60 protein-coding genes, 1 tRNA gene and 1 pseudogene (2 of these 62 cut by a window edge) are annotated in these 54949 nt (G+C 63.6%); 36 read left to right on the top strand and 26 right to left on the bottom strand.

Going from position 1 to position 54949, the window contains the following annotated elements:
* The 3 genes in view from WDJ60_RS13510 to WDJ60_RS13500 are tightly spaced (at most 6 nt apart) and all read left to right on the top strand, a layout consistent with a single transcriptional unit that may run on beyond the window.
* Positions 1-987, top strand: the 3' portion of a protein-coding gene (locus WDJ60_RS13510; protein WP_340101087.1) for an ABC transporter substrate-binding protein. The gene continues 63 nt to the left of window position 1, outside the view; only the last 987 of its 1050 coding nucleotides appear in the window; its start codon lies off the left edge, out of view; its stop codon occupies positions 985-987.
* The gene (locus WDJ60_RS13505; protein WP_340101086.1) at positions 980-1777 is read left to right on the top strand and encodes an ABC transporter permease; all 798 of its coding nucleotides are present in this window, start codon (positions 980-982) and stop codon (positions 1775-1777) included. The genes WDJ60_RS13510 and WDJ60_RS13505 overlap by 8 nt, the downstream gene beginning before the upstream one ends.
* A 6-nt stretch (positions 1778-1783) precedes the next feature.
* Positions 1784-2587, top strand: a complete 804-nt coding sequence (locus tag WDJ60_RS13500) for an ABC transporter ATP-binding protein (RefSeq protein WP_340101085.1) — start codon at positions 1784-1786, stop codon at positions 2585-2587.
* Positions 2588-2602: 15 nt separating this feature from the next.
* On the opposite strand, the gene WDJ60_RS13495 is transcribed toward WDJ60_RS13500, so the two are convergent.
* The 4 genes from WDJ60_RS13495 to WDJ60_RS13480 form a co-directional block, all read right to left on the bottom strand.
* Positions 2603-3835 (bottom strand): MBL fold metallo-hydrolase, encoded by a 1233-nt coding sequence (locus tag WDJ60_RS13495; protein ID WP_340101083.1) that lies wholly within the window; start codon positions 3833-3835, stop codon positions 2603-2605.
* 93 nt (positions 3836-3928) lie between these two features.
* Positions 3929-5470 (bottom strand): bacterio-opsin activator domain-containing protein, encoded by a 1542-nt coding sequence (locus WDJ60_RS13490; protein ID WP_340101082.1) that lies wholly within the window; start codon positions 5468-5470, stop codon positions 3929-3931.
* Positions 5471-5509: 39 nt separating this feature from the next.
* Positions 5510-6532: a sensor histidine kinase gene (locus WDJ60_RS13485; RefSeq protein WP_340101081.1), complete on the bottom strand. Its 1023-nt coding sequence runs from the start codon at positions 6530-6532 to the stop codon at positions 5510-5512.
* Between the two features lie 136 nt (positions 6533-6668).
* On the bottom strand, positions 6669-8288 hold the full coding sequence (locus tag WDJ60_RS13480; protein WP_340101079.1) for an ATP-binding protein: 1620 nt from the start codon (positions 8286-8288) through the stop codon (positions 6669-6671).
* A 181-nt stretch (positions 8289-8469) separates the two neighbouring features.
* Between WDJ60_RS13480 and WDJ60_RS13475 the strand changes: the two genes are divergently transcribed.
* Positions 8470-8895, top strand: coding sequence for an ArsR/SmtB family transcription factor (locus WDJ60_RS13475; protein WP_340101078.1), 426 nt, complete (start codon positions 8470-8472; stop codon positions 8893-8895).
* Positions 8896-8920: 25 nt separating this feature from the next.
* Here WDJ60_RS13475 and WDJ60_RS13470 read toward each other — a convergent pair whose 3' ends face one another.
* Positions 8921-9502, bottom strand: a complete 582-nt coding sequence (locus WDJ60_RS13470) for a response regulator (RefSeq protein ID WP_340101076.1) — start codon at positions 9500-9502, stop codon at positions 8921-8923.
* Positions 9503-9609: 107 nt separating this feature from the next.
* On the opposite strand from WDJ60_RS13470, the gene WDJ60_RS13465 reads away from it, so the two are divergent.
* Together WDJ60_RS13465 and WDJ60_RS13460 are read left to right on the top strand one after the other, a co-directional pair.
* Positions 9610-10443 carry a VOC family protein gene (locus tag WDJ60_RS13465; RefSeq protein WP_340101074.1) on the top strand — a complete coding sequence of 278 codons (834 nt, stop codon included), beginning with the start codon at positions 9610-9612 and terminating at the stop codon, positions 10441-10443.
* A gap of 85 nt (positions 10444-10528) precedes the next feature.
* Complete coding sequence (locus WDJ60_RS13460) at positions 10529-10975, top strand: hypothetical protein (RefSeq protein ID WP_340101072.1); 447 nt, start codon at positions 10529-10531, stop codon at positions 10973-10975.
* On the opposite strand, the gene WDJ60_RS13455 is transcribed toward WDJ60_RS13460, so the two are convergent.
* Together WDJ60_RS13455 and WDJ60_RS13450 are read right to left on the bottom strand one after the other, a co-directional pair.
* Positions 10972-11607 carry an alpha/beta hydrolase gene (locus WDJ60_RS13455; RefSeq protein WP_340101070.1) on the bottom strand — a complete coding sequence of 212 codons (636 nt, stop codon included), beginning with the start codon at positions 11605-11607 and terminating at the stop codon, positions 10972-10974. The genes WDJ60_RS13460 and WDJ60_RS13455 overlap by 4 nt on opposite strands.
* A 49-nt stretch (positions 11608-11656) precedes the next feature.
* Positions 11657-12073 carry a DoxX family protein gene (locus WDJ60_RS13450; RefSeq protein ID WP_340101068.1) on the bottom strand — a complete coding sequence of 139 codons (417 nt, stop codon included), beginning with the start codon at positions 12071-12073 and terminating at the stop codon, positions 11657-11659.
* Positions 12074-12322: 249 nt separating this feature from the next.
* On the opposite strand from WDJ60_RS13450, the gene WDJ60_RS13445 reads away from it, so the two are divergent.
* Positions 12323-12682, top strand: coding sequence for a winged helix-turn-helix transcriptional regulator (locus WDJ60_RS13445; protein ID WP_340101066.1), 360 nt, complete (start codon positions 12323-12325; stop codon positions 12680-12682).
* On the opposite strand, the gene WDJ60_RS13440 is transcribed toward WDJ60_RS13445, so the two are convergent.
* Together WDJ60_RS13440 and WDJ60_RS13435 are read right to left on the bottom strand one after the other, a co-directional pair.
* Complete coding sequence (locus WDJ60_RS13440) at positions 12683-13525, bottom strand: beta-keto acid cleavage family enzyme (RefSeq protein WP_340101064.1); 843 nt, start codon at positions 13523-13525, stop codon at positions 12683-12685.
* Positions 13522-13737 (bottom strand): hypothetical protein, encoded by a 216-nt coding sequence (locus tag WDJ60_RS13435; protein ID WP_340101062.1) that lies wholly within the window; start codon positions 13735-13737, stop codon positions 13522-13524. The genes WDJ60_RS13440 and WDJ60_RS13435 overlap by 4 nt, the downstream gene beginning before the upstream one ends.
* A 111-nt stretch (positions 13738-13848) precedes the next feature.
* Here WDJ60_RS13435 and WDJ60_RS13430 point away from each other — a divergent pair, with 111 nt between their 5' ends.
* The 11 genes from WDJ60_RS13430 (at position 13849) to WDJ60_RS13380 (ending at position 20953) form a co-directional block, all read left to right on the top strand.
* Entirely contained in the window at positions 13849-14802 is a 954-nt protein-coding gene (locus WDJ60_RS13430) for a ring-cleaving dioxygenase (RefSeq protein WP_340101060.1), read from the top strand.
* Positions 14803-14805: 3 nt separating this feature from the next.
* Positions 14806-16071, top strand: coding sequence for an iron-containing alcohol dehydrogenase family protein (locus WDJ60_RS13425; RefSeq protein ID WP_340101059.1), 1266 nt, complete (start codon positions 14806-14808; stop codon positions 16069-16071).
* 76 nt (positions 16072-16147) lie between these two features.
* Complete coding sequence (locus WDJ60_RS13420) at positions 16148-16300, top strand: hypothetical protein (RefSeq protein ID WP_340101058.1); 153 nt, start codon at positions 16148-16150, stop codon at positions 16298-16300.
* Positions 16297-17274: a magnesium/cobalt transporter CorA gene (gene corA, locus WDJ60_RS13415; RefSeq protein ID WP_340101057.1), complete on the top strand. Its 978-nt coding sequence runs from the start codon at positions 16297-16299 to the stop codon at positions 17272-17274. Before WDJ60_RS13420 ends, corA begins: the two co-directional genes overlap by 4 nt.
* On the top strand, positions 17265-17822 hold the full coding sequence (locus WDJ60_RS13410) for a hypothetical protein (RefSeq protein WP_417750459.1): 558 nt from the start codon (positions 17265-17267) through the stop codon (positions 17820-17822). Before corA ends, WDJ60_RS13410 begins: the two co-directional genes overlap by 10 nt.
* Positions 17823-17882: 60 nt before the next feature.
* Positions 17883-18713, top strand: a complete 831-nt coding sequence (locus WDJ60_RS13405; RefSeq protein WP_340101055.1) for a ZIP family metal transporter — start codon at positions 17883-17885, stop codon at positions 18711-18713.
* Between the two features lie 63 nt (positions 18714-18776).
* Positions 18777-18944: a DUF5786 family protein gene (locus WDJ60_RS13400; protein ID WP_340101054.1), complete on the top strand. Its 168-nt coding sequence runs from the start codon at positions 18777-18779 to the stop codon at positions 18942-18944.
* Positions 18945-19529: 585 nt separating this feature from the next.
* Positions 19530-19658 carry a hypothetical protein gene (locus tag WDJ60_RS13395; RefSeq protein WP_340101052.1) on the top strand — a complete coding sequence of 43 codons (129 nt, stop codon included), beginning with the start codon at positions 19530-19532 and terminating at the stop codon, positions 19656-19658.
* 33 nt (positions 19659-19691) lie between these two features.
* The gene (locus WDJ60_RS13390; protein WP_340101051.1) at positions 19692-20366 is read left to right on the top strand and encodes a DUF7119 family protein; all 675 of its coding nucleotides are present in this window, start codon (positions 19692-19694) and stop codon (positions 20364-20366) included.
* Positions 20367-20400: 34 nt separating this feature from the next.
* Positions 20401-20505: transfer RNA gene (locus WDJ60_RS13385), tRNA-Lys, on the top strand.
* 247 nt (positions 20506-20752) lie between these two features.
* Complete coding sequence (locus tag WDJ60_RS13380) at positions 20753-20953, top strand: DUF8123 family protein (protein WP_340101050.1); 201 nt, start codon at positions 20753-20755, stop codon at positions 20951-20953.
* Positions 20954-21055: 102 nt separating this feature from the next.
* On the opposite strand, the gene WDJ60_RS13375 is transcribed toward WDJ60_RS13380, so the two are convergent.
* Positions 21056-21904 (bottom strand): hypothetical protein, encoded by an 849-nt coding sequence (locus WDJ60_RS13375; protein WP_340101048.1) that lies wholly within the window; start codon positions 21902-21904, stop codon positions 21056-21058.
* A gap of 117 nt (positions 21905-22021) precedes the next feature.
* Between WDJ60_RS13375 and WDJ60_RS13370 the strand changes: the two genes are divergently transcribed.
* Both WDJ60_RS13370 and WDJ60_RS13365 read left to right on the top strand, forming a co-directional pair.
* The gene (locus WDJ60_RS13370; RefSeq protein ID WP_340101047.1) at positions 22022-23296 is read left to right on the top strand and encodes a DUF7405 family protein; all 1275 of its coding nucleotides are present in this window, start codon (positions 22022-22024) and stop codon (positions 23294-23296) included.
* 82 nt (positions 23297-23378) lie between these two features.
* The gene (locus WDJ60_RS13365; RefSeq protein ID WP_340101046.1) at positions 23379-24449 is read left to right on the top strand and encodes a DUF7350 domain-containing protein; all 1071 of its coding nucleotides are present in this window, start codon (positions 23379-23381) and stop codon (positions 24447-24449) included.
* A 31-nt stretch (positions 24450-24480) separates the two neighbouring features.
* Here WDJ60_RS13365 and WDJ60_RS13360 read toward each other — a convergent pair whose 3' ends face one another.
* Positions 24481-25626, bottom strand: coding sequence for a nicotinate phosphoribosyltransferase (locus WDJ60_RS13360; RefSeq protein ID WP_340101045.1), 1146 nt, complete (start codon positions 25624-25626; stop codon positions 24481-24483).
* Between the two features lie 415 nt (positions 25627-26041).
* On the opposite strand from WDJ60_RS13360, the gene WDJ60_RS13355 reads away from it, so the two are divergent.
* Entirely contained in the window at positions 26042-27250 is a 1209-nt protein-coding gene (locus tag WDJ60_RS13355; protein ID WP_340101044.1) for an RNA-guided endonuclease InsQ/TnpB family protein, read from the top strand.
* Positions 27251-27328: 78 nt separating this feature from the next.
* On the opposite strand, the gene WDJ60_RS13350 is transcribed toward WDJ60_RS13355, so the two are convergent.
* Entirely contained in the window at positions 27329-28621 is a 1293-nt protein-coding gene (locus tag WDJ60_RS13350; RefSeq protein ID WP_340101042.1) for an Hvo_1808 family surface protein, read from the bottom strand.
* Positions 28618-30111: an Hvo_1808 family surface protein gene (locus tag WDJ60_RS13345; RefSeq protein ID WP_340101040.1), complete on the bottom strand. Its 1494-nt coding sequence runs from the start codon at positions 30109-30111 to the stop codon at positions 28618-28620. Before WDJ60_RS13345 ends, WDJ60_RS13350 begins: the two co-directional genes overlap by 4 nt.
* Before the next feature lie 119 nt (positions 30112-30230).
* Between WDJ60_RS13345 and WDJ60_RS13340 the strand changes: the two genes are divergently transcribed.
* Both WDJ60_RS13340 and WDJ60_RS13335 read left to right on the top strand, forming a co-directional pair.
* Positions 30231-30803: a cysteine hydrolase family protein gene (locus WDJ60_RS13340; protein ID WP_340101038.1), complete on the top strand. Its 573-nt coding sequence runs from the start codon at positions 30231-30233 to the stop codon at positions 30801-30803.
* Positions 30800-31258, top strand: a complete 459-nt coding sequence (locus WDJ60_RS13335; RefSeq protein WP_340101036.1) for a GNAT family N-acetyltransferase — start codon at positions 30800-30802, stop codon at positions 31256-31258. The genes WDJ60_RS13340 and WDJ60_RS13335 overlap by 4 nt, the downstream gene beginning before the upstream one ends.
* Positions 31259-31276: 18 nt before the next feature.
* Here the strand turns inward: WDJ60_RS13335 and WDJ60_RS13330 are convergent, their stop codons facing one another.
* The gene (locus WDJ60_RS13330) at positions 31277-32101 is read right to left on the bottom strand and encodes a DUF8155 domain-containing protein (RefSeq protein WP_340101097.1); all 825 of its coding nucleotides are present in this window, start codon (positions 32099-32101) and stop codon (positions 31277-31279) included.
* Between the two features lie 200 nt (positions 32102-32301).
* Between WDJ60_RS13330 and WDJ60_RS13325 the strand changes: the two genes are divergently transcribed.
* Complete coding sequence (locus WDJ60_RS13325; RefSeq protein WP_340101035.1) at positions 32302-32952, top strand: lipoyl protein ligase domain-containing protein; 651 nt, start codon at positions 32302-32304, stop codon at positions 32950-32952.
* Positions 32953-33021: 69 nt separating this feature from the next.
* Complete coding sequence (locus tag WDJ60_RS13320) at positions 33022-34359, top strand: dihydroorotase (protein WP_340101034.1); 1338 nt, start codon at positions 33022-33024, stop codon at positions 34357-34359.
* On the opposite strand, the gene WDJ60_RS13315 is transcribed toward WDJ60_RS13320, so the two are convergent.
* The gene (locus tag WDJ60_RS13315) at positions 34350-34772 is read right to left on the bottom strand and encodes a hypothetical protein (protein WP_340101033.1); all 423 of its coding nucleotides are present in this window, start codon (positions 34770-34772) and stop codon (positions 34350-34352) included. The genes WDJ60_RS13320 and WDJ60_RS13315 overlap by 10 nt on opposite strands.
* Positions 34773-35408, bottom strand: a complete 636-nt coding sequence (locus WDJ60_RS13310) for a DUF5806 family protein (protein ID WP_340101032.1) — start codon at positions 35406-35408, stop codon at positions 34773-34775.
* An 80-nt stretch (positions 35409-35488) separates the two neighbouring features.
* On the opposite strand from WDJ60_RS13310, the gene WDJ60_RS13305 reads away from it, so the two are divergent.
* Together WDJ60_RS13305 and WDJ60_RS13300 are read left to right on the top strand one after the other, a co-directional pair.
* Positions 35489-35854: a universal stress protein gene (locus tag WDJ60_RS13305; RefSeq protein WP_340101031.1), complete on the top strand. Its 366-nt coding sequence runs from the start codon at positions 35489-35491 to the stop codon at positions 35852-35854.
* On the top strand, positions 35851-36381 hold the full coding sequence (locus tag WDJ60_RS13300) for a GNAT family N-acetyltransferase (RefSeq protein WP_340101030.1): 531 nt from the start codon (positions 35851-35853) through the stop codon (positions 36379-36381). The genes WDJ60_RS13305 and WDJ60_RS13300 overlap by 4 nt, the downstream gene beginning before the upstream one ends.
* Before the next feature lie 7 nt (positions 36382-36388).
* On the opposite strand, the gene WDJ60_RS13295 is transcribed toward WDJ60_RS13300, so the two are convergent.
* On the bottom strand, positions 36389-36832 hold the full coding sequence (locus WDJ60_RS13295; RefSeq protein WP_340101029.1) for a universal stress protein: 444 nt from the start codon (positions 36830-36832) through the stop codon (positions 36389-36391).
* Between the two features lie 90 nt (positions 36833-36922).
* Here WDJ60_RS13295 and WDJ60_RS13290 point away from each other — a divergent pair, with 90 nt between their 5' ends.
* Both WDJ60_RS13290 and WDJ60_RS13285 read left to right on the top strand, forming a co-directional pair.
* A complete protein-coding gene (locus WDJ60_RS13290) occupies positions 36923-37399 on the top strand; it encodes a universal stress protein (RefSeq protein ID WP_340101028.1) in 477 nt (158 codons plus the stop codon).
* 110 nt (positions 37400-37509) lie between these two features.
* Positions 37510-38601 (top strand): DHH family phosphoesterase, encoded by a 1092-nt coding sequence (locus WDJ60_RS13285; RefSeq protein ID WP_340101026.1) that lies wholly within the window; start codon positions 37510-37512, stop codon positions 38599-38601.
* A gap of 145 nt (positions 38602-38746) precedes the next feature.
* Here the strand turns inward: WDJ60_RS13285 and WDJ60_RS13280 are convergent, their stop codons facing one another.
* Positions 38747-39106, bottom strand: coding sequence for a PadR family transcriptional regulator (locus tag WDJ60_RS13280; protein ID WP_340101024.1), 360 nt, complete (start codon positions 39104-39106; stop codon positions 38747-38749).
* A gap of 248 nt (positions 39107-39354) precedes the next feature.
* On the opposite strand from WDJ60_RS13280, the gene WDJ60_RS13275 reads away from it, so the two are divergent.
* Together WDJ60_RS13275 and hisS are read left to right on the top strand one after the other, a co-directional pair.
* The gene (locus WDJ60_RS13275; RefSeq protein WP_340101022.1) at positions 39355-39537 is read left to right on the top strand and encodes a hypothetical protein; all 183 of its coding nucleotides are present in this window, start codon (positions 39355-39357) and stop codon (positions 39535-39537) included.
* Between the two features lie 35 nt (positions 39538-39572).
* The gene (gene hisS, locus WDJ60_RS13270; RefSeq protein ID WP_340101020.1) at positions 39573-40877 is read left to right on the top strand and encodes a histidine--tRNA ligase; all 1305 of its coding nucleotides are present in this window, start codon (positions 39573-39575) and stop codon (positions 40875-40877) included.
* Positions 40878-40924: 47 nt separating this feature from the next.
* On the opposite strand, the gene nadC is transcribed toward hisS, so the two are convergent.
* The 4 genes from nadC to WDJ60_RS13250 all read right to left on the bottom strand — a co-directional run bounded on the left by nadC (position 40925) and on the right by WDJ60_RS13250 (position 45661).
* The gene (gene nadC / locus WDJ60_RS13265) at positions 40925-41731 is read right to left on the bottom strand and encodes a carboxylating nicotinate-nucleotide diphosphorylase (protein WP_340101018.1); all 807 of its coding nucleotides are present in this window, start codon (positions 41729-41731) and stop codon (positions 40925-40927) included.
* Between the two features lie 2 nt (positions 41732-41733).
* Entirely contained in the window at positions 41734-43239 is a 1506-nt protein-coding gene (locus WDJ60_RS13260) for an L-aspartate oxidase (RefSeq protein WP_340101096.1), read from the bottom strand.
* Positions 43236-44357 (bottom strand): quinolinate synthase NadA, encoded by a 1122-nt coding sequence (nadA, locus tag WDJ60_RS13255; RefSeq protein ID WP_340101016.1) that lies wholly within the window; start codon positions 44355-44357, stop codon positions 43236-43238. Before nadA ends, WDJ60_RS13260 begins: the two co-directional genes overlap by 4 nt.
* Positions 44358-44737: 380 nt before the next feature.
* A complete protein-coding gene (locus tag WDJ60_RS13250; RefSeq protein ID WP_340101014.1) occupies positions 44738-45661 on the bottom strand; it encodes a response regulator in 924 nt (307 codons plus the stop codon).
* A 301-nt stretch (positions 45662-45962) separates the two neighbouring features.
* On the opposite strand from WDJ60_RS13250, the gene WDJ60_RS13245 reads away from it, so the two are divergent.
* Positions 45963-46091 carry a DUF7503 family protein gene (locus tag WDJ60_RS13245; RefSeq protein WP_340101012.1) on the top strand — a complete coding sequence of 43 codons (129 nt, stop codon included), beginning with the start codon at positions 45963-45965 and terminating at the stop codon, positions 46089-46091.
* 59 nt (positions 46092-46150) lie between these two features.
* Here the strand turns inward: WDJ60_RS13245 and WDJ60_RS13240 are convergent, their stop codons facing one another.
* Positions 46151-48235, bottom strand: coding sequence for a hypothetical protein (locus WDJ60_RS13240; protein WP_340101010.1), 2085 nt, complete (start codon positions 48233-48235; stop codon positions 46151-46153).
* A 296-nt stretch (positions 48236-48531) separates the two neighbouring features.
* Between WDJ60_RS13240 and WDJ60_RS13235 the strand changes: the two genes are divergently transcribed.
* Positions 48532-49824, top strand: a complete 1293-nt coding sequence (locus WDJ60_RS13235) for a hydroxymethylglutaryl-CoA reductase (protein ID WP_340101008.1) — start codon at positions 48532-48534, stop codon at positions 49822-49824.
* On the opposite strand, the gene WDJ60_RS13230 is transcribed toward WDJ60_RS13235, so the two are convergent.
* A complete protein-coding gene (locus WDJ60_RS13230) occupies positions 49825-50181 on the bottom strand; it encodes a hypothetical protein (protein ID WP_340101006.1) in 357 nt (118 codons plus the stop codon).
* Positions 50178-50702 (bottom strand): DUF5817 domain-containing protein, encoded by a 525-nt coding sequence (locus WDJ60_RS13225; RefSeq protein WP_340101004.1) that lies wholly within the window; start codon positions 50700-50702, stop codon positions 50178-50180. The genes WDJ60_RS13230 and WDJ60_RS13225 overlap by 4 nt, the downstream gene beginning before the upstream one ends.
* A 109-nt stretch (positions 50703-50811) precedes the next feature.
* On the opposite strand from WDJ60_RS13225, the gene WDJ60_RS13220 reads away from it, so the two are divergent.
* A complete protein-coding gene (locus tag WDJ60_RS13220) occupies positions 50812-51150 on the top strand; it encodes a cupin domain-containing protein (RefSeq protein ID WP_340101002.1) in 339 nt (112 codons plus the stop codon).
* Between the two features lie 89 nt (positions 51151-51239).
* Here the strand turns inward: WDJ60_RS13220 and icd are convergent, their stop codons facing one another.
* Complete coding sequence (icd, locus tag WDJ60_RS13215; RefSeq protein WP_340101000.1) at positions 51240-52502, bottom strand: isocitrate dehydrogenase (NADP(+)); 1263 nt, start codon at positions 52500-52502, stop codon at positions 51240-51242.
* Positions 52503-52796: 294 nt separating this feature from the next.
* On the opposite strand from icd, the pseudogene WDJ60_RS13210 reads away from it, so the two are divergent.
* Together WDJ60_RS13210 and WDJ60_RS13205 are read left to right on the top strand one after the other, a co-directional pair.
* Positions 52797-54098: pseudogene (locus WDJ60_RS13210) on the top strand (RNA-guided endonuclease InsQ/TnpB family protein).
* A 105-nt stretch (positions 54099-54203) separates the two neighbouring features.
* On the top strand, positions 54204-54949 hold the 5' portion of the coding sequence (locus tag WDJ60_RS13205; RefSeq protein WP_340100998.1) for an isoaspartyl peptidase/L-asparaginase. It continues 145 nt past the right edge of the window; the window shows 746 of its 891 coding nt (coding positions 1-746); it begins with the start codon at positions 54204-54206; its stop codon lies beyond the right edge, outside the window.

The following is a 54949-nucleotide window of genomic DNA, read 5'->3' as shown; positions in this document are numbered from 1 at the left end:
TCTACGAGTACCGCCGGGTGCCTGGGAATCGGTAGCGGCTCTGACTCTGATTCGCTCACACTGGGGACACTCAACGTCTTCCCGATGATGCAGTATTTTGTCATCGAACAGCAAGGCTGGTACGACGAACTCGACACCAATATCCAGGTCAAGACCTTCGGCGGTGGGCCGCCGCTGGTCCAGGCGTACGCATCGGGGAGTCTCGACCTCGCGTACGTGGGTATTAGCCCTGGACTCGTCGCCATTGCCAACGGTGTCGCCTCGAAGGTCGTCGCGGCGAACGTCCTCGAACCGAACGTTATGGTGGGCAGCAGCGAGTTCCGCTCGTACTGGGACGACTACGGTGCGGACGCCTTCCAGCGCTTCCGCGACGACAACGGACGAAAACCGCGCTTTGCGACGTTGCCGTCCGGTTCGACTCCCGACGTCTTTCTTCGATACTGGATTACGGAAGTACTCGACCTGAGCCTGGACGTCGTGGAAATCGTCGGGCAGAGTCCGAGTGCGTTGCAGTCGACGCTGTCGTCGGGCAACGCCGACGCTGGCAGCGCTATCGAACCGATTCCCACGGCGCTCCAGGAGAACCCGGATGCGGATATGGAGCCGTTCAAATACGCCGGCGAAATCATGCCCGGGCAACCGGGTGCGGTGCTCCAGCCGTCCCAGTCACTCGTCGACGACGACCCGGAACTGGTCCGCAGTCTCGTCGACATTCACGTCCGCGCGACGGAGTTCATCAACGAGAACCGCGAAGCGGCCGCAGAGATGGCGAGCACGGTCGTCGGTTCGGACATCCTCTCCCAGGGCGTCGCGACGACGGCGATCAACTCGCCGGCCTCGACGTTCATTTCGGACCCACATCGTATCGTCGACAAGTCCCTGGTGTACAACGACTTCCACCAGCAACTCGACTCGGTCGACGACGACCTCTCGGAAGACGACGTCTTCGACCACAGCTTCTACGACGAGGTGAGCAGTGGTGAGTAACGTCGAACCGGAGACGCTCGACGTACCCGGAACAGGCGGCTTTCGAATCGGGAAACTCCGAAACCTGGCCCTCCAGCTGGGCTCGCTCGTCGCCTTCGTCGCGCTCTGGTGGGGAGTCGCGCTCGTCACGCCGCGAACGCTGCTCCCACAGCCGCCTGCGGTGCTCGATGTGCTCGTCCGGGATATCGGGTCCGGACAGATGTTCGAGCTAATCCTCCAGAGTCTCGGTCACTACATCCCCGGGCTGCTCATCGGTTCGGCGCTCGGCATGTCGGTCGGCGTGCTCGTCGGCTGGTCGTCGCTGGCCGAGGAGACGGTCGGTACCGTCGCCGGCCTGCTCCGACCGGTGCCGCCGCTGGCGTGGATTCCCTTCGCCATCATCTGGTTCGGACTCAACGACCGGGGAGCGGCCTTCATCATCGCGATCGTCGCGTTCTGGATCAACTACTACAACGCCGAAAGCGGCGTCCGCGACGTCGACCAGAGCCTGCTCGAAGTCGGGCAGTCGCTCGGCACGAAATCCGACCTCGGACTCATCCGCCGTATCGTGTTGCCATCGGCGACGCCGGAGCTGTTCACCGGGTTTCGTACCGCGGCCGGACAGGCGTGGATGGTGATGGTCGCGGCCGAACTCCTCGGTGTTCCCGGCATCGGGAAACACCTCTGGGACGCGGCGAACTTCCTGCAGATGCCCGTCGTCATCGCGTACATGCTCGTCATCGGCGTGCTCTTCCTCCTGTCGGACCGACTCATCAAACTCGTCGAAACGCGCGTCCTGAACTGGCGGTGAGACACCATGGGAACAGAACCAATCGAAACGACAGACGACACACACAGCACCGACACACCGGAAATCGCCGTCGACCACGTCTCGAAGACCTATCAGAGCGAGCGTGGTGCCGTCCGGGCGCTCGACGACGTGGACTTCGACGTGCAGGCCGGCGAGTTCGTCTCTATCGTCGGCCCCTCCGGCTGTGGCAAATCGACTGCCTTCCGAATCATCGCTGGACTGGAATCACCCACTGAGGGCGACGTCCGCGTCGGTGGCACGCCGGTCACCGGCCCCGGCCCCGACCGGGGGATGGTCTTCCAGGACGACGCGCTGTTTCCGTGGCGGACGGTGGCGAAAAACGTCGCTTACGGGCTGGAGGAGGTCGGCCCGCCCGACGGATTCACAATCGACGAGCGCGTCGACTACTGTCTCGACCTCGTTGGCCTCTCGGAGAAAGCCGACGCCTTCCCGAAGGAGCTTTCGGGCGGGCAGCGCCAGCGCGTGGGTATCGCGCGTGCGCTCGCGGTCGACCCGCCGATTCTCCTGATGGACGAACCCTTCGGCAGCGTCGACGCTCGCACGAAGACGACGCTCCACCGCGAACTCCTCGATATCTGGACGGAGACGCAGAAGACGATCTGTTTCGTGACCCACGACATCGAGGAAGCGGTCTACCTCTCGGACCGCATCGTCGTCTTCTCCGGCGGACCGGGCACTGTCTTGGACGAGATAGCCGTCCCGCTCGACCGCCCCCGCGACCGCACCGGTGACGGATTTACCGACATCAAAGCCGACGTGCTCGCGTACTTCGAGGGCGAAGAGGACTAGCGGGCCGCCGTGCGCTCATACCGAGACGGTGTCACCAATCCCTGGCGCGCTCGTCTCGAACCCCTCATCCCGGAGTTCGTCCGCGAACTGCTCACAGCGGTCGCCGTGGTTGACCAGCACCGGGGTGTCGCGGTACGAATCGAGAAACGAGCGGATACCCTCGCGGTCGGCGTGCGCGGAGAAGTCGTACTGCTCGACCTGCGCGCTGACCGGCATCACGCGGCCGTCGATTTCCGCGCTGCCGGTCTCCAGCAGATTCCGGCCAGGGGTCCCCTCGACCTGGTAGCCCGTCATCGTGATTTTGTTGACGGGATTGCCTCGGATTGCCGGGATGTACGTCATGGCGGGGCCACCGGAGAGCATCCCGCTCGTCGTGATGATCGCGGCCTTCTGTTCGGTGATGCGCTTTCGCTGGCCGTCGCGGCCGTCGACGACGCGGGCGTGTCCCGCGGCGCGCTTGAGCGCGTCCGCGTCGCGGACGAACGCCGGGTGGCGGCGGAGCATCTCCGTCACCTCGACGCCCATCCCGTCGACGTAACAGGGGATGTCGTATTCCTCGCAGATCAGCAGCATCTCCTGGGTGCGCCCGATGGCGAAGGCGGGGACGACGACGGTGCCGCCCTCCCACAGCGTCGTCTCGACGCTCTCGACGAACCGCTGTTCGACGGTTGCACGCTCTTCGTGGGTCACGTCAGAATAGGTACTCTCACAGAGCACGACGTCTGCGTCGGGACGAGCAGTGGTTTCCGAGACGAGTCGCTGTCCGCCGGTGTGGAAGTCGCCGGTGTACAGCAGGCGCGTCTCGCCATCGTCCACGAGCACGTGTGCACTCCCGGGGATGTGGCCGGCGTTGTAGAACGTCACGTCGTAGCCGGCGGCCTCGAACGTCTCCCGGTAGCCGTGGGTCTCCGACACCTGCGTGACGCGTTTCACGTCTGTCTCGGTAAAGGGGCAGTTGTACGTACCCCCGTGTAGCTTGAGCGTATCCCGGGCGAGCGTCAGCGCCAGTTCGCGGGTCGGCGGCGTCCAGTGTATCGGGGGGCGTTCGTCCCCCGACAGCAGGGCTGGCAGCGTTCCGACGTGATCGAGGTGGCCGTGCGAGACGACGACGGCATCGGGGTCGGGCGTCTCGACGGGAAACTGGGGCGGGTTCCCGGTCAGCATGCCGAAATCGAGCAACAGGGAGTCGTCGACGAGGACGGCACTCCGGCCGACCTCGCGTGCGCCGCCGAGAAACCGCAGTCGCATTGACGTGACCTATGCGCTGGTGTCGTTTGACCGCGTCGGTTTCCAGCGCGTCGTCAGGGTGCTGTCGACTGTTCCTCCCGCGTTGGACCGGGACTACTCAGCATCATTTTCGGCGTCGAGAAACGACCCGAGCAGCTTCCGCTGGCCGGCACGGAGGTGGTGGAGCAGTGTCGGTCCGGTGATGTCGAGTGCCTCGGCGACCTCCGCCGCGCTGCTTCCGCGGGGGGATTCGAAGTAGTCGGCAAAAAACGCCGTTCGGAGCGCGTTCTCCTGGCGGTCGGTCAGTCGCTCGCTCACCTCGCTCCTGAACTCCCTGGCGGTCGTGACCTCGCGGTCGCGTTCTCGCTTGGCGACGACCGACGCGTCGTGGGCCCGCGTGACCGCTTCGGCGATTCGCCGGACGTCCTCCTCGGGTGGGAGTTCGACGACGACCTCGCCCTCGCTGTCCTCGAACTGGGCGGACTCGATGGTCACGCCGAGCGACGCCAGTCGACCCAGCAGCGTCTCCTCGCCGAGCGACACCTCGATGGTGCCAGCGTCGTCGTGGTCGGTGATGACTCGCGCCCGGCCGACGCTATCGTACCCGGCCCACGACTCTGCAACCGCCTCCGGGTCACCACCTCGAACGGCGAGATAGCACCGCAACTCCTCGGCCTGGGGGACGAAGCCGTCGACAGACAGCGTCGCGTCGTGTTCGGTCGGAACCGCGACGAGCGGTTCGTCTGGGCCCGTCACCTGCAGTGTTAGCTCGACGACGGTGTCCGAGCGGAGCAGATTCCTGTTTCGAGTCGCGTTCACGGCGAAGCCGGCCATCTCTCCCAGCGTCCCGAAACTCTCCCGCTCGCGCGCTGAGAAGGCGTTCTGGTCGGCGGTGTAGACGCCGACGACGCCGTAGACGCTCGACCCGTATGTCAGCGGAATCGCGAGCAGCGACTGGAGCCCGTCGGCGAAGGCCGCACGGCGAACCGACTCGGGAACCGATTTGTCCTCGCCGAGCGGCTGGACGATTTCTGGCTCCCCGGTTTCGATTGCGCGCCGCTCGGGGACGCCGGCTTCCTCCTCGAGACACGCCTCGATCCGGTCGAGCGTTCGCCCGGTCTCGCCGGCACCGGCGCGCACGACGATGTCATCGGTGCCGAGGTCCCGTTCGCCCACCCACGCGAACTCGTAGATGTCGGTCTCCCCCAGCCGGTCGCAGATGGTCGCCGCTATCTCCTCGCGGGTCGACGCCTCGACGAGTTCGGCCAGCACGTCCGCGATGAGACGGTTGATAATCGTCAGCCTGTTCAGGTTCTCGTCGAGTTCGTCGAGCCGTCGCTCGGTCCGGTGTTCGTCCGTCACGTCGCGCAGGTACAGCGAGACGGATTCGGAAAGTGGGACGACCGTCACAGCGAGCCACCGGTCGAGCGCCGGGTAGTACTCCTCGGTGGCGTATTCGGTCTCCGGCGTGGTGTCGAACGCTCTCGGGACGCTCGCCTCGACTGAGTCGGGGAACACCGTCTCGATGGGGTCGCCGACGGCTGCCGATTCGGAGATGTCGAGTAGGTCAGCGGCGACATCGTTGACGGCGCGCACAGTCCCGGTGGGTTCGACGTCGACTATCCCGACCGGTGCGCGCTCGAAGCGTTCCTCCATGAGTGAGCATCGTGATTGTGCACAATAATCCTCTGGTCGTTACGACTCCTCGACCGGGTCGACACCGTGTATTTCGACTCTGGTGCCGCCGTCGGCGGCTGTCGTGACGGTGCTCTCCCAGCCGTGGAGGTCGGCAATCCGTGCGACGATCGCTAGTCCGAGCCCGGTCCCGTGGTCGTCGGCACTGTATCCCGGCTCGAAGACGCGTTTCTGCTCCGATTCCGGAATCCCGACGCCGTCGTCGGCAACGGAGAAACCGACCGTCGATTCTTCGTCGAGTCGGCCAACCCTGACAGTCAGACCGGATGCGCTCTGCGTGTCCGCTGCGCCGTGTTCGATAGCGTTCCTGAAGAGGTTCTCGAAGAGACGGCCGACGCGGTCCGGGTCCGCGACGGTGGCCGGGAGCGGTTCCTCGACGGAGAGCGTCGCCTCGTGGGTTTCGACGGTCTCCCACGCCCGTTCGGCGACGGCTCCAAGGTCGATTGTCTCGTCCGGCTCGACGACATCTTCGCCTCTGGCGAGCGTCAGTACGTCCTCGATGATGCGCTCCATGCGCTCGTGTGCCTGCTCGACGTGGTCGAAGTGCTCGTCGTCGCCGAGTTCGCGCCCGGCCCGGAGACGGGTTTTGGCGACATCGAGCGGGTTGCGCAGGTCGTGGCTGACGACGCTGGCGACGTGGTCGACGCCGAGCGTTCCGTCGGTCTCGCTGTTTCCGTCGGTGTCGGTGAACAGAAGTACCCCATCGTCGCCACCCTCGGGCGGTACCGGCTGGACGAGATACTGCCGGCTGCCCGTGCCGTCCCCAGACTCGCTCACGGTGACCGAAACGTTGTCTCCGTGAGCGAGTGCGCGAGCGATGTCGTCGCCGCTGTCGGTCGTGATATTCAGCGACTCGAAGACAGCCGAGACAGTCGTTCCCGCGCGTACCGCGTCGAACTCCCGCTCGAACGCCGCATCTGTCCCCCGAACGACTGGGCTCCCGTCGGTGATGGCGTACCGACAGACTGGGCCCGGATAGCGCTCGACCGGAACCGACCACTGTTCCGAACGGTCGTCGACCATCGGACGTTACGACCCCCTCGACTGGTGGTCCCGGACCAACGACCCCTGTCTCGTGTCCCAGCTGCCCTGTGAACGCGCCATATCTCACGTATCGGCACGAACCGTCTTAGTGGTCGACTCTAGCTATACAGACGCGTCACGCTGCCCTGTCCGGGACGGTTATCCGAACGGTCGTCCCGTCGGTGGTATCGAAGGCGAGTTCGCCGTTGAGTTTGGTGACGCTCCACTTGAGCTGCCACAGCCCGAGACCGGTGCCGTGCTGGAGCGGCGTCTCGGTCTCGGCGTCGAGTGAGGCGAGCTCCGAGTCGGGGATTCCGGGGCCGTCGTCCGCGACGGCGATTTCGTAGCCGTCGTCGACTGCTTTGATCGTTACTGTCACGGACGTGTCGGCGTGTTCGACCGCGTTCTCGATTGCACTCTCGAGTGCCGAGCGCAGAGCTTCCCAGTCGGTGACCAGCGACGCGCTGTCAGGGCCGTCGACGGTGACGTCGCCGCTGGTTTCAGCCAGTTCCCGGGCGACGCTGGCGAGGTCCGCTTCGCTCGTTCGTCCGGGTCGCGAAACGAGCTGGTCTATCGACCGGGCCTTCGAACTGAGCGTCGCCAGCCCGTCGGCGGAGCTGTGTATCGCGTCGGCGTACTCGCTGTCTGTCTCCGTCGCAACGGCCTCGGCGTTGCTCTTGATGACGTCGACCCTGTTCCGGAGGTTGTGTCTGAGTACGCGATTGAGCACCTCCAGGCGCTGTTTGCGCAACTCCCGCTCGGTCACGTCGCGGAGACTGACGAGCGAGCCCAGCCGACGGTCGTGCTGGTCGGTAAACGCCGACACCTGCGGGTCGAACTTCCGGGTCCCGACGGTGGTCTCCAGTTCGACTGTCTCCGTTGCCTGTAACTCCGCGACGCTCCGTCCGACCAACGACGAGAACGAATTACCGAGCGGGTCAGCCGGCGACACGTCGAGTGTCTCGGTCGCCGTCTCGTTTATCTTGATGACCCTGTCGTCCTGGTCGACGACGAAGACGAGGTCGTCAGTCTCGCGCGGAATGGCTCGTTCCCCGAGCGCACCGGCGGCGGGTGTCGATTCGAACATCTCGTATCTGAACACTGCCAACGTAAGCGCGACTGTCGGGACGACGAAGGAAAGTGCGTACATCCCAAAGACGACCGGCTCTCCCGCCTGGCCAGCCAGTGTACTGATGGAGTTCATCATAATGAGTGGCCCGATCCCCGCGAGCGTCAGGCTCACGCCTTGCACGAGCGAGAGGTGTCCGTACTTGTAGGTCGTTCGCAAGAGCAGGTAGCTCCCGACAGTGACGAGTGCGAACGTATAGAGGAGCGCGAGCGTCCCGAAAATCTGGGTTACGACGTTCCCCTCGATGACACCTATCGACTGGAATCCGAGCAGCAGATAGATGCCGAGGACCGGTACCGAGAGAGCTGCGACTGTCCGCCAGCGAAACTCGGTGTACCGGCCGGTGTACTGGAGCGCGAAGACGAGCCACGGGACCATCGCGATCGCCCACGCGAGCAGTCCGATATCTGCCCACAGCGGGGCGACACTATCGGGTACCTCTGTCCCCTGTCTGATGATGACTGCTCCACCGGCAACTCCCCCAACACCGAACAGCACGGCAACTGCTGCGAACGGACCCGTCCCGGGTTCGTTCCACCGGCGATAACAGTAGACACCGAGCGAACAGAGCGCGACCCCGGCCAGCAGCGTCACGCCGACCAACCCGTCCCCGAGAGTGACCGCCATACGTCTATATCCTGACCACTCCCGAATAAACGCTCCCCACTTCCGTCTCCCCTTGTGGTCCGATCAGTTGCCGGACGCGCTCCCCGGCTATCCACTCTGTCTTTATTACTAGATACTACTGAGTTCCGGGTCAGCATAGCTAGCACCGGGACCCAGTAGGGAGTGGATCATTCGACAGCGTATGGCAACGCACCAGCCCTCCACGACTGGTCCACCCGACTCGCCCGCCGAACCGTACACTCGGAGTCGCTCTCCCACAGGCGCTGTGCCCACCGTGCCAGCCGAGGAGCTACTCGAACTCCTCGGCGACGAGTACACGCGGAGTGTACTTGAGGCAATCACAGACCAGCCGCAAACTGGGCGGGAAATCATCGATGCGACCGACGTGTCCAAGCCAACTGTCTACAGACGACTCGACCGACTCGAAGACGCGGGTCTCGTCGAGACGACGCAACGGCTCGACCCGGACGGCCACCACTGTAAACAGTTCCGCGCCGTCATCGACGGCCTCGACGTCGAATTTGGACGGGATGGCGTCTGCGTCTCCGTCCAGACCGACGCGCAATCTGAGAGCCACAGAGCCAGAGGGTTCGTCGCGAACGATTGAGCGTCTCGTCGCTGGGCCACGTGGTCTATCGACCTTCGCGGCTGACCGTCTCGAACGTCTCGAACAGGTCCGCCGCGTCGTCGAGCAACCGTCGCGCGCGTTGTTCCAGGCGTCGCGCACGCGCCTTTGCCGCCTGATACTCATCGTGTTGTTCGCGCTCGTCGACCGGCAGTTCGGCCTCGATGACGCGACACGTCGCTTCGAGGCTGAAGTACTCCCCGAGCGTCTCGTACCCCAGCGTCGTACACTGCTGGTCGACCGCCGTTCGAACGTCCTCGCGCTCGACGGGTTTGCAGAGGTAGTCATCGAACGGCATGTCTAACACGTCGAAGCCGGGGTCGATGGCAGTCACCATGATGACTCGCCCGTCGAACTCGCGTTCGTCGAGTTCGGCCAGAACCTCGTCGCCGGACAGCCCGGGCATGTGTCTGTCGAGGAGGACCACGTCGATGTCCCGCTCGGCAACGGCCGACAGTGCGGCGTTTCCGTCGTACACCGTCTCGACGGTACAGCGGCCGCGGAGTCGGAGGGCGTACGCGTCGGCGACCTCTTTCTCGTCGTCGACGACGAGTGCCGTCGGTAGTGGTTCGTCTGTCTGCTCTCCCATACAGTCTCCTGAACTATCACACTGGAGTGGCAAAATACGATTGGTGTCGCCCGACGATGTCGGAACCCGACATTCAAGACTAAATCACTCTGCGACCAATCACTGACATGCCTGTCACTTCGCTCCCCCTTGAGACGACCGTCGGTCGCGTCGCCCTCCGCGTTGCCGACCTCGATCGCGTCGCAGCGTTCTATCGCTCAGTTGTCGGTCTCGATACGATCCGCGATGCCGGGGATAGCGTCGTGCTCGGTGCCGGCGAGCGCTCACTGCTCGTCCTCGAACGGACGCCCGAGATGCCAGCGCGAACCCGCGACGAGGCGGGCCTGTTTCACACGGCCTTTCGCGTCCCCGACCGGGCGGCGCTGGCCGACGCGCTCGATCGAATCGAGGCCGACTGGCAACTGACCGGCGCGTCGGACCACCGCGTCAGCGAGGCGCTGTATCTCGACGACCCCGAGGGCAACGGCGTCGAAATCTACTGTGACCGCCCCGAGTCGGAGTGGCCCACCACTGACGGCCGCGTCCAGATGGATACGCTCCCGCTCGATACGGAATCACTCCGCACAGAGGCGTCTGGGGACGACGGCGTTCCGGCAGCGACCGATGTCGGACACGTCCACCTGGAGGTTTCGTCGCTGTCCGCCGCCCGCGAATTCTACGTCGAGACGCTGGGGCTCGGCGTCCGCCAGGAGTTCCGCGGCGCGCTGTTCGTCGCGGCCGGCACCTACCACCATCATGTCGGGTTGAATCGCTGGAAGGAGCGGTCGGCACCCGCGTCCGGACGGGGCCTCGCGTGGTTCGAACTGCGTGTGCCCGGCCGGGAAGCACTCACCGGCGTCCGCGACCGCCTTCGCGAGGGCGGTGTCGATATCTCCGAGACCGACGACGGTATCGCAGTCAGTGACAGTGACGGTATCGGGGTTCGCATCTCGTGGGCGTGAGCGCGGTCCGGCCGCTCGCGGCGTCGGGACGGCCTTGCACAGAGTATATTACTCTTCTCGTTGCAGTGTCAGGTAGGGCTCGAGCATGTTTCCGAAGGGGCGGGGCACGCGCATCGTGGTGTTCGTCAGTGGCTACCTCTTCCTTTCAGTCCCGCCGTACCTGGCGCTCAACTGGGCCGTGGTCGTCGACGTGCTCCGTCGGTCGTTCCCGCCGAGTCCGCTCGCGACGGGTGTCGTCGCGGTGGCAGCAGCCGTCATCCTCGCAGCGCTCGTCCGTGCCTCTGAAGGGGTCGACCGCTACGCGCAGTTTCTCCTTGCTCCGACCGACTGGCTCTCAATACTCATCGGGCTGGCGTTTATTCTCGCGGGGGCGTCCTGGTGGGCCGTCCCGGAGATAATTCTGGAGTGGTTCGGCCGCATCGACCTGAACGTGCTGTACTTTCTGGTCTTTCTCGCGCACGTCCCGATGTTGCTCTTCCTGTCGCTGATGACAGCAATTGGCTTCGCCCAGCAAGAGGCGGAGAACCGCTAGAAAAGCGCGTCGACCATGCCGTCGACGTACCGTATCTCGTCTTCGTTGATGCCGTGGCCCATCCCTTCGTAGATACGCTCTTCCACGTCGGCGTTCAACTGTTCGAACGTCTCGGCGGTGACGCGGACGCGCTCGACGGGAATGTGGGGGTCAACGTCGCTACACCCGACGAAGTACGGGGTCTCTTTCAGGTCGCCCTCGTAGTCGTCGGGGTCGACAGTCTGGCCGATGAGGCCGCCGGAGAAGGCGACGGCACCGCCGTAGCGCCGGGGATTGCGCGCGACGTACTCGCTGGCGAGACAGGCCCCCTGTGAGAAGCCGAGGACAAGCACGTTTTCCGTGGGAATATCGGCGTCCGTGGCCGTCGTCACTGCGTCGTCGACAGCTTGCAGCCCCGAGGAGCGACCCGGTTCGTTCTTCTCGACGGGTTCGAGAAACGAGTGGGGGTACCAGGTGTTGTTGGCGGCCTGCGGAGCCAGTATGGCGAGGCCGGGCTCGTGGAGCCGACCAACCGTGTTGACGATGCTCTGTGCCGTCGCGCCACGGCCGTGGACGGCGACGAGTACGGCATCGGCGTCGTCGAGGTCTGTGCCGCCGGTCACGAGCGGTTGGTCCTGATGGGGTCCGGTCATGCTGGTGTAGTGTGTTCGAGGGGGGCCATTCCAATGAGTGTGTGGGGAGTCACAGTCCGACGGCGACGGTGTAGGCCCAGGCTTCCCCGCTGATTGCGAGGACGAACAGTGCTCCACCCGCCAGCTCGACGTTCTTCAGGAAGTGAATCATCTCGTCCTGGGCCTGTTCTTCGGGAACAGCCCAGAAGTCGTGGAAAATTACGGCCGAGGCAAGCAGGAAGACGGCGACTGTACCTGCCGCGAGCGTGGGGAACACGCCCAGCACGATAGCCAGCCCGCCAGCGACGAGCAACACGCCCGATGCGACGACGCCGAACTTCGGGGCCGGCAACCCCTTGGCCGCCGCGTAGCCGGTCATCGCACCGACGTTCTGGAAGTGATTCAGCCCCTGAAACGCCAGGATGCCGCCAAAGAGGATACGTCCGACCAGCAGCACGATGCCAGCCAGTCCCGCGTCGAGTGCCATCAGTTCCGTACCTCCGTGACCGTCGAACTGTTGGCTATCGATACCGTCTGCGGTTGCGTCACGATGTGGATCATTACAGTTCTCTATCTGTGCCCGCCATACATATACTTAATCTGACACCAATGTAACCGGGTGGCCGTTGTGTCCGCGGGTAACACCGGTGTCACCGTGGCATTCCGACATCTGGTTACAGCATGTTACCTGGTTCGAATACGAATCTTAATCAGTGCCGACGGTGACTAGCGTACAATGGCAGCAGAAAGTACGCAGGAAGAACGCGACGTGTTCGAGGACGACGGGCCGTGTGCCGTCGTCGACTCGATGGAGCAGATCGGTTCGCAGTGGCGGCTCATCGTCCTCCACGAACTGCAGTCGGGCGAACAGCGGTTCAACGAGCTCAAGGAGTCGACGGACGCGAGTTCGCGAACGCTCTCGCGCGTACTCGACGACCTGCAGGAACTGGACTTCGTCGACCGCCGCATGGAGGCCGACGCCCCCGTCGCCACCTACTACTCGCTGACGCCGAAGGGACGGTCGCTCTGTCCGGTCTTCGACGCTATCGAATCGTGGGCCGACGAGTGGGTCGATGTCGGGTCCAGAGACGAGTAATCACAGCGAGAGTTGTTTTCGGGCCTGTTCAGGCGTCGCGACCGGCCGTCCAAGCACGTCGGCGAGGTCGACGACTCGCTCGACCAGTTGTGCGCTGCTCTCGGCGAGTTGCCCGCGCCGGAAATAGATATTATCCTCTAACCCGACGCGGACGTTCCCGCCGAAGAGCAGTCCCATCGCAGCGAAGGGCAACTGGTGGCGACCGAAGCCCAGCGTGTTGAACTGCGCTCCGTCGGGTAGATTGTCGATAGCGTTCAGGAAGTTCTGTGGTCGAGGTCGCGTCAGCCCACCCGGGCCGAAGATGAGCGTCGCGTAGACGGGCTCGGCCAGCTCCCGGCGGTCAAGCAGGCCGTGTACTTCGTTGATGTGGCCGTCGTTGAACACCTCCAGTTCGGGTTTGATACCCCGGTCGACCATCTCGGCGTGGAGCGAGTCGACGAGGCCGCGCGTGTTCTCGCTGGTGAGGTGATCGTAGCGGTTCAGTGGTCCCATGTCGAGCGACGCCATCTCCGGCGGCGGGTCGGTCCGCAGCGGTGCGTGGCGCAACTCGTCGGGTGCGCCGGTCCCGCCCGTCGAGTGCTGGATGATGATATCGTCGGTATACCGGCGGACGGCGTCGTCGATTTGTTGAAAGCGCTCCGTCGAGAACGCCCGCTCGCCGTTGGGGCGGCGCGCGTGGAGGTGGACGACGGCCGCACCTGCTTTCTCGACCTCGGCCGCCGCCTGCCCGATTTCGTCGGGCGTTTCGGGAATCGCCGGGTTTGCCTCTTTCCCCTGGATGCCGCCGGTCACCGCAGCCGTGACGACGACCGGCTGCTCGGCGAGATACTGGTCGTAGCTCACGCGTCTCCCCCTGTGTTGCCGTTCTCACCGCTGTCGCTCGCGTGCTCGCGGTAGATCTCACAGTCCGTCCTGTGGTCGAGGTCGTACCGGTCGTTGCAGATGTCCGCGCGCATCGGCTGGACGAACTCCTCGACAACGGTACAGAACGCCCGCTCGGTGTCGAAGGTGTGGTCGTCGTTCTCCGTGCGATACGTCAGGTGCGGGCAGGTCATATCCCCGATTGGGCGTGTCCCGAGTTAACCATTCGGTGGAGTGACACCGGCGTCACCCGGTGGCGGGGGTGTTGGCAAACAGTCACCTGTCGGCGTGTCCTATACCGCAGTATGTCACCGGAAACAGCAGGTATCCACCACGTGACCGCAATCGTCGGCGACCCGGACGAGAACGCCGCGTTCTACGTCGGCACGCTCGGCCTCCGGATGGTCAAACGCACCGTCAACCACGACGATTCCGGGACCTACCACTTCTACTTCGGCGACGGCGAGGGTACACCGGGGACGAACATCACCTTCTTCCCGTGGACCGACAGCGGCCGCCCCGGCGAGTTCGGCGCGGGACAGACCGAAACGACCGCCTATCTGATTCCGGAAGAATCCGTCACGTACTGGGCAGATCGTCTCGACTCGGAAGGCGTCGACTACGAGCGCACCGAGCGATTCGACGAGACGGTCCTCCGCTTTGCGGACCCTCACGGTATCGAACTCGAATTGGTTGCGGCCGACGCAGCGAGCGACGCCGTCCCGTGGCCTGACAGTCCGGTGCCCGAACAGCACCAGCTACGAGGATTCTCCGGTGTCACGCTAGCTGTCGCCGACTACGGACCGACCGAAGACGTGCTGACGGACGTGCTCGGCTTCGAGTTTGCCGCCGAGGGCGATGGTCGCCGACGCTATCGGAGCGGTCCGGGCGGTCCCGGTTCGGTCGTCGACCTCGTCGAAACCGACCGCGGGCGCGGGCGGATGGGCGTGGGGACGGTCCACCACGTCGCTTTCGAGGTCGCTGACGTCGACGAACTGGAGGAGTGGCGTGAAGCGTACGCCGCGGCCGCGCTCGAACCGACCGACGTCGTCGACCGGAAATACTTCCGGTCGATTTACACCCGCGAACCAGGCGGCGTCCTCTTCGAGATGGCGACGCTCGAACCCGGATTCACCGTCGACGAGGACCTCGACGAACTCGGGTCGAGCCTGGTGCTCCCCGAGCGCCTCGAACCACAGCGCGAGCAAATCGAGGCGCAACTCCCCGAGTTCGACGGTTCGCCGGTCGGCGGTGACTGAGCGATGACCGGAGACGACACCGATATCACTGCGCCGTCCCGCGTGACCGACCCGTTCCGGTTCGAGTACGACGCGCCCACGCTCCGGTGTGGCCGCGACAGCGCCCGCGAACTCGACGACGAACTCGCTGCGAACGGGTTCGAGCGCGCGCTCGTCGTCTGTGGGCAGACTGTCGGTACCACGTCCGCGGTTATCGACCCCGTTCGCGAGGGGTTGGGTGACCGACTCGCCGGCGTCTTCGCCGAGACGACGCCCGAAAAGCGGCTGGCGACTGCTGCCGGCGCCGCGGACCGACTCCGCGAACTGGACGCCGACTGCATCGTCGCACTCGGCGGCGGGAGCAGTCTGGACGTGGCCAAACAGGTCAGCGTTCTCGCCGCTCGCGTGGCGGCAGCCGACGCCAACAATTCGCCGGCCGACGCCTACGCCGCCGCGGGGAGCGAGTTCGCCGAGACTGGCACCCTCTCGGTTCCCGACGAGGAACTGGTCCCAATCGTCGCCGTCCCGACGACGCTGGCTGGCGCGGACGTTTCCCAGGTCGCGGGGATGACCGCCACGCCCGAGAACGGTCTCGTCCCGGAGCCAGCGAGCGGTGGCATCTCCGACCCCGGACTGATGCCGGCAGCCGTCGTCGCCGACCCCGCGCTCGTCGCGACGACGCCCGACGACATCCTCGCGGCCTCGGCGATGAACGGCTTCGACAAGGGCATCGAGACGCTCTACGCCAGCACTGCGACGCCAGTGACCGACGCTACCGCGGTTCGTGGTCTCTCGCTGTTCCAGGACGGCCTGCTCGCGTTCGGAGACGGCTCACGAGCGGAGTGGGTGTACGACGCGCTCGTCCGCGGCTGTCTGCTCGTCCAGTACGGCATCTCCCGGCCCGGCGTGGGCACGCTCTCGCTGATCCACGCCTTCGGTCACGGGCTGACCCGGACCTACCCCGTCCAGCAGGGTGCAGCTCACGGGGTCGTCGCCCCGCACGCGCTCGCCTTTCTCTTCGACCGCGTCGACGGCCGCCGAGACTTACTGGCCGAAGCGTTCGACGTTGCCGACGCCGACGACACGGCTGCGGCAATCGTTGACGCCGTCGCAGACGTGCGGGACGCACTCGGTCTCCCGACGCGTCTCCGCGACGTGGACGGTCCCGGTCCCGAGGAGTTCCCGTCGGTCGCCAAACACGTCCTCGCGGATAGTTTCATGTCGAACGCGCCCGCCGGGCTGGACGCTACCGTGGCGGACATCGAGGGCGTGCTGGAAGCGGCCTGGTAGGGCAGACTAGTCCCGGGCTGATCGAGTAGTCACAGGCCCCGGTAGCGTTTTTACGGCCGCCCGTCACAGACGGGGTATGAACAGGCTGCGAGTTCTCGGTGGAGGGGCATCCCTTCTCGCGCTCGCAGGGTACGCACTCGGTATCGTCGTCGCATATCCGGGCCGGGCGTTTACGATTGCACTGTTGATGGTCGGCGTGACGCTGGTCGCGGTCGGGGGGACGGAATGATCGACGCGCTGGTCTTCGACGCCGACGTGGTCGAGCGCCACGACGATATCTCGGCCGCCCGCGACGCAACGGCGACGACGTGGGTTCGGGCGACCGAGGCGACGCCCGAAGAACTGGACCACGTCGCCGAGGCGTTCGACATCCACTCACTGGCCGTCGAGAACGTCGATGCCGACGTTCGGGCAAAGACCGAGGAGTTTCCAGACTACTCGTTTACGCTGTTGAAAGACGCCGAGCTGCGCCGCGGCGAGCAGTCCTTCGACGAGGAAGTCGACGCGGAGGCGGTCGGTATCTACATCGGACCGGACTGGCTGGTGACGCTCTCGACAGCGACCGTCCCGGCGGTCGACACTGTCTGGAACCGCGTTCTCGCCGAAGACCCACGATTCCTCCAGCGTGGCCCCGACTTCATCGCCTATCGTGTCGTCGACGCGCTCGTCGACGAGTATCTCGATATCCTCGACGACCTCGAGACGCAAATCGAACGCATCGAGGAGGACGTCGTCACCTCGACCGACATCGAGACGCTGGAACACATCAACGCCGTTCGCCGGGACTTGCTCGCCTTCCGGAAGATCGTGTGGCCGGCACGAGAGGCAGTCAACGCCCTCGCTCGCGGAGACTCGGCGTTCGTCGCCGAGGAGACCGAGAAGTACTACCGGGACGTGTACACCCACCTGGTCCAGGTGGTCGACCTCACCGAGACGTACCGTGACCTGACGAACGGGGCGCGAGATATCTACCTCAACTCCGTCTCTCAGTCGACCAACGAAGTCATGAAGACCCTGACCGTCGTCGCGACTATCTTCATCCCGCTCACGTTCGTCGTCGGCGTCTACGGCATGAACTTCGCCGACTCGCCGTACAACATGCCGGAACTGGGCTGGACGTTCGGCTATCTCGCGGTCATGCTCGGGATGGCGCTGATGGTCGCGGTCATCCTGGCGCACTTCCGCCGGAGGGGATGGCTGTGAGCGAACGCGACAGTGACCCCGACTTCCGAGACGCCATCGAGGAACTCGAAGAACTCGAGGAGTTCGTCGACAGCGCCGAGGAACGCGAGCAGGTCAGAGAAGCGATGCGCACGCTCGAACGGGCACGGCCTCGCATGTTCGGCCGGCTACGCGACGGGTTCGACAGCAGAGACGCCGGCGAGGCACTCGTCGGCAGCTTCATTTTCGGAATTCCGATGATAGTCGAAGGAGGCACGCTGGAGATTGGCGTCTATCTCGCCACGCGACCGCTGTTCGTCGGGGTGACGTTGCTGTTCGGACTGGCGCTTGTCCTCGGGATTCTCCGCTCTGTCGAGTTCGAGAAGGTCGAAGAGGACCTGCTCTTTGGCGTAATTTCGATCCGCTTGATCGGGATTCTCGCAATCTCCGGCGGGGCCGCGCTGATACTGATGACCATCTGGGGTCGAGTCGACTGGACGACACCGCGCGTGGCGGCGAGCCAAACGCTCGTCACAGCCGTCGTGATGGCCGTCGGGGCGTCACTCGGTGATATTCTGCCGGAAGCGTAACCGGCCGCGCTGGCTGTACCCGGCCATAGATTCAAACCACCGCCAGCCGACAGGTGCAGTATGGTTGCCGATACCTTCGTCGCCATTGTCGGGACGGACCCGCTGGTTCAGGGTCTGGTCGGAGGTATCTTCATCGCCGTACTGAATCTCTTCGGGGCGTCGCTGGTCCTGGTCTGGCGGAATCCCAGCGAGCGCTCGCTCGACGCCGCGCTCGGGTTTGCGGCCGGCGTGATGCTTGCGGCCAGTTTCACGAGTCTCATCCTTCCCGGTATCGAGGCGACGCCGGGGGGCAGTCCGATTCCCGTCCTCGCTGGCGTGCTCGTCGGGGCGGCGTTTCTCGACCGCGCGGACCTGCTCGTCCCGCATGCCCACTACCTGCTGACCGGCAAACGTCGCTCCGACGCTGCCGACCCGCCGGATACCCTGCCTATCTCGGAGGAACGGCTCGCGTCGCTCGTCCTGTTCGTTCTCGCGATTACGCTGCACAACATGCCGGAGGGACTCTCTGTCGGTGTCGGCTTCGGATCCGGGGACGTACCAAACGCCATCGCACTGATGCTCGCTATCGGAATTCAGAACATCCCCGAGGGACTGGCAGTCTCCGTCGCGGCCGTCAACGCCGGGCTGGACCGCCGGGCCTACGCCGCCTTCGCCGGCATCCGTGCGGGCGTCGTCGAGATTCCACTCGCCGTCTTCGGAGCCGTCGCTGTCACGCTCGCTGCCGGGATTCTACCGTACGCGATGGGGTTTGCGGCGGGCGCGATGCTTTTCGTCATCGGCGACGAAATCATCCCAGAGACGCACACGCACGGATACGAGCGCGTCGCGACGCTGGGGCTGATGGCCGGCATCGTGGTCATGCTCTATCTCGACGTTTCACTCGCTGCCTGAAACCGAGTCGCACGGTGCCAGCAAACCATGCCGTTTTCAAGGGTGGGGGGCCCATCATCACATATGGGATTTGGGAGCTACGATGAATCCGAACAGAAGGACCAGGACGCAGGCGACGTGGACGACAACGACGGCGTCTCCGTCCACGAGAACACCCACGACGGCGACATCTCCTTCGAGTCTGACGCGTCCCAGGATGAACTCCTGGACCAGCTCGACGAGATGAAATAAGCAACAGGGCAATCCGACCATCTCGGCGATTGGTCGCCCGGAGATCGCGGCGATTTTCGATATTTTACAGTATTCCCGCCAGTGACATCCCCTCACAACTGATCGGTCCGCTTCCACCCAGATGTCCTGTCGGATTGCCACCCCGAAAACAAGAATATATTGCCGCATCTATGCTCCCTATCACACTGCCTGGAATCACAACTTCCCTCCTGTGTCGGCCGCTTCTGGGCGGGTCTGAGTCGTTGTGACTGTTTGTTGACGCCGTGAGATGACTGCTCCGTGCGGTGGACTGATGTGTGTGAACGCTCGGCGAACTCGTCTGATGATACTGTTGTGTCCTGCGGTTTGAGGTGTACTCTACATTGTCGAGTCGCACGCGAGCGCCCGCACGACCTGGATCAAAGGGTCAACTCTCGCTCGAACAGCGTCAGAGATAGAAGAACCAGTTGCCGGTAGACGGGAGTCAGGGTAGTGTTTACAGGTGAAATCGTAGTTAAGTAAATGGGGGTAATACGGAGGAGCGATGGCAGACAGGTCCGCGCCGGTCGGCGGCGACTGGCGTGGCACCATCGAGGAGAACAACATATGACGACGACACCAGACCCGACGCAGGACGAAGAGGCGACGACAGACCATCTCGACGACGTTGAAGACGGGTGTGGCTGCGCAGAGGTCTGGGAGCACCTCTCCGAGCAGCGAGAGGCCGACGATTAGGGTTTTTGTCCGTTCCGCCCATACTCCAGACCGATGAGTGACGACGGGCAGGACCAGTCTCCGCCCACAGACCGTGAGTCACCGGTCGGCGCACCCGTTATCCGTGGCGACCCGACGCTCACTGGCGAGCATGCAGAACAGGCCGTGGCCTTCGACCCCGAGGACGCCGAGAGCCTCGCACTCGCTGCCGAGACGGTGGCCGCGTTCGCACAGAACACCGCTGGCGCCGACGACAACGTCATGATGTTGCGCGGCGCGGCGGCGTGTGCTGCACTGGTTCGTGGCGAAGGCTCCTACAAGGCTGCTGCCGAGCGGGCCGGTACCGACGTGACTGTCTCGTTCATTCGGAAGTGGTCACGGGTACACGACCTCCCGCAGTCGATTCGTCGTCACGTCGCGCGCGGCGACATCGCTCCGACCGCGGCCAAACACATCGCGCGCGTCTCCGGTGAGGCCCGGCTCCACCTCGCGTGGGCGGTCCTCGACCACGACCTGACGGTCCGGCAGGTCCGGTCGGTCGCCAGCGCTGTCAACGACGGCGCGGACATCGAACGCGCGCTCGCCCAGCAAGGTATCACACTCGGCGAAATCGTCGTCCAACTCCCGACTGACGTGTACTGTGAACTCCGTCGTCGGGCGTCGCTGGATGACTCACCGCCAGGTGACCTCATCGCCGACGCGCTGTCGGCGTGGTTCGACGAATCGTAACTACTTAGCCGCCGCAATCCCCTCCCTCATACGAGGGCCGGTAGCTCAGTTAGGCAGAGCGTCTGGCTTTTAACGCAGTCATCGACGTGATGGTGCGGAAGAGACCAGATGGTCGGGGGTTCAACTCCCTCCCGGCCCGTGCAACGAACCGCCGAGTGGTGCGTGGCGGAAACGAAGTGACCACCACGGTGGCGAGCGGCGAAGCCGCAAGCAACGAGGCGGTGAGTGAACCGGCAGGAAAGAGTTGAATCAGACGGCGGCGAGCGATAGCGAGCCGACGGCGTGGTTCAACTCCCGGGAGACGCGCGCGTTTCCCGTCGTTCACAGACGATCGTCTGCTGCCGAAACCACGTCATTTACAACCGGTAGCGTCCGACAGTGGGGATATGGAAACGATTCAGTTCGAGGATCCACTGGAGTCACTCGGGATGCTGACCGGCGTTCTGCTGGTCCTTATCGGCCTCGGGACGCTGGTTGGCCAGCCCTGGGCGACGGCCGACAGCACGATTGCGGTCGTGTTGCAACTCGTCGGTGTCGTGGTAACCGTCGCGCTCGGTGCCGGACTCGTCTGGCTGAGCTACGAGTAACGTTCTGCCGAACCCAATTTTCTGCGAGATTTTGTCGGCCACCGCTCGAACGCGTAGCCGCGCTGCTGGCGGACGTAACGTGTCGAAAAACGCGAACCGCGATTAGCCCTTGTTGGGGAGGTACGCTGCGGCGATGAGGATGATACTCGATAGGAGCGAGAGGATGACGATGCCCCAGAGGCCGACGATGCGGTCGCCGAACGCGTCGACGTCGGCGAGTTCACTCTGATAGGAGCTGTAGTACTGTCCGCTGGCGAGCACCTTCACGGAACTGTTGTCCGGGAAGTGAGCGAAATGTTGCTCACCGTTGAGCGTGATGTTCCCGCCCTCTTCGAGGTCGATGGTCTCGTTCTGCGGGTTGTCCCATTGCAGGGTCACCGCCGAGGAACTGACTGCTGCAACGGTCGTGTCGATGGTCTCGTTCTCTTGCTGGTAGGGGAACGTATCGCCGGTCGAGACGGTCACGGTGTCGGCCGGGTCGAGATACTCCGAGAGAAGTTGCGTAGACCCATTGGTAAAGCGGACGTACTCCTGATCGTCGTCACCGGTCACCGTTCCCTCGACGTCTGGATCGTCGGCGAGAATCGCCGAGACGTTGCGCGACTCGACGAGATCGAACGAGGTGATGTTGCTCTCGTTTGCGATGGCGACGGTGTACTCGCCGTCGTTGAAGGCGACGGTCGAGTCGTTCTCTAACTCTTCGGTCGCTATCGCCGATTCGTTGAACCAGGTCAGCTCTCCGGAGCGAGTGATACCGTCCTCACCAGACTCAGCCGATATCCCGGTGACTGTGTACGTTCGGTCGCCGACCGACAACGTATCGTCTTCGGAGTGGGTCGGTCCGTCGAGGCTGACTTCTGGCTCGCTTGCGCCGACTTCGATGAAGGCGTACGCGCCGCCAGCCAGCGCGACGAAGATGACTAAATAGACCGCTGCGGCTCGACGTTGCATAATTGGAACTCCTGGGGCGCGACCTATAATCGTTACCTTTCGGCCGAGCGATCGATCGCTCGACGTTCGACGGCCACACCACAACACCCTAACACGAGAAACTCCTAGAAGATGCCGATGAAACCGAGCCCGGACAGCGGCGTCTCCCGTCGGGCGTTTGTCAAAGCCGCCGTCGCTATCGGTGGCACTGCGGCGCTCTCTGCGTGTCTCCAGCGCGAGAGCGACGGGGAGAACCTCGACCTCCCGACCGGCGGCCCCGACGGGGTACCCGCCCGCCAGCACGCCTGGAACGACGCGCTGTCGACCGACGACCACGGCAACCACGTCCCCCCGCGCCATCACGTCTTCGCGCTGTTCGACTACGACGGCGACCCCGAGACCGACCGCGAGCACGTCGCCGAGGCGCTGACTGCACTGGAACGGGCCTACGCCTGGCAACCGGAGGGATTGCTCTTTACCGTCGGCTACTCGCCAGACTACTTCGACCAGTTCGAGGAGTCGCTCCCCGACAGCGTCGACCTGCCCGAACCGCAGGCGCTCGCACCCTTCGAGGACCCCGACGCCGACACTGCCGAGATGGCGATCCACCTCGCCAGCAACTACGGCTCGGTCGTCCTCGGGGCCGAGGAGGCGTTGCGCGGGGAAACCGACGAACTCAACGGCGTTTCAGTCACCGGGTTGCCCGAGACCGTCTCGCGGGTCGAACGCCGGACGGGATTCATCGGCGACGGGTTGCCCGCCGACCACCAGGACGTCGACGGAATTCCCGACTCCGAACCGATCTCGGAGGACGCGCCGATGTACATGGGCTTCGAATCGGGCTTCGAGAAGAGCCAGGCCAGCGAGGACCGCGTTACTATCGATGACGGCCCGTTTTCGGGTGGAACGACCCAGCAGGCGTCGGTGATTCGGCTGGACCTGACCCAGTGGTACGAGCAAAACGACCAGTACGCCCGTGAGGCCGAGATGTTCTGTCCGTTCCACGCCGAGGAGGAACTCATCGAGGGCACTGGCGCGAATCTCGGAAACAGCAATCAGATAGAGGAACACGGCTGTCCAGCCCACGCCAGCGAGGACGCGGAGGCGGGCGTCGTCGGGCACACGCAGAAGGCCGCTCGCGCTCGCGACGGTGACGGTCCTATCATTCTCCGGCGGGACTTCGACTCGACGGACGACGACCGGGCGACGGTGCATTTCATCTCGCTGCAGGAGCGCCTCTCCGATTTCGTCGCGACCCGGTCGATGATGAACGGCACCGATCTCGCCGACGAGGGAGCCGTCCGACAGCGTTCGAACAACGGCATCCTGCAGTACATGACCGTCGAACGCCGTGGGAACTACCTCGTCCCGCCGCGCGAGCATCGTGCGCTTCCCACGCCCCGGCCGGCGTGAGTTCGATATCCCGGGGTTCGAGTCGACCGTTTCGAGACCCGTACCAGAATGTGCTTAGCCGTCGCGCCACTAGGCGGGCCCAATGAGACGACGCCGATTTCTCGCAGCCGCCGGCGCGACGACCGCGCTGGCGACGGCCGGTTGTTCGGGCATTCTGGAGACGACGACACAGTCGACGGGGCGCACCCCGCCGCTGGTCGAGAACCGGCCCGATGCTGTCTACGTCCCCAGTCACGTCGAGGGCATGGAGATGGTCGGCATGACCGAGAGCGGCCGCTACCGGTTCTCGCTGTCCTACAGTTTCCCCCACCGGTTCTGGCGGACGACGAGCGACCGAACGTCGAAAGTCGACATCGCCGACAGCGACACCGTCCACCTGATGCTGACCGCCTGGGACGGCGAGACGGAGACGGTCATCCCCACGTCGTCGGCGGTGGTCTCGGCCGCGAAAGACGGGTCGTCGGTGCTCTCCGAAAAGCAACTCTGGTCGATGCTCTCCCAGAACATGGGTGTTCACTTCGGTGACAACGTCGAACTGGACGGCGACGGGACCTACGACGTGTCCGTCGACTTCGGACCCGTCGGGACCCGTCTGTCCGGGGGGCTCGCCGACCTCACGACCGATCGGCAGTCGTTTTCTATCGAGCTGTCGTTCGACCAGGCGACGCTCGAGGAGGTGTCCTACGACCTCCTCGACGACCGGAAGGGCGAACGCGACGCCGTCGACCCGATGGAGATGGGCATGCGGCCGTCCGGCCGGGTTCCCGAGCCGTCCGCGCTGCCGGGACAGCTACTTGACGATGGAACGAGCGGCGACGCCGAAATCGTCGCGACTGCGCTCGACTCCGTCCCGGCGGGTGTCGACGGCGACGGAACGTATCTCGCAGTCTCCGCGCGGACGCCGTACAACCGCTACCCGCTTCCGTTCATGTCGCTGTCGGCGACGCTCTCCCGCGACGGCGAGGCGGTCTTCGAGGGCGACCTGACCGATACGATTCACCCCGACATCGGCTACCACTACGGCACAGTCGTCGACGGCGTTCAGGCCGGTGACACCATCGATATCGCCGTCGCTGCACCACCACAGATTGCTCGACACGAGGGCTACGAGACGGCGTTCCTGTCGATGGACGCGGTGTCGATGACTGTCTAAGCTATTTTCCGTCGAGAATTTCCGAGACTCCTTACCGACCGAATCCGACCGTTTCGGCGTCTTCGGCCGCGCGCTCGGCTGCAGCGTCGATGTCGAACTCCCGAACTATCTCGCCGTCTCGAATGAGCGGTTCGAGCAGCGGATCGCCGTCTTTGGGACCGTCACGGTCGGCCAGCCCGACGTGGTGTGCGCCGTCGGGCGTCCGGTAGACCTCCTTTTTGCCGTCGAGTTTGCCGCGTTTTGCTGCCAGTTCCCCTTCCACCTCGACGATGTCGAGTGCGAAGTCCTCGGGGTCGGCGTTGGAGACGTAGCTGCCGATGCCGAAGCCAGCGGCCACGTCCCGCAGTTCGCGGATGCTCTCCGGTCCGATACCGCCGCTCGCGAAGATACCGATATCCTCGTGCCCGCGCGCGTCGAGTTTCCAGCGAATCTCTCTGAGAATGTGTCGGAAATCGCCCCGGCGGGAACTGGTCGTATCGATGCGGACGCTGTCGAGGTCCTCGACGGCTTCGACCGCACGGAGCGTCTCCTCGACTTCGTCGTCGTAAGTGTCACAGAGTGCAACGCGTGGCACGTCCTCGCCGACGGCCTCGTCGAAGGCCCGCCAGGCTTGCTCCTGATTTCCGCGGCCGAAACAGATGACTAGCGCGTGGGGCATCGTCCCGCCGGCTTCGCGGCCGATGACCTCGCCCGCGGCGACGTTCGAGATGCCGTCGAGGCCGCCAACGAGCGCCGACCGCTCTATCATCGCCCCAATCGAGGGGTGAACGTGTCGAGTCCCGAAACTCAACACGAGCGAGTCGGGGGCTGCCCGCCGGGTCTCCAGCGCGCGCGTCGCCACGCCAGTCGGATGGGAGAGAAAGCCAAGCAGTGCCGTCTCTAGCCGACAGAACTCCTGATACCGACCCTCGATGCGCATCACGGGGCCGCCGTCGAACAGTTGCCCCTCTCTGAGCGCGTCCGCGTCGACGTCGTACCCGGCCAACAACTGGGCAGCGTCTTCCACGCCCGCAAAGACGTTCCACTCCCCGGTCGGGAACTGGTCTAAGGTCACCTCAGTGACGACCGTCGGATTCTTGCCCGCGTGTTGCAGGGCCTCCATCGTCCGATCGAAGTACGCGTCCGTCGCTCGTCCCGCCGCGATGTCCTCCGACGGGACGATATCGAACTCCGCCATGTCGGCCCGTTCATCCTGTGTAATGAAAACATTTTGTTTTCAGAGGGCTGGCGTGCAGACGATTCGTCTGCAGTTTGCTGACCCGTCGCGGCGTGTCCGCTCCGTCTCCCAATTCGAGGCGGAGGCCCCACCCTCAAGGAGCGCCGGGCTTCCGGCCCCGGCGGAAGCACAAGCGAGTAGGGTGGGGAGGATAGCGTGAGACGAAGTCTCACGGACCATGCGAACGGGCCTGCGGCCCGTGAGCAGAAGCCGACCCCGGTATCAACCAGACACCAGACTGTTGCCTGCTAACTCCCAATAATTAATACTGTTGGACGTAACTTCGTAAAGATATTCGCCACCCCGGAGTGGCGAAATTCTTGAAAGGCTTACGTCAGACAGTATAAGTAACTACAAGCAGATATATGAAAATATCGTGGAGTACCGTCGAACCGCCGTTATCAAGCTCGACACACCTGAAGGAGCGGATACACACCTGCGGGAGACTATCGAGCAATTCAAATACTGTTCCAACACCGCGAGCAAGTGGTGTTGGCACGGCGACGACGGCTACCACGTCACATCCAAGGCGAAGGCCGAAGATGCGCTGTACGACCAGCTACGCGAGGATACGGAGTTGACCGCGAATCTCGTCCAGAAAGGGATTCATCAGGCCGTCGAATCCATCAAGAGCGGTATCGAACGAATCAAGAACGACCAAGACACGTCACGTCCAACGTTCACGGCGGATACCGCCGTCTACGATAGGCGAAGCGCCACGTTCCACCGTGACCACGTTTCGCTATCGACACCGGACGGGCGTATCGAGTGCGACTATATTCTTCCCGACGACGCCGACACACCGCCGACGAAGTACGTTGCCAACGAGGACTACGAGTTTCGGCGGGCGACACTCCATCGCCGCGACGGCGACTGGTATCTCCATGCGTCAATGCTCAAAGAGGACGACGACACCGACTCCACGACCGGGCACAGAACAGTCCTCGGTGTGGACCTCGGTGTGAATCAACTCGCGGTCGCTTCGACAGGACGGTTCTGGTCGGCAGACGAGTTTACCCACTGGAAGCGAGAGTACGAGAAGCGGCGTGGCGACCTCCAACAGTGCGGGACACGGGCGGCACACGACGCGATAGAAGGTGTCGAGCGCAAAGAGGACGGACGCTTCGAGATATTCCTGCATCGTGTCGCCAACGAACTCGTAGCCGAAGCCGCCGAACACGACTGTTCGCATATCGTGTTCGAGGACCTGACCGACATTCGTGAGAACGTCCCACAGGCGTCGTGGCACCATCTGTGGGCGTTCCGTCGCCTCTCCGAGTACGTCGCATACAAGGCCAAAGAGCAGGGCATCGAAGCCGTCCAAGTGGACCCACGGAACACATCGAAGCGGTGTTCGACCTGTGGGTTTACCCACGACGACAACCGCCACGACGAGGACTTTGAGTGTCTGGATTGCGGCTACCAGAACCACGCGGACTACAACGCTTCCAAAAACATCGGCCTTCAGTATCTCCGGCGTCGGCAAAACGCAGACGACGGAGGCGCACCCGTAGACGTGCGCTTGAATCGCGGGACGCTGAACGTGAGTGGAGAGTACGACCTTCCCGCTTCATCTGAGGCGTAGAACGGGAGTCCACGCGAAAGCCCTCCCCTCAACGAGCGAGCGGGGCCATTGCCCCCGAGCGAAGTAGGGGAGGGTAGTTTACTCGGCGTGAATATCGTCGAGGTCGTCGACGGTCGGTGCGTTGACGATGCGCACGCGGTTCCCGTCGCGAGTGACGCGGAAGGCGTCGCCGAAGGAACTCGATTCGGGAACGACGTAGACGCCGTCACCCTCAACGCGCGCGTCGTGGCTGGCGAGTGCGTCGCGGTAGGCGTCGTGGAACTCACGGGCGTCCGCGCGACTGTCCCAGGCGAGCTCCCAGACGTAGCCGTACTGGTCGCCGTTCTGGTACGGAATCAGCGTATCTCCGCCCCAGCCGTCACTGACGGGACCGGTGTACCCGCCGCTCGCGTCGCCGTTCATTTGGAACAGCACCTGAATCGACGCCTGGCCGGCGGTGTCTGCGACCGGGTCGTGGTCGAACCGGGACCACTCGCTGTCCGACCGATCAGGAATGGACACGTCGACGGGTTCCTCGTCGGGGTACTGCGAGGGGTTCGAAACCTGCTCGGTGCTCGGCGGGTAGTCGTCGTAGAGGTCGTCGACAGCGTCCCACCCGCCGCGTTGCTCGATCGCTTCGACGAACGACGGGCCGACGGCGTACGGATAGCTGATGACGGTGATGACGCCACGATCGATGTTTCCACCACCCGAGCCAGACGGGAACGACTCGATACACGACCACTCGCCCCCACAGCGCTGGTTGTAGCGTCGCTCGATGACCGTCGCCTCGCCCTCGACGACGCCGTTCCGTGCCAGCTGTGCATCTTGCGTCTCTGGTGCGTCTCCGAGACCGAACTGCTGGTCCTGGAGGGCGTGGACGAGTTCGTGAACCAGCGTTCCGCGATCGATCTTCGGCTCGTCACTGTTGCTCACGATGACGATGCGGTCCTCGCTCGGCGAGTAGTAGCCGAGCACCGCGCTGCCGTAGGCGTCTTCGAAGACGGCGCTGACGTTTCGGTCCTCGCCGACCAGCAACAGGGCCTCCCAGACCTGATTGTTCCACTTCGAATGCGTGGCGTTCGCTTCGAAGGGCTGGTTCTGTCGGTACTCGCTCCGGTTGATAATCTCGACTGGCACCGACTCGTTGAACTCCAGCCCGCGCATCTGCTCGATGCGCGCCATTGATCGATTGACGACGATTCCCAACTCCGATTCGCTGAGGCCGTCGCTTTCGTCCACGTCGATAGAGTCGTTGTACCAGTAGCCACCCTCCCAGCCGAGTTGGTCCTGGCTGGGATCTTCGGCCGCCGAGCCCGCACCGTCGGGGCCGCCGAGTGTCGCACATCCTGACAGGACGACCAGCAGTGTGACGAGCAGTACCCGCTTCATTTCGCCTCCCCGTGGATGTCTTCGAGAGCGTCTGGGTTCGGGCCGCTGACAATGGTCACGGTGTCACCGTCGACGGCCACGTCGACAGCACCGGTAAAGGGACTATCTTCGGCAATCTCCCAGTGGCCGGCCGGCTGCTGGCTGCCGCCCCAGTGCGAGAGGAGTTGCTCGTAGCTGTCAGCAAAGCGCTGTGCGTCGGTTGAGGAGTCCCAGCCGAGTCGCCAGACGTAGCCGGTCTCGCCATCCCGCTGGTAGACGTGCATCCGGTCGCCCGTCCAGCCGCGAGTCGCCGGCAGGTCGTAATTGAACGGGTCGGTCGTGTTGACACTGCCCGCACCGTCGAAGTTCAGGAAAGTGCGCGGTCCGACGACTGCGCTCCGGTTGTAGTCGTCGTAGAGCGTGTACGCGAACATCGCCGTCAGCCCTGACTGACCGAGCGTGGCGTAGTCGGCGCGTGTCGACGGTCGCACGCGCTCCCAGCCGTTGCTCGTCTGGTCGGTCAGTTCGATGTCCCGAGGCTGGAACTGACCGTACTCCGACGGATAGATGACGGGTTTGGCGCTCGTGGGCGGCGATTCGAATGCATCGTTGACGGCGTCCCAGCCACCGTCAGCGCGGAGCGACTGCACGAAGCCGATACCGTCGCTATACGGGAAATACTCTAGAATATAGATGCCGAGATGGACATCAGGGGCACTCGCTTCGGTCGCGTCGTCGGGTGCTTGCCCTGGACCTGACTGCTCAGACGGGAGACAGGACCAGTTCTCGCCGCAGCGGTCGAGATACGCCTGTTCGACGGTCCGTGCGTCACCTTCGATGAGACCGTTTCGACCGTTGTAGGCGTCGCGCGTCTCGGCGTCGGCGTTCGCGAGGTCGAAGTGCTGGTCCTGGAGGGCGTGGACGAGCTCGTGTGCGAGCGTTCGCTCGCCGTCGAACTGCGGACTGTCCGAATTAGAGATGAGCACGATATCCCCACGTCCTGGGCTGTAGAAGCCGGCGACGGCCTGGTCAAGGGTCTCCGCCTGTTCGTCGAGCGAATCGTTCTGGGTACCGATGAGGTGCAGCGCTTCGAACTTCGCGTTGTCGAACCGTCGGAACGTCTCGTCCGTGTTCCGGTTGTCGCCGGAACTGTAGTTGCTCCGACTGACGACGCTGACGTTGACCGACTCCTCGAACTCCAGCCCGCGAATCAGCTCGACGCGTGCCATCGCCCGCGAGATGGCTCGGTCGCGCTCGCTGGCGTTGAGTCCGTCGCTTGCGTTCACGTTGATTGGGTCGTCGTGCCAGTAGCCGTCCTCCCAGCCCAGCGTGTCGCTTTCAGGGTCTGGTCGCTCCGTGTGGCTGACCGCTGCTGACTCATTTGCCGTGTCGTTCTGTTCGGCCGTCGCTGTCGTCTCGGGTGTTGCCGTCGAACCGTCGGCAGCCGGGGCGAGACCGGCACAGCCGGCGAGGAGGAAACAGACGGCAACCAGGAGGGCGGCGCGGCGCATACACCCCTCTTTGGCTACTGAGAGAAAAGCCTGTCCGACGCGCCGGTCTGTCCCTCTGATTCCTTGTAAAACATTTCTCTTCAGAAAGTCCTTTTGTTGGCGAATTATAGTTAACACGTATGCAGGTCGACCCAGACTCCACCGCTGTCGTGGTCGTCGATATGCAAAACGGGTTCTGTCACCCCGATGGCAGCCTCTATGCACCGGGAAGCGAGGCAGCTATCGACCCCTGTGCGACGCTCGTCGCGCGTGCCCGCGATGCCGACACCCCCGTTGTGTTCACGCGAGACGTACACCCGCCCGAACAGTTCGAGGACGCCCACTACTACGACGAGTTCGACCGCTGGGGCGAGCACGTCGTCGAGGGCTCCTGGGAAGCCGAACTCGTCGAGGAACTCGACCCGACCGACGAGGACCTCGTCGTCGTGAAACACACCTACGACGCGTTCTACCAGACGCAACTGGAGGGGTATCTCGAATCACACGGCATCGACGACCTCGTCATCGTCGGGACGCTGGCGAACGTCTGTGTGCTGCACACCGCTTCCAGTGCCGGACTGCGCGACTATCGTCCGGTCCTCGTCGAGGACGCCGTCGGTGCTATCGAGGACGACCATCGCGAGTATGCGCTGGAGCACGCCGATTTCCTGTTCGGCGAACTGACCGCACTCGACGACGTTACCTTCGCGTGACGACGATTCGTCGCTACCAGCCCCGGGACGCTGCCGCCGTCCGTCGCCTCAACGACCGCGTCCTGCGGGCGGCTGGAACCGACCCCGCGGACATTCCCCACCCCGACGACATCGAAGACGTGCAGGGGGCGTACCTCGATACTGGTGGGGAGTTTCTCGTTGCCGAGCGCAACGGTGGCGTGGTCGGAATCGGCGGGCTCCGCGTCGACGGTACGGAGGGAGAACTGTTCCGGATGCGCGTCGCACTTGACTGCCAGCGGCAGGGTGTCGGAACCGACCTGCTGGCCGCACTCGAAGACGCCGCTCGCAAACGCGGCGTCGAGGTGCTCCGGGCACAGACCGCGCAGCGACAGTCTGCCGCCGTTTCCTTCTACCCCGACAACGGATACGAGCACGTGGGCACCTCGACGCGCGGTGACGAGTACACACTTATTCACTTCCGGAAAGAACTGTAAGCGCTCTATTCCGACCGTTCAGACGTCCACTGTCACGGTCACTTCTTCCCTCATCTCCAGCGAGATGTCCTTACCGACCAATTTCACACCGAGACGGTCCCGCGTACAGAACAGCGCAATTCCGGTCACCGGTTCGTCGTTTGCCAAGACCGTACAGTCACGCCACGTCACGTCTCGACCGGACACGCTGCCGACGCGCCGGCCGGCGATTTCAGCGCGGCTACCGCCGCCGAGCAGCCCGCCACCGTCGTAGTGGGGGAAGCCACCGTCCAGGACGCCGCCGTCGCTCTCGATACCAGCGAAGCGCTTGCCCGGCGCTGGATGGGCTGGGTTGTCGAGCCACGCCCACGTTTCGCCAGTCCCGGCGACGGTTCCGGTGCCGTCCCACGGTACCGGTTCGGGGTCGACCGTCACGTCGATTGGGAGCGATCCCGACGCTCGATGGTGGTTCGCGTCCTGCTCTCGGAAACCGAGATGGATGTGGTTGGGGACCCACGGTGCGAAAAAGCCCGCCCGAACCAGTGTCCCCAGCGGGTCACCGACGGCAACCGTGTCGCCAGCCGTTATCCCCGGCTTCACGTGCAACAGGCGCGCGACGTACTCGCCGGTGTCGACCAGAATGAGATAGTCCTGATCGGCAGCGTACGGCTGGGGCGGTGCATCGACGGCTCGCGTCTCGAGCACTTCGCCCGCGACCGGAGAGGGGGCAGTCTCGACCCGATTCTGCTCGTCGCCGGGATAGAGGTCGATTGCACAGCCGCTGTTGTGGGCGACGAACGGCGAGTTGTACAGTGAAAACCGGCGATACTGCAGGAGTACGTCCCGGCCGAGCGTGACTGCCATCACCGTCGGGTTGGCGCGAGCGGGCTTCATTCTTCGCCCAGATGCTTATATGACAAAACGGGACCACTGTCGCTCGTGTCCTGACCAGCGCCACGGGACGGCTCGCGGTAGTGCGACGCACCGTTCCGTGATCTCCCGTTCGCGTCGCCTGCTCGCTTTCCCGCCGCGACAGTTTTGTCGCTGCGCTCCAACGGACAGCTATGCGCGTACTCCGTGGTCGAGCCGAAACTATCGCCGCCGATCGCGAGCGGACCGACGAGATGGTCGAGTCGGCAGTCGAAACCGGCGACCCCGCCCTGCGTGTCTGGACCCCACACCGGCAGGTTGCCTTCGGTCGCCGTGACGCTCGCATGGACGGCTATGACGCTGCCACCGCGGCTGCCGAGCGGCGCGACTTTCCCGCTGTCGAACGCGAGGTCGGTGGTCGGGCTGTCGCGTACACCGGCTCGACGCTCGCGTTCGTCCATGCCGACCCGGCTGCCGACCGGACTGCCATCCAGGCGCGGTACGTCGAGGCGACTGACCGACTCGTCCGCGCGCTCGACAGCGTCGGCGTCGACGCAGCCGAGGGCGAACCACCCGATTCCTTCTGTCCCGGCACACACTCGCTGCAAGCGACCGGCAAGATAGCGGGTCTCGCACAGCGCGTGCGCCGCGACGTTGCGGTCACTGCTGGCGTCGTCATCATCAGTGATCACCAGCCCATCGCCGACGTGCTCGAACCGGTCTACGATGCGCTCGGCGTACCCTTCGACCCAGGCAGCGTCGGCAGCGTCGCTCGCGCGGGCGGCCCCACCGACGCCAAGCGAGTCGGCGACGCCGTCGTCGAGGTATTTTCCGACGGACTGTGATTCTGCCGGACGGGTCGTCGCTCAACCGCGGTCCGGGAGACTTAGGAGACCCCGGCGTCGAGAGTGGGTATGCTCATCAGGGACGCGACGCTCGCGGACGGACGGGAGCGGGACGTCCGGATTCGCGGAGAGACGATTGCTGCCGTTGAGGAGGACCTCGACCCGGCAGAGGACGACCGGGTCGTCGACGCCAGCGGCAAGCGACTCTTGCCGGGGATGATCGACACGCACGTCCACTTCCGCGAACCGGGCTACTCGCACAAGGAAACGTGGGCCACGGGCTCGCGAAGCGCCGCAGCGGGTGGCGTCACCACGGTCGTCGATCAGCCAAACACCGACCCACCGACGGTCACCGGTGCTGCCTTCGATCAGAAGGTCGAACTTGCGGACACGTCGCTCGTCGATTACGGCATCAACGGCGGCGTCACCGGCGACTGGGACCCCGAGACGCTCCTCTCTCGCCGGCTCTTTGCGCTCGGTGAGGTGTTCCTCGCGGACTCGACGGGTGAGATGGGAATCGAGACCGACCTGTTCGCCGACGCACTCGCGCGGGCAACGGAGCGGGACGTGACCGTCACGGTCCACGCCGAGGACGCCACGCAGTTCAACGTGAGCGCGAAACAGCGCGACGATGCCGATGCCTGGAGCGCCTATCGGACCGCACAGGCCGAAGTCGAGGCTGTTCGGCGCGCCTGCCAGATTGCTACCGACGAGGGCGCGCGTATCCACATCGCGCACACGAGCACGCCAGGCGGCATCGACGTTGCCAGCGAGGCGGGGATGACCTGCGAAGTGACGCCACACCACATGCTCCTCTCCCGGAGCGATCTCTCGAAGTTGGGGACGTACGGGCGGATGAACCCGCCGCTCCGCCGGGAGAAGCGCCGCCAGCGCGTCTACGAGAAAGTCGCCGACGGAACCGTCGACATGATTGCGACCGACCACGCGCCCCATACCAGCGAGGAAAAAGACGCTGGTATCTGGGACGCGCCCAGTGGCGTCCCTGGCGTCGAGACGGCGCTCCCACTTCTTCTCTCGGAGGCACGCCACGGAAACCTCACCTACGAACGTGTCCGGGACCTCACCGCGGCAAACCCGGCGGACATCTTTGACCTCCCGAACAAGGGTTGCGTTGCGGAAGGGAACGACGCCGACCTGGTGCTCGTCGACACGACTAGCACGCGACCCATCCGCGCGGACGCACTCCACACGAAGTGCGACTGGACGCCATTCGAAGGGTGGGAAGCGGTCTTCCCCGAGCTAACGCTGGTCCGGGGAGAGATCGTCTACGAACGCGACGCCGACGGCTCGGAGACGTTCGGTGACCCGCTCGGACAGAACGTCCGTGGCCTCTCGCCCCATCAGGACGCTTCTGAGCCGTCCACAGACTCGACCGGTCAGGACTGACCAGTCGGGGGGTCGATGTCGAACGCTTTCATCCCTCGGGCTTGTTCGACTCGTCGCTCCGGTATCGGTGCAAGAATTCCGTATTGGAGTCTGTAGAGGGCGAGCCCGACCCCCATTCCGAGCAACAGCGCCGCTGCTGGTGAGGCGACGACGGTCCACCCGAGGACGAGAACGAGACCGACAGCGAGCGTCAGTCCGAACGCAGCGAGGTGAGACAGCGGACGCCGCTCGTCGATGACAGAGAGAACTTGCGTCTGCTCAGTCAGGTAGAGACTCGACGCAAGGATGCCGGCACCGACGATAGCGATAGCGACAGTCCAGCCGGGAGGGCCGCTGGTACCGACCGCGCCGCCGACCGTCGCACCGAGTGCGAGCGAGAAGTCGACTGTGAGCACTCGGGCACGAGTGTCCATCTATTCGGTATCGATGTGGTGGCCACACTCCGGGCAGGTCACCTCGTCGTGGCGGAGCGCGGCGCTGTGTTCCCGGACCTCCCGCATCACCTCCGATACGTCGTCCTCGGCCTGGAGTTCCTCTTCGACCGAGAGGTCGACCCCTTCGACTTCGAGCAGGAACTTCGCCACTTCCGTGGCTTCGTACATCACGTCGTCGAGTTCTTCGGCGGTGAAAAAGTCCGACATCGCCCCGTAGAGGAAGGTCGCGCCGGCGGTTCGGACCTTCTCCTCGAAGGAGTGACGGGCCTGGTTGACTGCCTGGGGGGAGTAGGTATCAGTCATGAACGGGACGAGTTCGGGGAGATGCTCGCCGATTTTCGTCATCTCGACGCCAGTCTCAGTTCGGAAATCGGCACAGAGGCGGGCGATGGCCCACTCGCGGGCAGTGATGTACGTTCGTTCGCGGAGGAACTCGTTGGCGCGGTCGTAGGTGCTGCCGTCGATTTTGGTAAAGCGGTCGTACGTGCGTACGTCCTCGGGGATTCCCGGGCTGGCGTCTCCCGTCTCGGATTGCTGGTCTTCGGTCGCATCGTTGGCGGCCCCGTCCTCGAGCTGGACGGCATCGTCTTCTGCTGGCCCGGAATCATCTGTCATGCGCGTTGGTGGGGGCCGATACCGAAAAAGGGTGTCGCCGCTCCGGGAGGCTTTTGACGGTCGGTACCGACATCTCACTCATGCACATCCTGCTCGGTGTCGGCGGGGACGACCGCTCAGCGCGGGCGCTGGAAGAGACTGTCCAGCGCGCCCGGGCGGCCGGCGACCATCTCACAGTCGCTATTTACAGCGATGCTGCTGGGTCGACATTGTCGGACGTAGAGGCGACGATCCGTGACCAACTCGACGACCTCGGCTTCGAGCCCTCGATTCGGCATCTCGAGGGCGACCCCGGGAGCTCACTGGTTACACTGGCCGAAAACGAGCAAGTCGACCGCATCGCACTTGCCGGCGGTCATCGCAGTCCGCTCGGAAAGATACAACTTGACCCGGTGTCTGAGTTTGTCCTGTTGAACGCAAACACCACGGTGACTCTGGTCAGATGACTCCCGAATTTCCCGACGACCCGGTCGACGACTTCCCGACTCCGCCCCGCGAGTTTACCGACGCTGAGGGCCGAGACATCGTTGTCGAACGTGTCGACAGTGACGCTATCGACGCGCTCCGTGAGATGTATCTCGATTTCAATCCGGAGGACCGCGCACAGGGCGTCCCACCGGTCCGTGAGGACGCCATTCAGGAGTGGCTCGAAAGCGTCGTCGCCGAGGACTGTCTGAACGTCGTCGCATTCCACGAGGACAACGCCGTCGGCCACGCGATGCTCGTCCCGGACACGACGGGTGCCTTCGAACTCGCGATCTTCGTCCTGCGGGAGTATCAGGGGGCGCTCATCGGGACTGAACTCGTCCGGTCGCTACTGGGCTGGGGGCAAGAAGAGGGCATCACGCGCGTCTGGTTGTCCGTCGAGCGGTGGAACGACCCCGCGGTCAGGCTATACGAGAAAGTCGGCTTCGAGACGACAGATAGCGCCAGTTTCGAGCTCGAAATGGCGATACGTCTCGGCGAAGACTGAGCCGCAGTCAGACCGAGAGGACCGGCTGACTCGCGTATTCGAGGACGTAGAGTGCTGCTTTGCCGAGCGTCGCGTCCAGCTTGTCCGTCTCTGTCTCGCGGGGAACGACCAGAAAGTCGGCGTCGAGTTCGTCGGCGGCATCGAGGATGACGCTGCCGGGCGTCTGAGTGAGTCGTTGTGCGGAGAAGCCGGCCGCAGAACTGTTCGAGAGTTTGATGCCGTCATCGAGTTGCTCGCGGACACGGTCAGTGAACGCGCGGTGTTCTTCGGCGACCGACTCGGCGGTCACGTCGCCAGTCTCGATACCACGAGCGACCCGTTCGTCCAGCACGTGCAGGACGTGCAGATTCGCATCGTATCGGTCGGCGACCGCAACCGCGTAGTCGACAGCGCGTTCGCTCTCGTCGCTGGTGTCGACCGGCGCGAGCACGAGGTCGAGTTCGACGCCCATCACACTTGTGTCGTTGGGGCATCGGCAAAAAGCCGCCGGTCGGTGGCGAAATCGGGCGGCTTTTTTAACCCACCGGTAGTAGCGATGTGTATGTTCGAGACGGTCGTCATCGCCACGGACGGGTCAGAGAGCGCCGAGCGTGCCGTCCGGATGGCGCTGGATATCGCCGACCGCTTCGGGGCGACTGTCCACGCCCTCTCCGTCGTCGACGCCGGCGACGTCGCTGCGTCGCCGGACGAACTCCGCGACGACCTCGAAAACGCACTCGCTACTGCCGGCGGTGAAGCGGTCGAAGCCGTCAAAACGCGTGCAGCAGAGACGGTTCCCGACTGTGCGGTCACCACGGCTGTCCGCGAGGGTGAGCCGGTCGAAGAAATCATGGACTACGCTGACGACCACGACGCGGACGTCATCGCGATGGGCACCCGTGGCCGCCACGGTGACCACGCGTTCCTGCTCGGCAGTGTCGCCGAGGGCATCGTTCGCCACTCGAAGACGCCCGTCCTCACGGTTCGACAGCTCGGCGACGAAGAACTCGAGGAAGACCTCGGCGCAGCGATGGATTGATACGGTCGGTTGCACCTGCGTCCGGCGTCCCGGTGAGTTCCGGAAGTGACGTACAACCGACCGTATGGTGGGACCGGGGCCTTCTTTGTAGCTCGCCCGTTCGACGGTGTATGGACGACTGGCTCATCGACGACGACCGACTCTCCATCGGGCGCAAATCCGTGCTCCCCGGCGCGGGATTTTTCCGACCGGACTCTATCGAGGAGGAACAGGCCGAACGAGAAGCAGCGGAAGCGTTCGCGGGTGCGAACGTCGTGGTCATCGCAGACCCCGACGCCGACGGTCTCGCGTGTACGGCCCTGATCCGTGTCGCCCACGACGAGGGTGTGCTCTTGCCCGCCGGTCCCCACGAACTGGAAGAGGCACTCGAGTGGGCAAGCGAGTACGCCGAACCCGCGGCAGACGTGTTCGTCTGTGACCTCTGCCCGGACAGCGAGTACGACATCGCCGCCGTAGCTGCCCTGACCGACCGCGTCGAGAGCGTCACCTGGTTCGACCACCACCAGTGGAGCCCCGACCTCGCCGCGACGGTCCGTGATGCGGGCGTTGCCCTCACAGTCGGTGACAGCGACGAGGTCTGTACGACCGATGTGGCACTCGAAGAACTCGATTCCGACTTCGACGAGCGCTACGCCGAACTCGCGGCGGTGACCCGCGACCACGACCTCTGGATTCGCGAGGACGCCCGTTCGGACGACCTCGCGGATTACGCCTACTGGGCCGAACCAGTGGAGTACATCGAGACGGTGCTGACTCACGGTGCGGACCTCCCGACCGAAGTCGAGGAGTATCTCGCCGAGAAGCGCGTCGAGAAGGACGCACTGATCGAGAAAGCCGTCGAGCGTGCTGAACTCCGCGACGTCGGCGAGTGGACTGTCGGCGTCACGTACGGCCGGTGCTCACAGAACGAGGTCGCCGAGGCGCTCCGCGAGCAGGGGTCGGACGCCGCCGTTATCGTCAAACCCGCTGGCAGTGCCTCGATTCGCGGGACTGAGAACTTCGAGCGGTGTCACGAGGTTGCCGCTCAGGTCAACGGCGGCGGCCACCCGAAAGCCGCCGGCTGCAAACCCGACATCTACGACGACATGCTCGACTACGCCCACCACTGGTCGACCCGCGGTGCGGTGGCAAAACAGGCGATTCTAGATGCATTCAAGCGACTGCCAGCCGAGGAAGACGAAGAAAGCACCGGCTGCGAGTGAAACGAGCAGCCGTTTTTCGCCCACGTTTTTCGACGAGTGGTTGCGACTGACGGGAGCGACCCGAGGAGAAAAAGGTGGCAGCGACGCGTTCAAGCGACTGCCAGCAGAAGATGATGAGGGTGTCGGGACGGAACAGTAATCCGCGTTACTCGACGCGTGCGAGCAGTTCTTCGAGGTCGGCCTGGCGCTCGTCGTTCGTGTTCAGTTTCGAGACGGTCCACTCGATATCGGCGAGCAAGGCCTCGTAGCCCGCGTCCGTGAGGGCGTACTCGTTGGTGCGCTTGTCTCGTTCGCTCTTCTCGACGAGGTCCTCTGCGACGAGGTCGTCGAGGTTCGGGTAGAGTCGCCCGTGGTTGACATCCGTGTCGTAGTACGCTTCGAGTTCGCGCTTGATCGCGAGTCCGTAGCGGGCTTCTTCTGCGAGAACAGTGAGAATCGTCTGCTGAAACGCGGTCAGTTCTGGTGTAATCTCGGGCGTCTTCGATACAGATTGTGCCTCTGACATGCAACTGTCCGTTCTATTTGCAGACACCTATACATGTCACCTATATACTTTGAACTGAGCCCGGGTGCCCATCTAGACTGTGAGTGTGTTGAAATGTACCACGCTCGTTCTCGGCCCGGAGCGACCGTTTCTTGGGGGACCGATCGGAGAGTCGATATGAACTGGAAGGTGTTGCGCGCGTACGTCGACCACTTCCTGCCCCGCGAGGTTATCGGCCCGGTTGTCTCATTTTTTCCCTCGAGGGTATCGTGGATGGCCTGTTCAACCTGTACGTCCCGGACGGCTACGACACCGTCGGCTGGGCACTCGTCTTCCTCGTCTCGCTGACGGTCATCGCCTACTGGGGTGCGACCGATGAAGAGGCACGCGAGGAACTGGACGAGCGAATCGAGGAAATCCAGACGGAAGCGAACGCAGAAGAGTCGCCATAGAAGCTTTCAAGCGCGCCCTGGTCGAACCCCGGCACATGTACGACCGCATCAAGGGCTTCCGTGACTTCTACCCCGCAGAGATGCAGGCCCGGCGGCAGGTTATCGACACCGTCGAGGACACCGCCGCAGCCTACGGCTTCCGGGAAATCGGGACGCCCGCGCTCGAACCGACCGAGATGTACGTCGACAAGAGCGGCGAGGAGATCGTCGAAGAACTCTATTCCTTCGAGGACCGGGGCGGCCGCGACGTGGCGCTGACCCCCGAACTCACTCCGACCGTCGCGCGGATGTTCGTCGCCAAACAGCAGGAGCTCTCGAAACCCGTCAAGTGGGTCTCGACTCGACCCTTCTGGCGCTACGAAGAACCACAGCAGGGCCGCTTTCGCGAGTTCTACCAGACCAACGTCGACATCTTCGGTTCTGCCGACCCCGCTGCCGATGCCGAGATCCTGGCCGTCGCTGCCGACGCACTCGCCGGTCTCGGTCTCTCCGACGACGACTTCGACTTCCGCGTCTCCCACCGCGACATCCTCGGCGGTCTCCTGGAATCGTTCGACGCCGACGTAGCAACACAAGCGGCGATTCGGGCCGTCGACAAGCGCGCCAAAGTCGACGACGACGAGTACTTTGGCCTCCTCGCGGCGGCGGGCCTCTCTGATTCACAGGCCGCGGAGTTCGACGACCTGCTGGAGACGCCCGAAGACGACCTCGACGATCTCGTCGCATTCGCCGGCACTGACCGCGTCGAGGCTGCTGTCGAGAATCTCCAGAACGTCCTCGACGCTGCCGCGGACTTCGGCGTCCGGGAGAACTGCACGCTCTCGCTGACGACCGCGCGCGGCCTCGATTACTACACCGGCGTCGTCTTCGAATGCTTCGACTCCACCGGCGAGGTGTCGCGGTCGGTGTTCGGCGGCGGCCGCTACGACAACCTCATCGAAGGATTTGGCGGCCAGCCCACACCTGCGGTCGGCTTCGCGCCGGGGCACGCGACGCTCGGACTGCTCTGTCAGCGCGCCGGCGTCTGGCCCGACGAAGAACTCTCGACGGATTACTACGTCTTGCAGGTGGGCGACACCCGCGACGTGGCCGCGCGCATCGCTCGCGACCTGCGCGGTCTCGGCCACGTCGTCGAATCTGACGTGTCCGGGCGGAGCTTCGGTGCACAACTCGACTACGCTGACTCGATCAACGCCGAGACGGTCGTCATCGTCGGCGAGCAGGACCTGGAAAACGACGAAGTGACTGTCAAGGACATGGTGAGCGGCGACCAGACGACCGCGCCCGTCGACGGATTCCCCGGCGACCACGACCGACCGACGTTCGAGGACTTCGCCTGAGCAATACTGGTCGCTGAGCGACTGACGGTCGAACTCCGAAGCCGAACTCACCCTGTCCGGAAGGAGTAATCCAGCGTCGGTGCGGAGTGAGTTAGCGCTCCCATCGAGATGATGTCCACACCAGTTCGTGCGTAGTCCGGCACGTCAGCGACAGCGATACCGCCGCTGGCTTCGGCGACTGTCTCCGCAGGGAGCGCGTCAACGGCCTCGCTGACTTCTGCCGGTGTCATGTTGTCCAGTAGGACGATATCCGCGCCAGCCTCGGCCGCCCGCGGTGCGTCTGCGGGCGTCTCCACCTCAACCTCGATTTTTGTGGCGAAGGAGACCCGTTCGCGAACGTGCTCGATGGCTCCGTCCATCCCCATCTCGGCGACGTGGTTGTCCTTGACCATCACCATGTGGGAGAGGTCGAGCCGGTGGGTGTCACCACCGCCGGCGACGACGGCCCGCTTTTCGATGCCGCGCAGACCGGGCGTGGTCTTGCGGGTGCCGGCGATGCGAACGTCGTCGGCGACCGAATCAGCCTTCGCGACCGCTTTCTGGGTCTTCGTCGCGATACCGGAGGCGTGCCCAGCGACGTTGACCGCGACACGCTCGCCGCGGAGTACGTCACGGGCCGCGCCGCTGACGCTAAGAACGGTGTCGCCAGCGGCAATCGAATCGCCGTCTTCGATGGCTCCCTCGCAGTCGACACCGAGATAGTCGAAAACGGCACTGGCGGCGTTCAGACCCGCCGCGATGCCCGATTCCTTGGCGACGAGTCGACCCGTCGTCTCGCCGGGCACCTGGTTGGTCACGTCGTGGTGGCCCACGTCCTCGCGGAGCCACGCCTCGATTTGGGAATCCGTGAGCATCGTTAGTCGGCGTCGGCCGCCGGAGCGTCTGTTTCTTCGACGAGGTAGTGACAGCCCACGGATTCGTCGTTCTCGCTTGCCGCGCGGGCGACGAGTAGAGAGACGACTGCCGCCGAACGGAGTTCGTACAGCGACCGGGAGGTCCGGGTGCGCGCGTACGCGTCGACTTCACCTTTCAGCCGGCGGAGCACCGACTGCGCACGCTGCAGACCGTCGGTCGTGCGCTCGATGCCGACCCGTTCGTCCATCACGCGCCGGAGGCGGTGGAACTTCTCGCGGGCGAAGTTGTCCGGGAGCGCGGGGTCCCGGTCGAGCAGTTCCGGCGCCTCGATTTCCTGGGGTTCGAACCCAGACGCGGCTTCACCAGCGCGCCGTCCCCAGACCAGCCCTTCCAGCAGCGAGGTGCTGGCCAGTCGGTTCGCGCCGTGCACGCCGGTTCGGGCACACTCCCCGACGGCGTACAGTCGGTCGAGCGTCGTCTGTCCTCGGTCGTCAACGTTGATACCGCCACAAAGGAAGTGTTCGGCCGGTGCGACTGGAATCTCGGGGAGGGCGACGCCGTTGTCGGCGCACTTCTCGGCGAGGTCCGGGAACACACTCTCGAAGTCGATGCCGGACACGTCCAGTACGACTTCGCCCGTCTCCTCGCGTTCCGTTTTGACCGCGCGAGCGACCACGTCGCGCGGCGCGAGTTCGGCGTCGGCGTGGTAGTCCGGCATGAACCGCTCGCCTGTGCCGTTCCGGAGAATCGCGCCTTCGCCGCGGACGGCCTCGCTGATGAGAAACGTATCCTCACCATCGCCATCGTAGGCGGTCGGGTGGAACTGTACGTACTCCATGTCTGCAACGTCTGCGCCGGCGAGTGCGGCCATCGCGATGCCGTCGCCGGTGGCGTCATCGGGGTTGGTCGACCGCGGGTAGAGTGCGCCGATGCCGCCGGTCGCCAGTACCGTGGTCCCGGCGAAGGTCGGTGCCCACTCGCCGTCGTGTTCGAGCATCGCGCCGTACACTCGTCCCTCGTGGCGGATCAGTTCGAGTGCGGCGGTGTCTTCGCGAATCCTCACGTCCGTCTCGTCTGCGACGTAGTTCAGGAACGGGACGTGGACGTGCTTGCCCGTCGCCGCGTCGACGTGAAGGATACGCGGTTCGTCGTGAGCGGCTTCCTGGCCGTAATCGTACCCGTCGCCGTTGGTGTCGAACTCGACACCGAGCGTCTCGACGAGGATGTCGCGGACGGCGTCGTCTGCGTCGTCGACGAGCGCGTCCACTGCATCGGGGTCGGCGGTCCCCGCAGAGGCGTCGTGGATGTCGGCCGCGAACTGCTCGGGATCGTCGCGGGTGACGGCGATGCCGCCCTGTGCCCACCACGTCGAGGCTTCTTCGGGGCGTTCGGCTTTCGTCACGAGCGTCACGTCGGCACCCTGTCGGTCGGCTTCGAGCGCGGCCGCGAGGCCGGCGATGCCCGCACCGACGACGAGGGCGTCTGTGGTCTGCGTATCCATGGTCAGATTTCCAGCATCCGGTCGAGTGCGACCTGCGCGAGTTCCTTCTCCTCCGGCGCAACCTCGATGACGTTGCGCTCGCGGCCCTCGACGAGTTCCTCAAGGACCCACGTCAGGTAATTGGGGTCGATCTGTCGCATCGCGTTGCAGTCCATACACGCGTCGCCACAGAGCGGCAGGACGTTCACCTCGGGGTGCCACCGTGAGAGGTGGTTGGTGAGGTGGATTTCAGTGCCGATGGCCCACGTCTCGCCGGGGTCGGCGTTCGCGACGGTCTCACAGATAGTCGAGGTGGAGCCAACCACGTCGGCGGCCTCGACGACTTCGCGGCGACACTCCGGGTGGACGACGACGTTGGCGTCGGGGTGCTCGTCCCGGATTTGATCGATGTGGTCGGTCCGGAAGCGCTCGTGGACCTGGCAGTACCCCTCCCAGAGGATGATGTCGTTGCTGGTCGCCTCCTCGGCAGTGACGCCTTCGGGGTCCCAGGGGTCCCACTCGACGATCTCGTCTGCCATGTCAAGCCGGTGGGCCGTGTTCTCCCCGAGGTGCTTGTCCGGCAGGAAGAGCACCTTGTCGCCCTTCTCGAAGGCGTACTCGAAGGCCTTGTGGGCGTTCGAGGAGGTACAGACCAGCCCGCCCTGTTCGGCACAGAACGCCTTCAGGTCGGCGTAGCTGTTCATGTACGTAATCGGGATGATGTCCTCGCCGGTGGCCGCTGTGAGTTCGGCCCACGCCGAATCGACTTGGAGGGCTTCGGCCATCCCCGCCATCGGACAGGACGCTTCCATGCTGGGGAGAATGACCGACTGGCTGTCGTCGGTGATGATGTCCGCGGATTCGGCCATGAAGGTGACGCCGCCGAAGATGACGTAGTCGGCGTCGGCGTTGGCCGCCTCCTTCGAGAGCTGGTAGGAATCACCGATGAAGTCGGCGTGTTCGACGATTTCCCGGCGCTGATAGTTGTGGCCGAGGATGACAACGTCGTCGCCGAGTTCGGCCAGTGCTGCCTCGATTCGCTCCGTTCGCTCGTCTTCGTCCAACTCGCGATAGGACGGGGGGAGCTGCTCGAGGTTGTCGTACTTGAAAAGACTCAGGTCCGTTTCGAACTGCGCTGTTTCCATTTCGGGCACGGTGTTCCACCTGGTTGTGTACCTGTTCTACGGAGCCCTTCTTTGAAAAGATTTTGTATTCAATAGTGAATATCGATGGCAGATTCAAACTGTGTCGCTTGCCTTGGTGGTTTAGGGAGTGCACTAGCACACCGTGTTCGGTATTTATCGGTCAATGTAGCAATCGAAACCCAGTGCTACAGATATAGTAGCCACTGAAAGCCATTGCACACACGACCGCACGAGTGCCGTGCGGTCGATGTGTAAATCGTTTCAGTTGTTACTACAGAACAACCGTTCAACAGGACTTGTCAAAGCGTTCACCGCGTATGGTGGGCCGTCTCTTCAAAATGGGGTCGTCGGCTCCGTACTGGGGACTTTGACGGCCTTGCTCACTCGGTTTTGTCCCAGAGGATACCGATACAGCCGGGGTCGCCGTCGTACTGAATCGACCCTCCCTGTACTTCGATAGACAGTTTCGTTCCATCGGCTCGCTCGCCGGTAAACTCGTACTGGAACGTCTCGACTTCGTCGTGGTCGAGTTCGACGAGTTCCCGGAATCCGTCGTCGTCAGTTTCGCTGGCGATTTCGAGCGGATACTCCCCGACGAGTTCGCTCTGGGTGTATCCGAAGATGTCGGCGAGGCGTTCGTTGACGTAGACGAACTCCCCGTCCTGGATGATGAACACGCCGGTGAGGTCCTGTTCGACGAGTCGTCGATACCACGACAGCGAGTCCCAGAACTGCTGCTGTGTGCGATACCTGTCGACGGCGTTCTGGACGCGGTTTGCCAGCACCTCGTACTGATCGAGGCCGCCGCCCTTTTGCATGTAGTCGGTGACGCCCGCCGCAATCGCTTCGCTCGCGACTTCCTCGCTCCCTTTTCCGGTGAACAGAATGAACGGGAGGTCTGGATACTGCTCGCGGACGATCTCGAGGAACTCGATGCCGTTCGTGTTCGGCATGTCGTAGTCGCTGATGATACAGTCGATTTTTCCGTTGTTCAGATGATCGAGCGCCTGCACCACGTTCGTCTCCGTGGTGACGGTGATGTCTTCGTCGATGCGCTCCAGACACGTCTTTGCTAGCTCACCGAGGTCCGGGTCGTCGTCGACGTGCAGGACCCGAACGTCCTGCCCTTCCTCTCCGCTGGCCACCGGCAGCGGAATTTCGATGAGATCCGTTTCGAGCGACTGTGATGTCCCACCTCTGACGAGCGGTGGATTCTCCTGGAGGGCTCGCCTGCTGCCCCGTAGCGTTTGCCGCGAGAGTTCGACGACGTGTTCGCTGCCGTGTGTCGTCCCGTTTACACCCATCGAATCTCACCCGGGACTATTTTGCCATGCGGACATCCAGGCGGAATCGACCGATTCGACAGCAGTCCGTCTGTCTGCCGCGGAGATGCTGCGTGACGGCCACTGGACCGTCTCCCGCTTTCTTTTGTCATGTGCGCTTGTCTACTGCATACATTCTATCCCGATTCTCATAACCATTTTGCAGCTTGTCGCACACATTGTATATAAATTCGTCTCTTTCTGTCGCCTTATATTAACTTATTTTTTGTCCGAAAACATCAAATAATTTTAAATTACATCTCCTCAATTGATACAGTGTATCATGTCCGATACTGAAATCACGGAGTTCCTCCGGGAACATCCGCGGATGATGGGTGTACTGTTCACGATGATGCTGCTGCTCACGCAGGCGGGCTCTGTGGCAGCTGCGGGCGGAACCACGATTAGCTAGTCTGAGTGTCTGTTTCCTTGCTGATGGTTATAGAAGACGGCCAATAGTTGGGACCAGTCTTATAAATCGTCAACCGTGAGTAATGAACTCCACTGGAGAGCGTTCTCGGTCTTAATTGGAAAATTCTCTAGCTTTAGAAACTTCGAAAGCTCGTTTTCTGAGAGTTGGAACGTGGCAATCCTCCCCGAGCTAAGGTAATATTGGTCGTTACCGTCGATAAATGGCTGATATATACTTCCAATCCCTGCGTCGTCAGTTGCATACGTTTGGATGTCAACAATGAATCCATCGTCCCCTGACTCTATCTTAAGGAGCGTGGGCGTCCTGCTCGGCGACTGTGTCACGGTCATCCCGCCATCGCCGACGACGATGTACTGCCCGCCGAGGACGCTCTCCTCGCGGGCGACGGTTAGTGCCGCACGCAGCGGGAATCCGGCGTTCAGTAATCTGGCGATGGACTCGCCCATCTGGATGGCTCCGGTGTTGATGACGTCGCTCAGCGTGACGATTCCGCCGATAGCCCCGGCTTCGATGAGGTTGACTCCCTGCTGGTAGGAGTTACACGCATTCAGGAGGAACGAATCGACGCCGGTCTCGTCGAGTGTCGCCACGTCGAGTTTTCCGTCGGTACATTCGAATCCGTCCTGTTCCGTGTGTCCGATGTAGTGGAAGAAGTCACTCTCCGCTCGGAGTTGCTCGCGGAGTTGGGCGACCGTCAGGTCTCGATGGATCGTCACATCGAAGGGGAGGTTCTCCCGGTCACCGTACGCGCGGTCGACGAGGTCGCGCTCTTCTGCCATCCGGGCATCGTTCAGGACGATGGTGATCGAGATGTCCCCGTCGGTCGCCTCCCGGTCGAGGCGGTTCTGGAACGCCTCGGGCGTCAGCTTGCTCGCTCCGATCGGGATGCGGTCGCCGATCCAGGCCTGCTCCAGCGCCGTCGTCGATTCTGGCTCGACGTAGGAGGCGTCACCGGTGCTCCGCGATTCTGCCGCGCTACGAGTCAAGACACTGTCTCGCGTGAGCGCTTCCGTTGGGCCGGTGGCTGTCGGCGCGTCTCTCGTCCCGGGTGTCTCGACTGTCCGCACGATTGCGAGGTCGTCAACCACGAACGGGAGTTGCTCGACGGTGTCTGCCACCGGGTCGACGTGAACTGCCAGTCGCCATTCGGGGACGTGCTCTTCGACCAGCGCATACGGCACCTCCAGATACGTGGCGATCTGCTCGGCGAGCGGCTGCTCGTACAGCGCCGCCCAGTCGAGACTGACGTGTTCCTCGATGGCGCTCCGTTCGTGCAACGGCACGTCGTAGACACCCTCAGTCCGGGTGACACAGTCGAGGACGAACACCTGTTTGAGCGTCTGCTCGACACCCGTCTCCAGCCCGTTGGGCGTATCGAGTCGATGTTCGAAGCCCGTCTCGGTTACCAGCCGCGGCGTCGGTCCCGGGACGACGGTGGCACCCAGGTAGTACGCCAGCGGCGCTACGGTGTAGACCGCCTCGTACGTCGCCGGAATCTCGACCCGAAGGCCTGTCTCCGGTGGGTCGATTGCTTCCGGGATGTCGAGCGTGTCCCCGAGTTTGACCGCCGGCGGGTGCCCGCGGTTGGAGGGGTAGGACCGCTCGGGGTCCGTGGCTTTGAGCGCCGACCCGAACGCGCTGACCGCGGCCATCATGTCGACGGGGTCCTCTGTCGTCGTAATCGTCGCTGCCGGTCGGTCGTGCCAGGAGAGCGCCCCGATTCTGAGTTCCGTCGGCTCCTCGAACTCGATGCGCGTCTCGAAGAGGTCGGCCGCAATTCGGACCGGGCTCTCGACTTCGACGTACGTCTTGATTTGCGTGCTCAACTCGAGGATGTACGCTCCGTCGTCGAACGTTTCTTCCTCGAGGTGGCCGACCTCTGTCAGCATCTCCCCGGATCTGTCGCGCACGCACACGCTCACGACCGTCGGGAGCGTGAGTTCTTCGGCGGTCACACTGACGGCGTTTCCGACGGGAAACAGGAACGGCTCCGTCGCCGTCGGCGTCGGGGAAACGGTCGTTCCCGTCTGGAGCCTGTATCGGAGGCGCTCGACCCGGTCGACGATCTCGATTCCCGGCGGCTCGTCGAGCGTTTCGAACGCGAGTGTGGTGTTGTCGACCATCGGCGGTGTGGCGTTACTATCTCAATATTTAGATGTAGATATAAAAAATGCATTGCCCCTGCAACGACATTTTCGGCCGCCATCCTCGTGTTTCGCCATCGGTAGCTTGTCGCCGCTCGCGCTTCCGGGGCTCTCGCACCCCCTGCTCACGGGTCGCGTTGCTCCCCGTTCGCTTGTTGAGACACCTCGTTTCGCTCGGAGTCTCGCCGTTCGCAGTTCCGAGGAGCTTCCTTTCAGTCAGCTCCTCGCTTTCCCTATCCGTTGGGCTTAGGAGACCCCGCCACGACTGTCCTGGCATGACAGACCCTGCCGACCTCGCTGCGCGGGTCCGTGAGGGGGACCTGCGCCTCTACGAACTCGAAGACCACGCTGACGCCGAAACCGCGGCCGCTACTCGCCGTCATCTCGTCGAACAGGAAACGGGCGTCGACCTCGACGCAATCTCCGACTACACCTTCGACGCCGACGGCGTCGACGCCAACGTCGAGAATCTGCTCGGTGGTGCCCAGATTCCGATGGGCGTCGCCGGTCCGGTCTCCGTCGACGGCGGCGCGGCCGACGGCGAGTACTACCTCCCGATGGCGACGACAGAGGGTGCACTCGTCGCCAGCGTCAATCGCGGTCTCTCCGCGATTCGGGCTGCCGGCGGTGCGACCGCACGCGTGACCAGTTCGGGAATGACCCGCGCGCCGGTCTTCCGTGTCGACGGCATCGCAGACGCAGAGCGAGTCGTCGAGTGGGTCCGCGACAACGAGGAGGCGCTCCGCGAGGCCGCCGAGTCGACGACCAGCCACGGCGACCTCACCGCCGTCGACCCCTACGTCGTCGGGGATAGCGTCTTCCTCCGATTCGTCTACGACACCAAGGACGCGATGGGCATGAACATGGCGACCATCGCCACACGCGAGGCCAGCGAACTCGTCGAGGAAGAGACACCGGCCTCGCTGGTCGCGCTCTCGGGGAACCTCTGTTCGGACAAGAAACCCGCCGCTATCAACGCAATCGAGGGGCGCGGCCGCTCGGTCACGGCCGACGTGGTCCTCCCACGAGAGTACGTCGAAGAGACGTTGAAGACGACGCCCGAGGCGATGGTCGAAGGGAACACGCGCAAGAACCTGATCGGGAGTGCCAAGGCCGCCTCGCTGGGGTTCAACGCCCACGCCGCAAACACCGTCGCCGCCGTCTTCCTCGCGACCGGACAGGACCCCGCGCAGGTCGTGGAAGGTGCAAACGCCATCACGACGATGGAGGTCCGGGAGAGCGAGGACGAGCGTAGCGAGTCCTCGACAGACGTGAGCGGAGAGCGACCCGCGAACCGCGCCGAGAGCGATTCCGACGGCGGCGACCTCTACGCCAGCCTCTCCTTTGCCTCGCTGGAAGTCGGCACTGTCGGCGGCGGGACCAAACTCCCGACCCAGTCGGAAGCGCTCGACATCCTCGGGCACGCGGGCGGCGGCGAGCCGGCTGGTGCGAACGCAGACGCGCTCGCGGAACTCATCGCCGTCGGCGCGCTGGCGGGCGAACTCTCACTGGTTGCGGCTTTCACTTCCCGCCATCTCGCCAGCGCTCACGAAGAACTGGGTCGGTAATCACCGCCCGCGGCGGCTCATCTCCACGAACAGGAAGACGGCTCCGCCGACGATGACGGCAAGTCCGAGCAGCCAGAGCAGACTCTGTCCCAGGGCCGTCCCGACGACTAGCAGCGTCCATCCCAGGCCGGCGACGCCGTGTGCCATCGCTGCCGTGGCGTCGCCCTGCCAGTAAAACAGGACCGCACCGAGATCCAGGGCGACAGCCAGCGCGACGAACGAGAAGGCTGCGATCGGAACGTCGACGCCGCCGAGCCCAATCGGCGGGACGAACGGCTGTGCCAGAAAGAGCACGCCGGCGACCGCCATGAATGCGCCGACGACCAGCGGTGCCGGGTCGAGTTTGTGGATGTTCATAGGAGTCGGTACTGCCCACCGTTTTCTGTCGCTTCACCTGCGCGGACGAGTTTCTGGAGGGTCTTTCGGGTGTACTCAGCGGGGACGCCCTGTTCGCTCGCGTAGGCGACCACCGCCTCTTCGTCGGGACTCTCGAGCGCCCGGAGCGCCTGTATGACCGTTTCCTTGCGACTCTGCGTGCCGCCGGCGCCACGTTCTTTCCGCTCGGCGGCCGCGGCGACTTCGTCGGTGTCGATACCGGACTCCTGGAGGTACGTCTCGTCGTCGATGCCGGAGTCGTCGACGTAGCTGTCCATCTCCGCGAAGGAATCGAGACCGGCGAAGGCGTCGCCCATGTCCTGTCGGGTGGCCAGCATCGACGACCGCACTTCGCGAGCGTGGTTCTCGTCGTCGGTGGTGACGAACTCGCGGCGTTTCTTGTACTTCCGAGTCGTGCCACAGCGGGGACATTGACTTGTCTCGGGGCGCCCCTCGACAATCCAGAGGGCGGAACACTCGCCGCAACCAACGACGGCGTACATAGTCGTTCACTTGCGTACGTGCGAGCAAGAAAGCTCCGTTCCACACTGTATCGGCCCACGGTCGTCTGCCGGCCCAACGCTTAGGGTGGTTCCCGTTGGCTGTGTTGGTATGGAATCGATGGCACCCGCAGACGGCAAGACCGTCGAAGCGGTCGAGGGCGTCTACCTCACGCAGTTAGTCGCCGGCGAGCGAACGAGCGTCCAGCACTTCCACATCGAACCAGGGGCGCGCGTCCCCGAACACAGCCACGACCACGAACAGGCTGGCTACATCGCACACGGGACGTTCACGTTTCTTGTCGACGATGAGGAACACGTCCTCAGTCCCGGCGAATCCTACGTCATTCCCGGCGGCGAACCACACGCCGCAGAGAACCGCGCTGACATTCCCGTCTCCGGTGTCGATATCTTCAGTCCACCTCGGACCGATCCCGATTGGATGGACTGACCAGTTGCGGCGCTGCTGCTCGTGAACGGGATAGCCCGAAAAAACTCGTCTCAATCGAATCGGATTTTTGAGAGGCTGTGAAGCTCGTCTTACGCGAGCTTCTCGATATTGCTGACGACTTCCTCGGCGTACTCGCTCGTGGCGAGTTTCTCGCCGCCCTCGATCTGGCGTTCGAGGTCGTACGTGACTTTCTTCGAGGAGATGGTTTCCTCGACGGCGTCTTTGATGAGCTGTGCGGCGTCGTTCCAGCCCATGTACTCGAACATCAGGACGCCCGAGAGCATCATCGCTGTCGGGTTGACCTTGTCCTGGCCGGCGTACTTTGGCGCGGAGCCGTGGACCGGCTCGGCGAGACAGAGTCCGTCGCCGAAGTTCGCACCGGGTGCGATACCGAGACCACCAATCTGCGCTCCGCAGGCGTCGGAGAGATAATCGCCGTTGAGGTTCATCGTGGCGATGACGTCGTAGTTGTCGGTCCGGGTCAGAATCTGCTGGAGCATGTTGTCGGCGATGCGGTCGTTGACGACGACGGCCTCCTCGGGGGCTTCACCGTCGCGTTCCTCCCAGAGGGTGTCCTCGCTGATGACCTCGTCGCCGTACTCTTCTTCTGCGACCTCGTAGCCCCAGTCGCGGAACTGTCCCTCGGTGAACTTCATGATGTTCCCCTTGTGAACGAGGGTGACCGAGTCGCGGCCGTGTTCCAGTGCGTAGTCGATGGCCTGCCGGACGAGTCGCTTCGTTCCGTACTCCGTAATCGGCTTGACACCGATACCGACCGGGCCGTCGTGGATGACGTCGTCTGCGCCCATCTCGTCTTCGACGAACTCCTTGACCTGCTGGACTTCGTCGGTGCCGGCCTCCCACTCGATGCCGGCGTAGACGTCTTCGGTGTTCTCACGGAACGTGACCATGTCCATCGCGTCGGGATTTTTGACCGGTGACGGGACACCGTCGAGGTGGTAGGTCGGTCGGACGTTCGCGTAGGTGTCGAGCGTCTTCCGGAGTGCGACGTTCAGCGAGCGAAAGCCCGCACCGACGGGCGTCGTGAGCGGGCCCTTGATAGCGACGCGGAATTCTCGAATCGCGTTAACAGTGTCTTCGGGGAGATTCTCGTCGTACTTTTCGCGGGCCGTCTCGCCGGCGTAGACGCGCATCCAGCTGATGTCTCGGCCTGTTGCCTGTGCCGCTGCCTCCAGTACCTTCTGTGCTGCTGGCCCGACGTCTGTCCCGATTCCGTCACCGTAGAGAATAGGGATGATCGGCTTCTCGGGGACATCGAGTATGTCGTTTTCCTCGTCTACTACTTCGATGGGTTCGCCCTCGTCGGGCACCTCGATTTTATCGTACGTCATATATCAGCCTCTTTTTCGCCCTGGGCTAAAGTAATGCCGCTTCGAGTGAACCGTGATGATTGTTTTAGATGGATTCCACGGGATGTCTCAGACACATGTTTGCTCTCACGGCGCGGTTGTTCCCACTCTGTGAGTCACTCCCGGAATGCACCAATCATTACGCGAATTTTACCAGAATTGAGGCGAGAATTCCCCTTGGTTAAGGAGCGAGTATTGCGAGCGAGTAGGGAGGAAATGAATCGCCGTACGAGATACAAACCATTAACTTAATACATCGATAATCAACAGACAGCGATGGAGTACAGTCCCCGCTACCCCGTATATCCAACACAAGAGGTAGCGGCTGAACTAGAACATCACATCGATACTCATCGCCAAGCGTACAACTACACCCTGTACGAATACGAGAACGTGGATGCCGACGACATCGGTTCCGCGTACAAACACCACTACTGACTCCCCGACTGGAAAGACGAGTTCTCCGTCTTCTCGGAGGTCAACTCGAAGGCTTTGCAACGAACCGTCACGCGGTTCTACCAGAATCTCGCTGCCCTCTCCGAGCAGAAACAAAACGGACGCAAGGTCGGGAAACTCAACTGGAAGTCACCGAGGGAGTTTCAGAGTATGACATATTCGCAGTCCGGCTTCGAACTCAAAAACACGAGTGGCCGACACGCGACCCTCTGGCTCTCCAAAATCGGCGAGGTCAGCATCCGCTACCACCGCGAGATTTCCGACGATGCCGACATCAAAGAAGTCACAATCAAAAAGGAAACAACCGGTGAGTGGTTCGTCTCGTTTGGGTTAGAAACCGACGACGCCGACTTACCCGAGAAACCTGACGTGGACTCGTTGGACGCGAGCAACAGCATCGGTGTTGACCTCGGCATCCTGAACTACATCCACACCAGCGATGGCACGACCGTCGACTGGCTTGGCCTCGAAGACGAGTACGAGCGACTTCGACGTGAGCAACGCAAGTTGTCACGGAAGCAAGAAGGGTCGAACAACTACGAGAAACAACGGCGGAAGGTAGCCAAAGTCAAGCGTCACATCCGACGGAAGGTACTGGACTACCAGCACAAAATCACGACGTGGCTTGTCCGTGAGTACGACGCGGTGTTTGTTGAGGACTTGGACATGAAAGAGATGCTTGAGCAGCCACAGAACGCTCAGAACAAGCAGGACGCGGCATGGCGACAGTTCATCACATTCCTCGAATACAAGGCCGATCTATATGGCTGTCATGTCATGCAGGTGGATACCGCTGGAACAACCAAAGAGTGTGCATCGTGTGGTGTGGAGACAGCGAAACCCATCTGGGTACGTGAACACTCCTGTCCGAGTTGTGGGTTTGAGTGTGACCGTGACGCGAACGCGGTCGTCAGACTGCGTCTGACGGGCAGCAAAATCGCGTTCGATTTTGCGACGGCGATGAACGTCCTCAAGCGCGGCTTTTCTGAACTAGGGCTGGAATGGCCCGAATCCACGCCTGTGGAGACTGCGCTCCCTATGGACACCCATTCGGTGTCTGCAAAGTGCGTCATCGAAACAGGAAGCCCCACCCTCAACGAAGCCGCACTAGCGGGTGAGTAGGGTGGGGTAGTTCACTCGAGAGAGTCCGGTCGTAGACCGTCGGCATCGTCGGGCTGCCGTCCGTGCCGTCGATATAGCTTTTCGGCTTGCGCCCGAAATCGCGGCATGAACGTTCTCGTCCACGGCGGTGCTGGCAGCGTGTCGGATGACCCCGACGCCCGACAGGCAGTGCTCGACGAGGCGGCCGAGGCGGGCGGTGACTGCGACCGACCAGCGACTGCGGTCGTCTCGGCTGTCCGTCGACTCGAAGCCGACCCGCGTTTCAACGCCGGCGTCGGCAGCGCCGTCCAGAGCGACGGGGTGATCCGGACCGATGCGGGGCTGATGACCGGCGACAGCGAGGCGGGTGCGGCCGCCGCGATGCCCGGTGTGAAACACGCCATCGACGTTGCGCGAGCCGTCGCTCGGGAGACGCCTCACGTCCTCGTCGCTGGCGAGCGGGCCGTCGCGCTTGCAGAGTCATTTGGCGTTGCCACCGACTGCAATCTATGGACCGAGCGCACGCGCGAGCGCTGGCGGGCGGCCGATGTGCCCGAAAGCGACGGGACGCGCGACCGACTGGCGTGGGTCTGCGAGCAGTTTGGCACCGACCACGAGACTGATGCGAACACCGGCGCTCCTTCGCCAGACCACGACACCGTCGGTGCCGTCGCGACCGACGGCCAGCGACTCGCTGCGGCCACCTCGACAGGTGGGCGGTGGTTCGCACTCGCCGGCCGAGTCGGGGACGTACCACAGGTTGGTGCGGGCTTTTATGCTACCGAGCGAGCAGCGGTCAGTACGACCGGTGACGGCGAGGCGATCGCCCGCTTCGGGCTGGCACGACGCGTTGCCCACGCTATCGACGACGG

The organism is Salinibaculum salinum (assembly GCF_037645885.1).
Lineage (GTDB): Archaea > Halobacteriota > Halobacteria > Halobacteriales > Haloarculaceae > Salinibaculum > Salinibaculum salinum.
This window is presented reverse-complemented; position numbering and strand designations above follow the sequence as displayed.

Bases quoted from the DNA above. Each gene is read 5' to 3' on its own strand.
- WDJ60_RS13500 (WP_340101085.1), top strand. From the start codon at position 1,784: ATGGGAACAGAACCAATCGAAACGACAGACGACACACACAGCACCGAC.
- WDJ60_RS13495 (WP_340101083.1), bottom strand. From the start codon at position 3,835: ATGCGACTGCGGTTTCTCGGCGGCGCACGCGAGGTCGGCCGGAGTGCC.
- WDJ60_RS13490 (WP_340101082.1), bottom strand. From the start codon at position 5,470: ATGGAGGAACGCTTCGAGCGCGCACCGGTCGGGATAGTCGACGTCGAA.
- WDJ60_RS13485 (WP_340101081.1), bottom strand. From the start codon at position 6,532: ATGGTCGACGACCGTTCGGAACAGTGGTCGGTTCCGGTCGAGCGCTAT.
- WDJ60_RS13480 (WP_340101079.1), bottom strand. From the start codon at position 8,288: ATGGCGGTCACTCTCGGGGACGGGTTGGTCGGCGTGACGCTGCTGGCC.
- WDJ60_RS13475 (WP_340101078.1), top strand. From the start codon at position 8,470: ATGGCAACGCACCAGCCCTCCACGACTGGTCCACCCGACTCGCCCGCC.
- WDJ60_RS13470 (WP_340101076.1), bottom strand. From the start codon at position 9,502: ATGGGAGAGCAGACAGACGAACCACTACCGACGGCACTCGTCGTCGAC.
- WDJ60_RS13465 (WP_340101074.1), top strand. From the start codon at position 9,610: ATGCCTGTCACTTCGCTCCCCCTTGAGACGACCGTCGGTCGCGTCGCC.
- WDJ60_RS13460 (WP_340101072.1), top strand. From the start codon at position 10,529: ATGTTTCCGAAGGGGCGGGGCACGCGCATCGTGGTGTTCGTCAGTGGC.
- WDJ60_RS13455 (WP_340101070.1), bottom strand. From the start codon at position 11,607: ATGACCGGACCCCATCAGGACCAACCGCTCGTGACCGGCGGCACAGAC.
- WDJ60_RS13450 (WP_340101068.1), bottom strand. From the start codon at position 12,073: ATGGCACTCGACGCGGGACTGGCTGGCATCGTGCTGCTGGTCGGACGT.
- WDJ60_RS13445 (WP_340101066.1), top strand. From the start codon at position 12,323: ATGGCAGCAGAAAGTACGCAGGAAGAACGCGACGTGTTCGAGGACGAC.
- WDJ60_RS13435 (WP_340101062.1), bottom strand. From the start codon at position 13,737: ATGACCTGCCCGCACCTGACGTATCGCACGGAGAACGACGACCACACC.
- WDJ60_RS13430 (WP_340101060.1), top strand. From the start codon at position 13,849: ATGTCACCGGAAACAGCAGGTATCCACCACGTGACCGCAATCGTCGGC.
- WDJ60_RS13425 (WP_340101059.1), top strand. From the start codon at position 14,806: ATGACCGGAGACGACACCGATATCACTGCGCCGTCCCGCGTGACCGAC.
- WDJ60_RS13420 (WP_340101058.1), top strand. From the start codon at position 16,148: ATGAACAGGCTGCGAGTTCTCGGTGGAGGGGCATCCCTTCTCGCGCTC.
- corA (WP_340101057.1), top strand. From the start codon at position 16,297: ATGATCGACGCGCTGGTCTTCGACGCCGACGTGGTCGAGCGCCACGAC.
- WDJ60_RS13410 (WP_417750459.1), top strand. From the start codon at position 17,265: ATGGCTGTGAGCGAACGCGACAGTGACCCCGACTTCCGAGACGCCATC.
- WDJ60_RS13405 (WP_340101055.1), top strand. From the start codon at position 17,883: ATGGTTGCCGATACCTTCGTCGCCATTGTCGGGACGGACCCGCTGGTT.
- WDJ60_RS13400 (WP_340101054.1), top strand. From the start codon at position 18,777: ATGGGATTTGGGAGCTACGATGAATCCGAACAGAAGGACCAGGACGCA.
- WDJ60_RS13395 (WP_340101052.1), top strand. From the start codon at position 19,530: ATGACGACGACACCAGACCCGACGCAGGACGAAGAGGCGACGACAGAC.
- WDJ60_RS13390 (WP_340101051.1), top strand. From the start codon at position 19,692: ATGAGTGACGACGGGCAGGACCAGTCTCCGCCCACAGACCGTGAGTCA.
- WDJ60_RS13380 (WP_340101050.1), top strand. From the start codon at position 20,753: ATGGAAACGATTCAGTTCGAGGATCCACTGGAGTCACTCGGGATGCTG.
- WDJ60_RS13375 (WP_340101048.1), bottom strand. From the start codon at position 21,904: ATGCAACGTCGAGCCGCAGCGGTCTATTTAGTCATCTTCGTCGCGCTG.
- WDJ60_RS13370 (WP_340101047.1), top strand. From the start codon at position 22,022: ATGAAACCGAGCCCGGACAGCGGCGTCTCCCGTCGGGCGTTTGTCAAA.
- WDJ60_RS13365 (WP_340101046.1), top strand. From the start codon at position 23,379: ATGAGACGACGCCGATTTCTCGCAGCCGCCGGCGCGACGACCGCGCTG.
- WDJ60_RS13360 (WP_340101045.1), bottom strand. From the start codon at position 25,626: ATGGCGGAGTTCGATATCGTCCCGTCGGAGGACATCGCGGCGGGACGA.
- WDJ60_RS13350 (WP_340101042.1), bottom strand. From the start codon at position 28,621: ATGAAGCGGGTACTGCTCGTCACACTGCTGGTCGTCCTGTCAGGATGT.
- WDJ60_RS13345 (WP_340101040.1), bottom strand. From the start codon at position 30,111: ATGCGCCGCGCCGCCCTCCTGGTTGCCGTCTGTTTCCTCCTCGCCGGC.
- WDJ60_RS13340 (WP_340101038.1), top strand. From the start codon at position 30,231: ATGCAGGTCGACCCAGACTCCACCGCTGTCGTGGTCGTCGATATGCAA.
- WDJ60_RS13330 (WP_340101097.1), bottom strand. From the start codon at position 32,101: ATGGCAGTCACGCTCGGCCGGGACGTACTCCTGCAGTATCGCCGGTTT.
- WDJ60_RS13325 (WP_340101035.1), top strand. From the start codon at position 32,302: ATGCGCGTACTCCGTGGTCGAGCCGAAACTATCGCCGCCGATCGCGAG.
- WDJ60_RS13320 (WP_340101034.1), top strand. From the start codon at position 33,022: ATGCTCATCAGGGACGCGACGCTCGCGGACGGACGGGAGCGGGACGTC.
- WDJ60_RS13315 (WP_340101033.1), bottom strand. From the start codon at position 34,772: ATGGACACTCGTGCCCGAGTGCTCACAGTCGACTTCTCGCTCGCACTC.
- WDJ60_RS13310 (WP_340101032.1), bottom strand. From the start codon at position 35,408: ATGACAGATGATTCCGGGCCAGCAGAAGACGATGCCGTCCAGCTCGAG.
- WDJ60_RS13305 (WP_340101031.1), top strand. From the start codon at position 35,489: ATGCACATCCTGCTCGGTGTCGGCGGGGACGACCGCTCAGCGCGGGCG.
- WDJ60_RS13300 (WP_340101030.1), top strand. From the start codon at position 35,851: ATGACTCCCGAATTTCCCGACGACCCGGTCGACGACTTCCCGACTCCG.
- WDJ60_RS13295 (WP_340101029.1), bottom strand. From the start codon at position 36,832: ATGGGCGTCGAACTCGACCTCGTGCTCGCGCCGGTCGACACCAGCGAC.
- WDJ60_RS13290 (WP_340101028.1), top strand. From the start codon at position 36,923: ATGTTCGAGACGGTCGTCATCGCCACGGACGGGTCAGAGAGCGCCGAG.
- WDJ60_RS13285 (WP_340101026.1), top strand. From the start codon at position 37,510: ATGGACGACTGGCTCATCGACGACGACCGACTCTCCATCGGGCGCAAA.
- WDJ60_RS13280 (WP_340101024.1), bottom strand. From the start codon at position 39,106: ATGTCAGAGGCACAATCTGTATCGAAGACGCCCGAGATTACACCAGAA.
- hisS (WP_340101020.1), top strand. From the start codon at position 39,573: ATGTACGACCGCATCAAGGGCTTCCGTGACTTCTACCCCGCAGAGATG.
- nadC (WP_340101018.1), bottom strand. From the start codon at position 41,731: ATGCTCACGGATTCCCAAATCGAGGCGTGGCTCCGCGAGGACGTGGGC.
- nadA (WP_340101016.1), bottom strand. From the start codon at position 44,357: ATGGAAACAGCGCAGTTCGAAACGGACCTGAGTCTTTTCAAGTACGAC.
- WDJ60_RS13250 (WP_340101014.1), bottom strand. From the start codon at position 45,661: ATGGGTGTAAACGGGACGACACACGGCAGCGAACACGTCGTCGAACTC.
- WDJ60_RS13245 (WP_340101012.1), top strand. From the start codon at position 45,963: ATGTCCGATACTGAAATCACGGAGTTCCTCCGGGAACATCCGCGGATG.
- WDJ60_RS13240 (WP_340101010.1), bottom strand. From the start codon at position 48,235: ATGGTCGACAACACCACACTCGCGTTCGAAACGCTCGACGAGCCGCCG.
- WDJ60_RS13235 (WP_340101008.1), top strand. From the start codon at position 48,532: ATGACAGACCCTGCCGACCTCGCTGCGCGGGTCCGTGAGGGGGACCTG.
- WDJ60_RS13230 (WP_340101006.1), bottom strand. From the start codon at position 50,181: ATGAACATCCACAAACTCGACCCGGCACCGCTGGTCGTCGGCGCATTC.
- WDJ60_RS13225 (WP_340101004.1), bottom strand. From the start codon at position 50,702: ATGTACGCCGTCGTTGGTTGCGGCGAGTGTTCCGCCCTCTGGATTGTC.
- WDJ60_RS13220 (WP_340101002.1), top strand. From the start codon at position 50,812: ATGGAATCGATGGCACCCGCAGACGGCAAGACCGTCGAAGCGGTCGAG.
- icd (WP_340101000.1), bottom strand. From the start codon at position 52,502: ATGACGTACGATAAAATCGAGGTGCCCGACGAGGGCGAACCCATCGAA.